This window comes from Pseudonocardia sp., from assembly GCF_025465255.1.
Classification (GTDB): domain Bacteria; phylum Actinomycetota; class Actinomycetes; order Mycobacteriales; family Pseudonocardiaceae; genus Pseudonocardia.
This window is the reverse complement of sequence record NZ_JAODNI010000217.1, coordinates 1-40,636: the sequence shown is the minus strand read 5'-3', so window position 1 is coordinate 40,636 and position 40,636 is coordinate 1. Positions and strand designations below refer to the sequence as shown.

Here is a 40,636-nt window from a genome sequence, read left to right as displayed (position 1 = left end):
GCGGTGAGCCTCCACCCGCCGATGCTCCGCGAGCCGTCCCGCCAGTAGGGCGTGTCTGACGGATCCATGCCGCAGCCGCGGCGTGCCAGGCGGATGCCTCGCAAGGCCGAGGAGGAGCCGTCTGGGGCGGCGCGGACCGGCTGGAGATCCGCCAGACACGCCCTAACGGTCAGAAGCGGGGGTGCTCGCCCCGCAGGTGGACCCGCGAGCCCACACCGGTGTGTTCCGGGTCCTGGCCCGCCTCGGAGCCCCGCTGCACCTCACCGAGCACCCAGGAGGGGACGTGCCGGGCGGTGAGCACGGCGAGCGCGCGGTCCACGTCGTCCGGCGGGAGCACCGCGACCATGCCGACGCCCATGTTGAACGTCTTCTCCATCTCGGCCCGCTCCACCCGCCCGCGGGCCGCGATGAGCTTGAACACCGGGTCCGGCGTCCAGCTCCCCCGCTCGGCGACGGCGATCAGGCCCTCCGGCAGCACCCGCTCCAGGTTCCGGGCGAGCCCGCCCCCGGTGATGTGGGCGAACGTGCGCACCCCGGTCTCGGCGGCCAGCGCAAGGCAGTCCCGCGCGTAGATCCGGGTGGGGGTGAGCAACTCCTCGCCGAGAGTGTGCCCGAACTCCTCGACGTGCCCGTCGAGCGGCATGCGGGCGATGTCCAGCAGCACGTGCCGGGCGAGCGAGTAGCCGTTGGAGTGCAGCCCGGAGGCCGCCATGGCGATCAGCACGTCCCCGGGGCGCACCCGCTCGGGCCGCAGCATGGCCTCGGCGTCGACGATCCCGACGCCGGTGGCGGACAGGTCGTACCCGCCGGCCTCCATCAGGCCCGGGTGCTCGGCCGTCTCGCCGCCGAGCAGCGCGCAGCCGGCCTGCTGGCAGCCCTCGGCGATGCCCTTGACGATCGTCGCGACCTGCTCCGGGACGAGCTTGCCGACGGCGATGTAGTCCTGCAGGAACAGCGGCTCGGCGCCGCAGACCACCAGGTCGTCGACGACCATCGCGACCAGGTCCAGGCCGATGGTGTCGTGCTTGTCCATCGCCTGCGCGATCGCGACCTTGGTGCCGACCCCGTCCGTGGACGCGGCGAGCACCGGCTCGCGGTACTTGCCGAACTTCGGCGCGAACAGCCCGGCGAACCCGCCGATCCCGCCCATCACCTCGGAGCGGGTCGCCTTCGCCGCGTACGGCCGGAACGCCTCGACGGCTTCCTCACCCGCCTCGATGTCCACGCCCGCTGAGGCGTAGCTGGCGCGGGCGGAGTTGTCGGGCACGGTCGAGGGCATGACGGGGTTCGCTCCTGGTGCGTTTCTCGTGATCGAGTTCGAGGCGGCCGGGCTCGGCCGGACTCAGGGTCGGCTCAGTGCCTCGGCAGCACCGTAGCCGACCGAAAGGGGGCCGGCATCGCCCGACGCCGGCCCTGAGGTGTCCAGCGCGGGCTGTTCCCCGGCGGCTGTGAGGTCCTCCAGCAGGTGCTTGCCGAGGCGGGCCTCCTCCGGCAGCGGGATGGGGTACTCGCCGGTGAAGCAGGCGGAACAGAGCCGGCTGGCCGGCTGGTCCGTCGCCGCGACCATGTTGTCCACCGAGACGTAGCCGAGGCTGTCCGCGCCGACCGAGCGGCGGACCCCCTCGGTGTCCAGCCCGCTGGCGACGAGCTCCGCCCGGGTGGCGAAGTCGATGCCGTAGAAGCAGGGCCAGCGCACGGGCGGCGACGCGATCCGGACGTGCACCTCGAGCGCCCCGGCCTCGCGCAGCATCCGGACGAGCGCGCGCTGGGTGTTGCCGCGGACGATCGAGTCGTCGACGACCACCAGGCGCTTGCCCCGGATGACGTCGCGCAGCGGGGTCAGCTTGAGCCGGATGCCGAGCTGGCGGATCGTCTGGCTCGGCTGGATGAACGTCCGGCCGACGTACTGGTTCTTCACCAGGCCCTGGCCGTAGGGGATGCCGGAACCCTGCGCGTAGCCGATGGCCGCGGGTGTGCCGGACTCCGGGACCGGGATCACCAGGTCCGCCTCGACTGGGTACTCCTCGGCGAGGCGACGGCCGATCTCGACCCGTGCGGCGTGCACCGAACGACCGGAGATCGTGGTGTCCGGGCGGGCCAGGTAGACGTACTCGAAGACGCAGCCCTTGGGCTCCGGCGCGGCGAAGCGGTAGCTGCGCAGGCCGTCCTCGTCGATCGCGAGCAGCTCGCCCGGCTCGACCTCCCGGACCATCGACGCACCGACGATGTCCAGCGCCGCGGTCTCGCTCGCGACCACCCAGCCGCGCTCCAGGCGGCCGAGGACCAGCGGGCGGACGCCGTGGGGGTCCCGGGCGGCGTAGAGCGTGGTCTCGTCCGCGAAGGCGAGGGAGAAGGCACCGCGCAGCCGCGGCAGCAGCTGCAGCGCGGCCTCGGTGACGCCGAGGTCCGTCGACGTGGCGGCGAGCAGCTCGCAGACCAGGTCGGAGTCCGTGGTGGCCGGCACGCGGGAGCCCTTGCTCACCACGCGCAGCGCCGACACCTCGTCCCGCAGCTCGGCGGTGTTGACCAGGTTGCCGTTGTGGCCCAGTGCGATGCCGCTGCCCGACCCCGTGGTCCGGAACGTCGGCTGTGCGTTCTCCCACGTCGTGGACCCGGTGGTGGAGTAGCGGCAGTGGCCGACGGCCAGGTGCCCGCGCAGCGAGGACAGCGACTGCTCGTCGAACACTTGGCTGACGAGCCCGAGGTCCTTGAACACCACCATCCGGCGGCCGTCCGAGACGGCGATGCCGGCCGCCTCCTGGCCGCGGTGCTGCAGGGCGTAGAGGCCGTAGTAGGTCAGTTTCGCGACGTCCTCACCAGGGGCCCAGACGCCGAAGACGCCGCACTCCTCGCGGGGGGAGTCCTCAACGTCCGATGGGGGTTCGGTGATCTCGACGAGGGGGAGGGAACGATCGGACGGGTGCGCGTTCCGGTGGGAACTCAACACACGCTCCTCAGGAAGACGACGACAGCGCAGGCTACTCGATGGTACGCGGCCCGAGGCCCGGAACGAACCGAGCGGGACCGGCGTCACCGAACCAGCGACCCTGGCCGAGGTCACAGCCCAGCTCCGCGAGGCGCTCCGCCTGCACCGCGGTCTCCACCCATTCGGCCGTCACCTCGAGCCCGAGCGCGTGGGCCATCTGGATCAGCGAGGCCACGATGCTCCGGTCGACGGGGTCCGGGTCGGCGTGCCGGAGCCCGTCGATGAACGAGCCGTCGATCTTGAGCGCGTGCACCGGGAGCCGGCGCAGCCAGGCCAGGCTCGAGTACCCGGTGCCGAAGTCGTCCAGGGCCAGCCGGACGCCCGCGGCCCGCAGCTCGGCGAGTGCGTCCATCGTGCTCGGCTCGTCGCCGAGCACCGCCTGCTCGGTGATCTCCAGCTGCAGCCGGTCCGCCGGCAGGCCGGTGACCTCGAGCGCGTGCGCGACCTCGTCGACCCAGCCGGGCTCGGGCAGCTGCAGCGGCGAGACGTTCACGCTGACGTAGGGCGCACGCGGGCCGAGCGCGGCGTACCAGCGGGCGGCCTCGCGGCAGGCCTCGCCGAGCACCCAGCGGCCGAGCGGGACGATCGCCCCGCTGCGCTCGGCGAGCTCGATGAACCGGCCCGGGCCGATCAGCCCCTGGCTCGGGTGCTGCCAGCGCACCAGCGCCTCGACCCCGCGGACGTCGCGCTCCACCAGGTGCACCAGCGGCTGGTAGGCCAGCCGGAACTCGCCGTGGCCGATCGCGTCCACCAGCCCGTTGAGCAGCTCGGAGCGGGCGGACTCCCCCGCGTCCCGCTCCGGGTCGAAGACGACGTGGGTGCCCCCGCCGCGGCCCTTCGCCCAGGACAGCGCCACGGACGCGGCCCGCAGCAGCTCCTCGGGGCAGACCCGCGTGGTCGAGTCCTCCGCGACCCCGACGCTGGCGGTCACCGCGAGGCTGCGGCCCCCGATCTCGAACGGCGCGGCGAGCGTCTCGACGATCCGGTCCGCGAGCGCGGCGACCCCGGCCACGCCGTCCGGGTCCACGACGAGCACGCCGAACTCGTCCCCGCCCGTGCGGGCGACGAGGTGCGGGTCCGCGACGATCCGCAGCCGGCCCGCGATGGCGGACAACAGCTCGTCGCCGACGCGGTGGCCGTGGTCGTCGTTGACCCGGGTGAACCCGTCGACGTCCAGGGCGCACAGAGCGACCCGGCGGGCTGCACCCGGCACGAACGCCTGGCGCAGCGACTCCTCGATCAGCGTGCGGTTGGGCAGCCGGGTCAGCCGGTCCTCCGACGACGCGCGGACCAGCCGGGAGCGCAGCCGGTAGCGCTCGGAGACGTCCTCGATGACGGCGATCAGGTTGCTCGGCCGGCCCTGCGAGCCCCGGATCAACGACGCCGTGAGGTGGGCCCACACGACGACGCCCTCGACCCCGACGACCCGGATGTCCAGGCTGACGGTGTCCGAGACGCCGGAGCCGAGCCGGCGGTAGGCCGAGGCGAAGGCACCGAAGTCGTCCGGGTGGACGTAGTCCGTGGCCGGGCGCGGGAGCTCGGGCGGCGCGGTGAGGCCGATCATCCGGCAGGCCGCCGGGTTGAGGTCGATGATCATCCCGTCGAGGTCCCCGACGGCGATCCCCACCGGACCCTGCGTGTAGATGGCCCGGTAGTGCGTCTCACTGGCGGCGAGCGCGCGCTCGACGCCTTCGCGGGCGCGCAGCGTGGCGAGCAGCAGGCCCTCCTGGGCGCGGTGCGTCCACATGCGCAGCGCGCCGGAGAAGCCCGCAGCCAGCTCGTCGAGAGCCAGGGTGAGGCGCCGCTCACCCTCGGGACCGGGGACGCCGAACGCCGCCGGACCGGCGTCCCGCAGCAGGCCCAGCGTGCCGGGCAGCGTGTCCTCGGGCGCCGAGCCGGCCATCCCGGACCGTTCGCCGCACAGCCCGGAGGTCAGCAGCTCGGCGCCGACGCCGCGCGCCGCGAGCGGCCAGAACGGCTCGGCGCGCAGGGCCGTGGCGAGCCGGACGAGGAGCTCGGACAGCCGGTCGACATCGGGGTCCCCGGCGTCGGGCAGCACCGTGAGCCAGCGCCCGGCCAGGGCCCGCAGGGCGGACGGCGACGGCGCCGGCGGGGTGACCGCCAGCGGCGCGCCGGTACGGGGCAGCGGGATGCCGCCGCCGAGGGGAGGCGAGTCGCCGGATTCGGGCAGGCTGCGCGCTGCGACCACGACGCCACCTCCACCCTCGCCCGATCGGTCGTTGCTGGGCACGATCGGCGCAATTTTCGACCCCCCGACCGCGTTTCGCCACCACTAGGGGAACGCAATCATCCGATCGGTGATGAAGTCCATCACCCGGCGCGGTGCCGGTCAGACGAGGGGCAGCAGCGCGGCGACCTCGCCCGCCCGCGATCCGGACACGCTCAGTTTCCCGGCCGCGCGGGCGTCGTCCCAGGTCAGCGCCCCGACGACGAGGGCGAGCCAGGTCTGCGGGGTGGCCTCCAGGACGTTCGGCGGCGTGCCCCGGGTGTGCCGCGGGCCCTCGATGCACTGCACCGCCCCGAACGGGGGGATCCGGACCTCGACGCTGTGCCCGGGCGCGCGGGCCACCAGCTCCTGCAGCGACTCCTTGACGGCCGCCTTCACCGTCCCGCGGTCCGGCGCCGGTCCGGCGCCGGCGAGCCAGGCGTCGAGCAGTTCCCGCTCGGAGCTCACGCGCCGAAGAGCGCGGGCAGGGTTCCCTCCCAGGCCGTGCGCAGCTCGTCGAGCGGGAGGGCCGGGACGCCCTCGATCGCCAGGACGTCTCCCCCGACGGTGCCGAGCCGCTGGGCCGGCAGGTTCGCCGAGGCGGCGCGGTCCAGCAGCTCCGCCGCCTTCTCCGGCGCGACGGTGACCAGCACCCGCCCGGCGGACTCGGCGAAGAGCGTGACGAACGGGTCCACGACGCCCGGCGTGGGCAGCGACACCTCCGCGCCCCGGCCGCCGACGAGCGAGGCCTCCACCAGCGCCTGCGCGAGGCCGCCCTCGGAGAGGTCGTGGCTGCCGGTGAGCAGGCGGTCCGTGGCGGCCGCGGCGAGCAGCGCGGCGAGCCGACGCTCGTGCTCCAGGTCCACCGCCGGCGGGCGCCCGCCGAGGTGGCCGTGCGCGACGTGGGCCCACTCGCTGCCGTCGAGCTCGGCGAGGGTCCGGCCGAGCAGCACGACGACGTCGCCGGTGTTCCGGAAGCCGGACGGGACGCGCGTCGCGACGTCGTCCAGGACGCCGAGGATGCCGATCACAGGGGTGGGCAGGATCGCCTGGGTGCCGGTCTGGTTGTAGAAGCTGACGTTCCCGCCGGTGACGGGGATGCCGAGCTGCGCGCAGCCGTCGGCGAGGCCGCGGACGGCCTGGCTGAACTGCCACATCACGTGCGGGTCCTCGGGCGAGCCGAAGTTCAGGCAGTTCGTGACGGCCGCAGGCACGGCCCCGGAGGTCGCGACGTTCCGGTAGGCCTCGGCCAGCGCCAGCTGCGCTCCGGTGTACGGGTCCAGCGCGGCGAAGCGGGCGTTGCAGTCCGTGGCGACGGCGATGCCGCGGCCGGACTCCTCGTCGATCCGGACGACGCCGGCGTCCGCCGGCTGGGCGGAGGCGGTGTTGCCGCGGACGTATCGGTCGTACTGGTCGGTGACCCACGCGCGGCTGCACAGGTTCGGCGACGCGGCCATCCGCAGGATCTCCGCCCGCAGCTCCGACGGCGACGCCGGGCGCGGCAGTGAGTCCGCGGTGTTCGCGACCAGCGCGTCCTGCCCGTCGCCGCGCTGCACGGGGCGGTGGTAGACCGGGCCGTCGTGCGCGACGGTGCGCGGCGGGACGTCGACGACCGTCTGGCCGTGGAAGTCGATGACGAGGTGGTCGCCGTCCGTGACCTCGCCGATCACGGTGGCGATGGTGTCCCACTTGGCGCAGACGGCCATGAACGCGTCCACGTCCTCGGGCCGCACGACGGCGCACATGCGCTCTTGCGACTCGCTGGACAGGATCTCGGCGGGCGTCATGCCGGTGGCGCGCAGCGGGACGGTGTCCAGGTTCACGTGCATGCCGCCGGAACCGGCGCTGGCCAGCTCGCTCGTGGCGCAGGACAGCCCGGCGCCACCGAGGTCCTGGATGCCGACGACCAGGCCCGCGTGGAACAGCTCGAGGCAGCACTCGATGAGCACCTTCTCGGTGAACGGGTCCCCCACCTGCACCGACGGCAGCTTCTTGTGCCCGCCGCCGCCCTCCTCGCCCGCGAAGGTGTCGCTGGCCAGCACGGAGACGCCGCCGATGCCGTCCAGGCCGGTCCGGGCCCCGAACAAGATGATCTTGTTTCCGGTGCCGGAGGCGAACGCCAGGTGCAGGTCCTCGGTGCGCATCGCGCCGACGCACATGGCGTTGACCAGCGGGTTTCCGGCGTAGGAGGCGTCGAAGACGACCTCGCCGCCCACGTTCGGCAGGCCCAGGCAGTTCCCGTAGCCGCCCACGCCCGCGACCACGCCCGGCAGCACGCGCGCGGTGTCCGGCGCGTCCGCGGGGCCGAAGCGCAGCGGGTCCGCGACGGCGATCGGGCGGGCGCCCATGGCCATGATGTCCCGGACGATGCCGCCGACACCCGTGGCGGCGCCCTGGTAGGGCTCGACGTACGACGGGTGGTTGTGCGACTCGACCTTGAAGGTGACGGCCCAGCCGTCCCCGATCTCGACGACGCCGGCGTTCTCGCCGATGCCCGCGAGCATCTTCTCCTTCATCTCCGCCGTGGTGGTCTCCCCGAAGTACCCGAGGTGCACCTTGGAGGACTTGTAGGAGCAGTGCTCACTCCACATCACCGAGTACATCGCCAGCTCGGCGTCCGTCGGCCGGCGGCCCAGGATCTCCCGGATGCGGGAGTACTCGTCGTCCTTGAGACCCAGTTCCCGATAGGGCTGGGGGTGGTCCGGGGTGGCGGCCGCGTGGGCCACGGTGTCGGTGACGATCGGTGCGGCGAGCTCAGTCACGACAACCAGCCTAAAGGTCGCGCGGGAGTGCTCCGGCCGCCACCTGCGTCCTCGGAATCGAGGTCGCCGGCTCCATCGGGTGATACCGGGCCGGTGGGCGTCCGCGCCTGTCGGCAGGCCGGCGGGACGGCACCGTGCGGACCGGGATCGCGGCCGGCGTGTTCGTGCTGGTCGCGAGGGCGACCGGCACGCGGCACGCCAGCGGAAGACGTCGCGCGGCACGCCGTCGCCGACCGCCTCCCCGACGCCCACGGTCTCCCCTGCAGCGACGACGACCGCCCCCGGCCCGTACCGGGATGTCGCGACCGTCACCCCGGGACTGCGGGTGATGCGGATCCCGCCACGCGGCGCCGAGGAGGAGGATCAGGAGTTCGGCAGCTTGACGACGCTCACGAAGAAGTGGTCGATGTGCTTGATCGCCTCGATGAAGCCTTCGAAGTCCACCGGCTTGGTGACGTAGGCGTTCGCGTGCAGCTGATAGCTCTTGAGCACGTCCTCCTCGGCCTGCGAGGTGGTGAGCACGATCACCGGGATGTGCTGCAGGCTGGGGTCGCCCTTGACCTCGGCGAGGACCTCGCGGCCGTCCCGGCGGGGCAGGTTGAGGTCCAGCAGGATCAGGTCCGGGCGCGGGGCGTCGGCGTACTGGCCCTCGTTGCGCAGGTAGGCCAGCGCCTCGGAGCCGTCGGTGACGACGTCGAGCCGGTTGTGCAGGTACTCCTCGAACGCCTCGCGCGTCATGAGCACGTCGCCGGGGTCGTCCTCGACGAGCAGCACGTTGATGATCCGGGGGTCGTCGGTCACTGAGCCGGTTCCTTCTCTGCCGAGGGTGCGGGAGCTGCCCGCCCCGCAGGTGTCTGGGCCGCCACCGGAAGTGTGAACCGCACGACCGTGCCCGGCTCGGGCCGGGGGTCGGTGTCCACCCAGATCCGGCCGCCGTGGAACTCGGCGATCTTCTTCGCGAGCGCCAGGCCGATGCCGGTACCGGCGTACACGTCCCGGCCGTGCAGCCGCTGGAAGATCACGAAGATCTTGTCCGCGAACTCGGGCTCGATGCCGATCCCGTTGTCCCGCACGGCGATCTCCCAGTCCCCGGCGTCGTTGAGGGCCCCCTCGACCCGGACGACGGGCGGGACGCCCTCGCGGCGGAACTTCAACGCGTTGCCGATCAGGTTGAAGAGCAGCTGCTGCAGCAGCCCCGGGTCGCCGTGCACGGTCGGCAGGTCGTCCGGGACGACCACCTCGCCGCCGACGTCCTCGCGCGCCGCCTCGAGCTGCCCCGCGGCGGCCTGCACCGCCTCGGTGAGCGGCACCGCGGCGAAACCCGCGGTCGTGCGCCCGACGCGGGAGAACGTCAGCAGGTCGTTGATCAGGTTCTGCATCCGCTGCGCGCCGTCGACGGCGAAGCCGATGTACTGGTCCGCGCGCTCGTCGAGCTGGCCACCGTAGCGGCGCTGCAGCAGCTGGCAGAAGCTCGAGACCTTGCGCAGGGGCTCCTGCAGGTCGTGGCTGGCGACGTAGGCGAACTGCTCGAGGTCGCGGTTGGAGCGCTCGAGCTCGGTGGTCTGCTCGTCGAGCCGGCGGTTGGCGTCCTGCAGCTCGTCGACCTCCCGCTGGATGTGCGCGCGCATCGCCTCGACGTCCTGCCCGAGCTCGACGATCTCCCGCGGCCCGACGGCCTGCACCACCTGCGCGCCGACGTTCCCGGCCACCACCGCGCGGGTCTGCGCGGCGAGCCGCGAGATGGGCCGCAGGACGGCCCCCCGTACGGCGAGGGACGCGCCGACCAGGAACCCCACCGCGATCACCGCGATCACGACGCCGACGACCGAGAGGAACCGGATGGCGCGGTCGAGCTGGCCACGGGCCTCGGCCCGCACCTGTGCGAGATCGGTGACGAGACCGCTGCTCGCGGTGCGGACGTCCTCGAACAGCTCCCGGCCGCGCTGCGGATCGACGGGGGCGGCACCGGCCCGGACGGCGGCGATCGAGGGCTCGGCGTACTGCTCCCGCCACGCCTGGGTGGCCCGGCTGAGCTCGTCCACGTCCGCGCGGACGGCCCCGTCGGCCGGGCCGAACGCCGGCGAGGCCTGCGGTCCCAGCAGGGCGTAGAGCTGCGCGAACGCCCGGTTCTGCGCCTCCACCCCGTTCGCGTAGGGCGCCAGGAAGTCCGGGGTGGGCACGATCGCGAAGCCCCGGACACCGGTCTCCTGGTCCAGCAGCGCCGAGTTGACGTCCTTGCCGGCGGTGAGCGCCGGGGAGACCTGGTCGTAGAGCCGGTCCCGGGCGTCGTTGATGCGCAGCACGGCGATCGTCCCGAACACGACGGCGAGCACCATGATCACCACGACGGCGCTCGCACCGAGGGCGAACCAGCGACGGATCGGCCAGTGCTTCGCCGCCGCGGCGTCCTCCTCGACGCGGTGCTGGCGCCGCAGCGGCCGACGGGTGCGTTCCGGCACGGGCACGCTCACCCGACCCCCACGCCACGCGGCGTGCGCGCGTCCGAGAGCAGCAGGATCGCGACGTCGTCGGACAGCGGGCCGCCGTTGATCGTCTGGGCGCGCTCGACGAGCCGGCTCGGCAGGTCCCCGAGCGGCACGTCCCGTTCCTGTCCCAGCAGCTCGACCAGGCCCTCCTGCCACAGCAGCTGGCCCGGCTCGGTGCCGCGACCCTCGATCAGCCCGTCGGTGTAGACGAGCAGCGCCCAGCCCTCGGCGAGCTCGACGGTCTTCGGCTCCCACGCGCTGTCCGCCACGACCCCGAGCGGCACCCCGACCGGCACCTGCACCGGCAGCGCTCCCGGCCGCAGCGCGATGGGCGGCGGATGTCCGGCCACCCGGATCAGCGCCTGCGCGCGCCCGCCCTCGGTCTGCTCGACCGCCAGCGTGGTGACCGTGGTGAACAGGGTGCGGTCGTGTCGCTCGCTGACGAACACCTCCTGCAGCTTGGGCAGCAGCTGCGGCTCGGCCACCCCGGCCAGCACCAGCGCGCGCCAGGAGACACGCAGCAGGGCGCCGAGGGCGGCCTCGTCCGGACCGTGGCCCGAGACGTCCCCGACGATCGCGTGGACGGTGCCCGACGGACCGCGCACCGCGTCGTAGAAGTCCCCGCCGAGCACGGAGCGGGTGCGACCGGAGCGGTAGAAGGCCCGGGCGCGCACGCTGCTGCCGTCGAGCAGCGGCGACGGCAGCAGGCCGCGTTCGAGGCGGACCGACTCCGCGGCCGCGAGCTGCTCCTCGCGCAGGCGCACCAGGCCGGCCTCGGCCCGGCGGCGCTCGACGGCGTAGCGGATCGCGCGGATCAGCACCGCGCCGTCGGCCTTGTTCTTGACCAGGTAGTCCTGCGCGCCGACCCCGACGGACTCGATGCCGAGGTGCTCGTCGTCCAGGCCGGTGAGGACGCAGACCGCCATGCCGGGCTCCGTCCGCAGGATCTGCCGCAGCCCGTCGAGGCCGCTGGTGCCGGGCAGGTTGAGGTCCAGCAGCACGCAGTCCGTCTCGGCGAGCAGGTTGCCCTCGACGACCGCACGGACGGAGTCCGCGACCGACACCCGCACGCTCGGGTCGACCTCGGCGAGCAGCTCCTGGACCAGGAACACGTCCCCCGGATCGTCCTCGACGAGCAGGACCCGGTGGCCGGGTTCGCCGGGGAGGGGTCGGGACACGGACAACCTCTCGTGGGGAGCGATCGGGCCGCCGCGGCGGGCCGCGTCATCGGCGCCCCGGAGGGACGGATGCGCAGATTAGACCGCGGCACCCGTCAGTGTCCTGAGCAGGGAGGTGAACAGACCCAGCCCCTGCTCCGACGGCCCTGTGAGGGTGTCGATGGCGTGCTCCGGGTGGGGCATGAGCCCGACGACCCGGCCGTTCTCCGACGTGATGCCGGCGATGTCCGCCATGGCGCCGTTCGGGTTCCCGCCGACGTACCGGAACGCGACCCGGCCCTCGTCCTCGAGCCGGGTGAGCGTCTCCCCGTCCGCGACGTAGCGGCCCTCGGCGTTCTTGACCGGGACGACGATCTCCTCGCCCTCGGTGAACGCGGAGGTCCAGGCGGTGCCGGCGTTCTCGACGCGCAGCCGCTGGTCCCGGCACACGAAGTGCAGCCCCGCGTTGCGGGCGAGGGCGCCGGGCAGCAGGCCGGCCTCGCAGAGGATCTGGAAGCCGTTGCAGATGCCGAGCACGGGCAGGCCCCCGGCGGCGCCGGACACGACCTCGGACATGATCGGCGCGAGGCTCGCGATCGCCCCGGCGCGCAGGTAGTCCCCGTAGGAGAACCCGCCCGGGACGACGACCGCGTCCACGCCCTGCAGGTCCCGGTCGGAGTGCCAGAGGGCGACGGGCTCGGCGCCGGCGCGGCGGACCGCGCGGGCGGCGTCGACGTCGTCCAGGGTGCCGGGGAAGGTGATGACCCCGATCCGCACGGCGCTCATACCCGCGTCACCTTCCAGTCCTCGATCACCGGGTTCGCCAGCAGGTCGCCGGCGATGCGGTGCAGGGTCTCGTCGTCGACCGAGTCGTCGACCTCGAGCTCGAAGTGCTTGCCCTGCCGCACGTCGGCCACCCCGGCGACCCCGATGCGGGTCAGCGCCCGGGAGACCGCCTGGCCCTGGACGTCCAGGATCTCCGGCTTCGGCATCACGTCCACCACGACTCTCGCCACGGTGTCGAGCCTACGGTGAACACGCATTGCTCCCGGCGGGTGGCCGGGTGAGCCTGGTGACATGCGGGTACTGGTGCTCGGCGGGACGGTCTTCTGCTCGCGGGCGATCGCCGCCGCGGCGCGGCGCCGAGGCCACGACGTCGTGTGCGCGGCTCGGGGTGCCTCCGGTGCCCCGCCCGACGGCGCGGCCCTCGTCACGATCGACCGGAACGTCCCGGGCTCGCTGGAACCGCTGCGCGGCGAGCGGTTCGACGCCGTCGTGGACGTGGCCACGATGTCGCTGGGCTGGGTCCGGGACGCGCTCGACGTCCTGGCCCCGACGAGCGGGCACTGGACCTTCGTCTCGTCGATCAACGCCTACTCGGACACGACGACGCGCGGCGGGACCGCGTCCGCGCCACTGCTGGAGCCTCTCCTCGAGTCGCCGGCGGTGGACTCGCCCGACACGGACCCGAACGCCTACGGCGCGATCAAGCTCGCGTCCGAGGACGCGGTCCGCGCGACGACGGGCGACCGGGCGCTGGTGGTGCGCGGCGGCCTGATGTGCGGGCCCGGGGACGTCATGGACCGCTTCGGGTACTGGGCCGACCGGTTCGCCCGGGGTGGGCGGGTCGTGGTGCCGGACGTGCCGGGGCATCCCGCGCAGATCGTCGACGTCCGGGACCTGGCGGAGTGGATCATGCGCTGCGCCGAGGCCGGGACCGGCGGGACCTTCGACGGGACGGCCCCGGCCACCACCCTCGCGAAGGTGCTCGACGAGGTCGCCGGTGCGGTCGGGGCCCCGGATCTCGAGGTCGTCGGGCTGCCGGCGGAGACGCTCGCGGAGGCCGGCGTGGGCGTCTGGGCCGGCCCGCGCTCGCTGCCGCTGTGGCTCCCGGAGTCGCACTGGGGGATCGCGGACCGGGATGTCACGGCGACCCTGGCGGCGGGGTTCACCGCGCGGTCCGTGGCCGACACCGCACGCGCCGCGCTGGAGTGGGAGAAGACGCTCGGGCTCGACCGGGACCGCCGCGCCGGACTCACCCCCGAGGAGGAGGCGAGCCTGCTCGCGAGCGCCTGAGAACGGGTGCAGAGTGGACGGGTGCAGCTCACCCACTTCGGCCACGCCTGCGTCCTGATCGACACCGGGACCGCGCGCCTGCTGATCGACCCGGGCGCGTTCTCCACCGGCTTCGAGTCACTGACCGGCCTGGACGCCGTCCTGATCACCCACCAGCACTTCGACCACCTCGAACCGGACCGGCTCCCGGACCTGCTGCGGGCCAACCCGGACGCCCGGGTGATCGTGGACCCCGGCACCGCCGGTCAGCTGGAGGCCGTGGACCACGAGGTCGTCGCACCCGGGGACTCGCTGGAGATCGCCGGCGCCCGCGTCGACGTGATCGGCGACGGGGACCACGCGGTGATCCACCCGGACATCCCGATGATCGCCAACAACGGCTACCTGATCGGGGACATCGACGCCCCGGGCACGCTGCTGCACCCCGGCGACGCGTACGTCCCGCTCCCGGAGGGCCTCGACCCCGTCGAGACGCTGCTGCTGCCCACCGCCGCGCCGTGGCTCAAGGTGGCCGACGCCGTCGACTACCTGCGGGCGATGACGCCCCGGACCGCCGTGCCGATCCACGAGGCGGTGCTGGCCCACCCGGGGATGCACTACGGCCTGTTCACGAACCTCGCGCCGAAGGGCACGACGGTGCAGGTGCTGGAGCGGGAGACCGCGAGCACCGTCTGAGCCTCCGGGGTCGGGTCGTCCACCTGACCACCCCGCGAGTCGGCACTTCCGGTCGCGCGAGTCGCGCTCTCGCGTCGGATCCGTTCACGCCGCCCGGCGTGCGGCGACGGCCAGGCCCTCGTACGTCGTCGGGACCGCGCCCGCGGCCAGGACGTCGTCGACCGAGTCCAGCAGCGCCCGCACCCGGCCCGGCTTGCGCAGGTCCTTGGCCCGCATGCCGATCCGGACGACCCCGCCACGGCGCGCGGTGCGCCGGGCCTCGGCCTGCAGCAGGCGGCGCCGCCACGTCTCGGCGCGGCGCCGGTCGTCCGCGGCCGGGCGGCGCTCCCCGGTGAGCCGGAAACCGAGCGCCCGGGAGCGGATAAGCCTCCCCGCGGGCTCGCCGAAGACATGCACGCCGTTCTCGTCGGCGCAGACCGCGAAGCCCTGCTCGCGCACCGCCTCCAGGGTGCCCGGAGAGGCCAGCCAGCGGGGCGGGACGAAGACGTCCGTGCCCAGCCCGGCCATGGTCAGGGCCCGGCGCGCGGCGACGAGCCGCAGGCCCGCCTCGTGCCGGGGGAGCGTGGCGAACTCCGCGCGGCGCCCGATCCGGGCGCCCTGCCGGGTCGGGTCCGGGTCGTGGTCGTAGCCGTGCAGGGCCAGCGCGTCCCCGGCGGCCCGGCGCTCGCCGATCCAGCGGACGAGGGCGTCGTCGCCGCTCAGCGAGCCGCTCTCCGCACGGGGCCGGACGAGATGGGTGACGGGCACGCCGCGGCGCTCCAGCTCGGCGACGAGCACGCGGGCGCGCTCGACCGCGCCCGCCGGGGCGTCGGTGAGCCCGGACAGCGACACGACCAGTTCAGCGGTCATGTGCTCATTGCGCACCACCGACATGAACACCGCGTGAGCGCGGCGTTCATGGGGAGAGTCAGCTCCAGGCCTGTCCGGTGATGCGCTCGTAGACCTCGACGTAGCGGGCCCGGACGGCGTCGACGACGTCGGCCGGCACCTCCGGCCCGGGCTCGGTCTTGTCCCAGCCGGTGGAGAGCGACCACTCGCGCGCGTACTGCTTGTCGAACGAGTACTGCTGCCGCCCCGGCTCCCACTGGTCCGCGGGCCAGAACCGCGAGGAGTCCGGGGTCAGCACCTCGTCGCCGAGCACGATCTCGCCGGTCGACGGGTCGGTCCCGAACTCGAGCTTGGTGTCCGCGACGAGGATCCCGTTCTTCTCCGCGGTCTCCGCGCCCAGCCGGTAGACCTCCAGGGTGAGGTCGCGCAGGCGGGCGGCGGTCTCCGCCCCGACGAGCGCCACGACGTCGTCGAAGGTGATGGCCTCGTCGTGCTCACCGAGCGGCGCCTTGGAGCTCGGGGTGAAGATCGGTTCCGGGAGTCGCGAGCCCTCGACGAGCCCCGGCGGCAACGCGACCCCGGAGACCGCGCCGGTCCGCTGGTAGTCCTTGAGCCCGGACCCGGTCAGGTACCCGCGGGCCACGCACTCGACGGGCAGCATCTCCAGCGTCCGGCACCGGATCGCCCGGCCGGCGAACTCCTCCGGCACGTCCGTGGCCGAGAGCACGTGGTGCGGCACCAGGTCCGCGACCCGCTCGAACCACCACAGCGACAGCGCGGTGAGGATCCTGCCCTTGTCCGGGACCGGCGTGGGGAGGACGACGTCGTAGACCGAGAGCCGGTCCGATGCGACCAGCAGGATGTCCCCGCGATCGGAGTAGATGTCCCGGACCTTGCCGGAGTGCAGCAGCTTCACAGGATGGCTCCCGGGGAGTACGCGGCGGCCTCGGGGTGGGCGCCGGTGATCGCGCCGACCTCGGCGACGATCGCCGCCACCTGGGACGTCGCGGCGCCGGTGAAGGACAGCGGGTCCTTCAGCAGGCCGTCGAGCAGACCCGCGGGGAGGCCCAGGCGCTCGTCGTTCTGCAGGCGGGCGAGCAGGTCGTTCTCGCTCTGCCCCTCCTCCCGCATGGCCAGCGCGACGCCGACGGCGTGCTCCTTGATCACCTCGTGCGCGGTCTCCCGGCCCACCCCGGCGCGGACGGCAGCCATCAGCACCTTCGTCGTGGCGAGGAACGGCAGGTAGCGGTCCAGCTCCTTCGCGATCACCGCGGGGTAGGCGCCGAACTCGTCGAGCACCGTCAGGGTGGTCTCGAACAGCCCGTCGAGGGCGAAGAACGCGTCCGGCAGCGCGACCCGGCGGACGACGGAGCAGAACACGTCGCCCTCGTTCCATTGGGCCCCGGCGAGCTCGGCGGCCATCGAGGCGTTGCCGCGCAGCACCACCATCAGGCCGTTGATCCGCTCCGCCGAGCGGGTGTTCATCTTGTGCGGCATGGCGCTGGAGCCGACCTGGCCGGGCTTGAAGCCCTCGGTGGCGAGCTCGGCGCCCGCCATCAGCCGGATGGTCGTGGCCAGTGACGACGGTCCCGCGCCCAGCTGGACCAGCGCGGACAGGACGTCGTGGTCCAGGGACCGCGGGTAGACCTGGCCGACGCTGGTGAAGACGCCCGCGAAGCCCAGGTGCCCGGCGACCCGCTCCTCCAGCTGCGCGAGCTTGGCCGCGTCGCCGTCGAGGAGGTCGAGCATGTCCTGGGCGGTGCCGACCGGCCCCTTGATCCCGCGCAGCGGGTAGCGGCCGCGCAGGTCCTCGAGCCGGGCGTACGCGACGAGCAGCTCGTCCGCGGCCGAGGCGAAACGCTTGCCGAGCGTGGTGGCCTGCGCGGCGACGTTGTGGCTGCGCCCGGCCATCACCAGCTCGGCGTACTCCCCCGCCCGGCGCGCGAGCCGGGCGAGGATCGCGACCGTCCGGTCCCGGACCAGCTCCAGCGACAGCCGGATCTGCAGCTGCTCGACGTTCTCGGTGAGGTCCCGGCTGGTGAGGCCCTTGTGCACGTGCTCGTGGCCGGCGAGGGCGTTGAACTCCTCGATCCGGGCCTTCACGTCGTGCCGGGTGACGCGCTCGCGCTCGGCGATCGACGCCAGGTCCACCCGGTCGACGACCCGCTCGTAGTCCGTGATCGCCTGCTCGGGCACGTCGACCCCGAGGTCACGCTGGGCGCGGAGGACCGCGATCCACAGCCGGCGCTCCAGGACGATCTTGTATTCGGGCGACCAGATCGTGACGAGCTCCGGGCTCGCGTAGCGGGCGGCCAGCACATTGGGGATCACGTCAGGTGAGGATACGGGCTTCTCGGCGGCCGCACGTTCAGAGGACTCTGAGCAGCGCGGTGTGCGCGGCCTTGCGGGGGTCCGGGTCCGCCTCGATGAGCGCCGAGAGCACCGCCCCGTCGACGACCTCGACGACGTGCCGCAGCGCGTCCACGTCGAGGGTGTGCCCGGCCCGGGCCAGGGCCTCGGCCAGGACGGCGTCGAGCTCGCCGCGCAGCTCACGCATCAGGGGCGCGAGGTAGGGCCGCCGGCCGGCGCCGACGAGCCGTTCGTAGCGCAGCAGGACGGCGTCGAGCCCGCCGTCCCGGGACTCCGCGCCGAGCAGCTGATCCAGCACGAGCTCCAGCGGGTCGCCCGGGCCGCCGGCGTCGAGGTGCGCGCGGCCCTCGGCCAGCTCGTCCCGGCTCGTGCGCTCGACGGCGGCGGTGACCAGCGCGTCGAGCGAGTCGAAGTAGTAGGTGGTCGACGCCAGCGGGAGCCCCGCGCGTTCGGCGACGGCCCGGTGCCGGATCGCGTCGAACCCGCCCTCGCGCAGCAGCTGCGCGGCGGCCTCGGTGAGGGCCTGCCGGCGGCGCTCGCCCTTCTCGGTCGCCCCCTTCTCCTTCGGCACGCCGGACAGTGTCCCCCGCGGGATCTAGAGCTGCGGCGCGAGGGCGTCGGCCAGCTCCTGAACGCGCGCGCGGAAGGGCACGGCGCCCGAGTCCGACGCCGCGCGGGACGTCACCGACACGTACCCGCCGGACGCCGTCGGCCGGCCCGCCTGGACCCACCCGACGGCCAGTGCGGAGTCCGTCCGGGGCTCGCCGGGGGCGGTGTAGACCACGCTGAGCAGCCCGGACGCCTCCCCGTCGACGACGTCGAGGGCGACCTCGCGACCGGCCCCGGGGCGGCACTCCAGCGTCGTCGGGGCCTCCGCGGCGTCCCGGAGCGGGGGCAGTGCGGCGTCGACCAGGGCGCGGAGCGCGGGGTCCTGGGTGGGCACGCAGTCCTCGCCGGCCGTCGGGCCGAGCGGTGCGGGGTTCGGGGCCGCCGCGCGCGGCGCCGCGGCCGCACCGGCCCCGGAGTCCGCGCTCTCCCGCGCGGGTGCGGCGGCGGAGGTCGTCTCGCCGACCGATGTGGGCAGGACGGCCGCCGTCACCCCTCCCCCGCCGAGGAGCACGGCCGCCGCGACGAAGCCGCCCGCGAGCTGCGTGCGCCGGCGCCTGGTGACCCGGTGCGAGGTGCTGAGCACGTCGTCGAGGTCGAACCCCGCCTCGGGCGGGGTGTCCGCGGCGGCGCGGAAGGCGGCCGCGAGCCTGTCGTCGTCCTTCTCGTTCACGTCCTCCTCCTCTCAGCCGGCCGGTCGCAGATCGTCGAGCGTGTCACCCAGCACCGCCCGCAGCGCGGCCAGCCCGTGCGAGGTCTGGCTCTTCACCGTGCCCTCCGAGCAGCCGAGCGCGTTGCGCGCCCCCTTGTCCCTGATCCTCCGCCAGTTCCGGTGCAGGGCGACGAACGTGGACTGCGCGTGGTCGTCCGCGCGGTGCCAGCCCCGCACAGCAGGAAGGCGGTGCGCCGCACGGCGTCCTGGCGCGCGCGGAAGTACTCCGCGAACTCGCGCTCCGCGTCGGGGTCCACGGTTCTCCTCCCGTTCCGCACCGAGGACGGACCTCGGCGCGCCCACGGTTGAATCCGGTACAGGAGTTGGTCCGTTCGAGGGCCTGCCGTGACCTTTTCGTGACCCCGCCGAGACCTGCCGATCGCTCCCTGATTGGATCGGGAGGTGCCCGCCCTGAGCCGAAGCCGCCGTCCGCGATCCGGCGACGCGCCGATCGACCTCCGGTCCGACACGGTCACCAGGCCCACGAAGCAGATGCGGGCGGCGATGGCCGAGGCCGAGGTCGGCGACGACGTGCTGGACCGCGACCCCACGATGCGGGCGCTCGAGGAACGGGTCGCCGGTTACCTCGGCGCCGCGGACGCCCTGTGGACGCCCAGCGGCTCGATGGGCAACCTGATCGCCCTGATGTCCCACCTGAGGCGGGGCGACGCGTTCCTGGCGCCGCTCGGCGCGCACGTCCTGGACGCCGAGCTCGGCACCGCCGCGTGGCTGGCCGGCGGCATGCCCCGGCCGATGGAGCACGACGGGGGACCCGGCAAGGTCACCCCCGACGCCGTCCGCCGCGCCGCCGGGCCGGAGGGGCCGTACTTCACCCTGCGCACCACGCTGTTGTGCCTGGAGAACACGCACAACGCCGCGGGCGGCACGGTCACCCGGCCCGAGGAGCACGCGACGGTCGCCGCCGCGGCCAAGGCCGCCGGGCTCGCCGTCCACCTCGACGGCGCCCGCCTCTGGCACGCCGCGGTCAAGCTCGGGGCCCCGCCCGCGGCGCTCACGGTCGGCGCGGACACCGTGCAGGTGTGCCTGAGCAAGGGTCTCGGCGCGCCGGTCGGGTCCGTCGTCGCGGGCTCGGCGAACTTCGTCGAGGAGGCGCGGCGGCTGCGCAAGATGCTCGGCGGCGGCGTCCGGCAGGGCGGTGTGCTCGCCGCTGCGGGCCTCGTCGCCCTGGACCGGGTCGACCGGCTCGCCGAGGACCACGAGCGTGCGACGACGCTGGCTGCGGGCCTGCGCGAACGCGGCTGGCGGCTGCAGGACCCCGAGACGAACATCGTCCTCGTCGACGTGGCGGACCTGCCGGGCACGCTCAGGCGGTTCGAGGAGGCGGGGGTCCGGGCGAGCGCGATGTCCGGGAAGGTGCGGCTGATGACCCACGCGGACCTGACGGACGCGGACATCGACACCGCCCTGGCCCGGATCGGCCCGCTCGAGACGGCCCCGCCCGGCCGCAACGGCACGGCCCGCCCGGTCTCCCGGAGCCACTCCCGTCCCGCGGGGCGTTGATCAGGTCGGCCGGGTTCGCCGGTCGCGTTCCAGCGCGTCGAGCCGGGCGCTGATCGACCGCAGCTCGGCGAGCACCTGGGCCATCTGCGCCTCGAGCTGCTCCGACGACGCCTCGAGCTCGTCGTTGCCCGCCTCGGCCGAGCGCCGTAGGTTCTCCACGAACCAGCTGGCGATCGACGCCGTCACCACGCCGAGCAGGGCGATCCCGGTGACCATCAGCGTCGCCGCGACGACCCGGCCCTCGAGCGTCGTCGGGTAGCGGTCCCCGTAGCCGACGGTGGAGATCGTCGTCAGCGTCCACCAGAGGGCCTCGCCGAAGTCCGTGATCTGTGCGTCCGGGGCGGAGCGCTCGGCGTCGAGCACGGCGAGCGAGGCGACGAACGCGACCAGCCCGACCGTCCCGCCGACGTACACCGCCACCCGGCCGCGGAAGTCGTCCCGCAGCTGCCGGTTCAGCACCCCGAGCACCGCGACCAGCCGCAGCGCCCGCAGCGGCCGGAACATCGGGAGCAGCAGGATCGCGAGGTCCAGCAGGTGCATGCCGACGAACCGCCAGCGGCGCCGGGCGAGGCCGATCCGGACCAGGTAGTCGATCCCGAAGACCACCCACGTCCCCGTGAGCACGACCTCGATGGCGGCCCTCCACGGCGGCGACGTCGTGTCCAGGACCTGCCACGCGTAGCCGGCGAGGAACACCACCGCGAGCGCGGTCAGCGGCCAGTCGACCCTGCGGTCCCAGGCGGCGATGCGGGGTTCGTCCTCCATGAACACCGGACCCTACGGCGCGACCGGCGGAACCGGGTCACAACCAGGACTCGAGCCTCCGCAGGGCCTCCTCGACGTCCTCCGTCGCACCCGCGCACGAGAACCGCACGTAGCGGCCGCCGTCGACCGGGTCGAAGTCGATCCCCGGGGCGAGCGCGATGCCCGTCTGGTCGAGGATCCGGTAGGTCAGCTCCATGGAGTCGGCCGTCAGGTGCCCGACGTCCGCGTAGACGTAGAACGCGCCGTCCGCGGGCGCCAGCCGGTCGATGCCGAGCTTCGGCAGGCGGGACAGCAGCAGGTCGCGGTTCACCCCGTACCGGACGACGTGCGAGTCCGCCTCCGCGTAGGACTCCGGCGCGAACGCGGCGACGGCGGCGTGCTGCGGCAGCGCGGGCGGGCAGACGGTGAAGTTCGAGGCCAGGTTGTCCGCGGCCCGCCGCAGCCGCGGCGGCACCAGCAGCCAGCCCAGCCGCCAGCCGGTCATCGAGAAGTACTTCGAGAACGAGTTGACGACGATCGCCTCGCGCGAGGTCTCCCAGGCACAGCTGGTCGCGGGCGAACCCGGATAGGAGATGCCGTGGTAGATCTCGTCGCTGACCAGCTGGATGCCGTTGGCCTCGCAGTACCCGCCGAGCGCCGCCAGCTCGGCCGGGTCCAGCACGGTGCCCGTCGGGTTCGCGGGGCTCGCGACGACCAGGCCCTTCACCGGCTCGTCGAGTTCCTCCAGCATCGCGACCGTCGGCTGGAAGCGCGTCTCCGGCCCGCACCGCAGCTCGACGACCTCGCAGCCGAGCGCGCCGAGGATGTTGCGGTAGCAGGGGTAGCCGGGGCGGGCCATGGCCACGCGGTCCCCGGCGTCGAAGGCCCCGAGGAAGGCGAGCAGGAAGCCGCCGGAGGAGCCGGTGGTGACCACGACGTCGTCCGGGTCGAGGGCCAGTCCGTACGCGTGCCCGTAGTGCCCGGCGATCCCCGCGCGCAGCTCGGGGATGCCGAGGGAGACGGTGTAGCCGAGGACCTCGCCCTCCAGCGCGGCGGCGGCGGCGCGGCGGACGGCGGCGGGCGCGGGGGTGGAGGGCTGACCGGCCGAGAGGTTGACCAGGTCGCCGTGGGTCTGCTGGCGCTTCGTCGCGGCGCTCCAGACATCCATCACGTGGAACGGGGCGACGGCGGCGCGGGCGGCGGGGTGCAGGCCGGGTGGGGAGGAGCTCACGGGGTCCGAATGTACTTCGGGCCCGTGCGGGCGGTTCCGGGGTCCGGCGTGTCCACCGCCGGCCCCAGGGCGGTGGACACGCCGGACCGCGGTGGCGCGGGCAGGCCTTCGGGGGAGGGCCCGGGCCGCACCCTCGGTGGACCGGCGCCGGGCGGCGGGCAGGAGACACTCGCCACCCGGCGGGTGGATCAGCTGAGCAGCGCGGTGGCGATGTCGAGCAGGTCGGCGTCGAGGCCGGCCACGGTGTCGTCGAGGTACTGGCCGGCCGGCTCCAGCGGCGGGGTGCCGTAGGTGACGTTCTCGTCCAGGTAGGCGCCGACCGGGGCGGCCTCGGCCGCGGAGGCGGTGCCCGCGACGGCCATCATCGCGGCGGGCGCGACGACGGCGGCGAGGCCGGCGCCGAGCGCGATGGCCTTGGTGCGGGTGCGGGGAGCGTGGGAACCCATGGGGGATCTCGCTTTCAGGGTGGGGAACGTCGGAATTCTCTCGGTCGCCCACACCTCGATGTGCGGCGCGACGCCGAAACCCTGTCCGCCGGCGCGCCCGGTGATCAACCGGACGCGGACCGCTTTACACGCTGTTTGCACGTTTACCGGGCTGCCCGTAAGGCAGCCCGCGCTCGTCCGAACGGCCTAAGGCAGGTCACGGCCCCTGTAGCGCCGTCGCGCCTTTCGCGAATTCTCGAACGCATGGCGGACACGCGCCGGCAACGCCGCGGAAACGCGGGCCACGTCCGGGTGGGGCGAACGTCACCTGCTCCGCCCGACGCTCACCGGACCGGGATCGTGACCTCGCCCTGCTGGGCCTTGAGACCGATGTCCGTGCGGTGGTGCGATCCCGCGAGGCGGACCCCCGCGAGGCGCCGGTAGGCCTCCTCGCGGGCCTCGGCGAGGTCCGTGCCCGTACCCACCACGGAGAGCACCCGCCCGCCCGCGGAGACCACCGCACCGTCCTCGCGGCGGCGCGTACCGGCATGCAGGACACCCTCGCCCTCGGCCCCGGTGATGACGTCGCCGAGCCGCGGCGTCCCCGGGTAGCCCTCCGCCGCCACGACCACCGTGACCGCCGCCCCGTCCGACCACTCGAGCGGCGGCTGCTCGGCCAGCATGCCCGTGGCGACGGCGTTCAGCAGCCCGGCCAGCGGGGTGCGCAGCAGCGCCAGGACGACCTGGGTCTCCGGGTCGCCGAACCGACAGTTGAACTCGATGACGGCCGGCCCGTTCGACGTGAGCGCGAGGCCCGCGTACAGCAGTCCGCTGAAGGGCACGCCGCGCTCGGCCATCTCGTCCGCCACCGGCTGCACGACCCGCGCGACGAGCTCGTCGACGAGGTCTTCGCCCGCCCACGGCAGCGGCGCGTAGGCGCCCATCCCGCCGGTGTTGGGCCCCGTGTCGTCGTCCCCGACGCGCTTGAAGTCCTGGGCCGGCAGCAGCGGCACGACGGTGCGCCCGTCGACGAGGCAGAAGAGCGACGCCTCTGGGCCGTCCAGGAACGCCTCGAGCAGCACGGGATGGCCGTCGTCGAGCAGGTGCATGGCGTGCGCCCGGGCGATCTCGAGGTCCGGGCTCACCACCACGCCCTTGCCGGCCGCCAGCCCGTCGTCCTTGACGACGTAGGGCGGGGTGAACCCGGCGAGGGCGGCGTCGAGGCGGGCCGGGTTGTCCACGATCACCGACGCGGCCGTGGCCACCCCGGCGGCGGCCATGACGTCCTTGGCGAAGGCCTTGGAGCCCTCGATCCGCGCCGCGTCCGCCCCGGGCCCGAAGACGGGGAAGCCGGCGGCACGCACCGCGTCGGCCACCCCCGCGACGAGCGGGATCTCGGGGCCGACCACCACCAGGTCCGCGCCCCAGTCCCGGGCCAGCGCCGTCACCGCCTTCGGGCTCCGGGCGTCCACCCCCCGTTGCTCCGCGACCGCGGCGGTACCGGCGTTGCCGGGGGCACACGCCAACGCCGTCACCCCCGGGTCCTGGGCCAGCGCCAGGAGGAGGGCATGTTCACGGGCACCGCTACCGATCACCAGGACGCGCACGGACGAAGAGCGTAGAACCTCGCCGCCCGGGCCGTCGGCGCGACCTGTGCCACGTCCGCGTGAAGCGGGCCGGGCGGGGCCGGTACGGTCGCCCCCGCAGTTCACTCACCGGCAGTCTCGGTGACGCTCGTACGTCGGCCTCCCCTCGTCTCGGCACGACATGGTGGACGTGCTCGCACCTCCCTCCGAGAGGACACCCCTTCGTGGTCGTGACCGGCCCGGTGCCCACCCAGGCGCCTGCCCAGACCTCGCAGACCCGCTCCGACCCGTCGGCCGCGGACCAGCGCCCCGGCGCCCCCCGCGCGCTGGTGATCGGCCACCGCGGCGCACCGGGCTACCGGCCCGAGCACACCCTGGCCTCCTACGAGCTGGGCGCCCGGATGGGCGCGCACTACATCGAGCCGGACCTCGTCTCGACCTCCGACGGCGTGCTGGTCGCCCGGCACGACGCCGAGATCGGGATGACCACGGACGTCTCCGCGCACCCGGAGTTCGCGGACCGGCGCACCGTCCGCACGATCGACGGGCACACCCTCGACGGCTGGTTCGTCGACGACTTCACCTTCGCCGAGCTCCGGACCCTGCGCGCCGTCGAGCGTCTGCCGCACCTGCGCCAGGAGAACACGCTCTACGACCGGCGCCACGTCGTCCCGTCGTTCGACGAGGTCCTCGCCCTGCGCGAGCGGCTCTCAGCCGAGCTGGGGCGCGAGATCGGCATCTACCCGGAGACCAAGCACCCCGGCTACTTCGCCGCCACCGGGCGCGCGCTGGAGCCCGCGCTCGTCGCGTCGCTGCGAGCGGCCGGGCTGGACCGCGCGGACTCGCCGGTGTTCGTCCAGTCCTTCGAGAGCGCGAACCTGCGTGCCCTGCACGCGCAGATCCCGGTCCGCCTCATCCAGCTGCTCGGCGACGAGGACCATCCCGCCGACCTCGTCGCCGTCGGCCGGACGGTCGCGGACCTCGTCACGCCGGAGGGGCTCGCGGACATCGCGACCTACGCCACCGGCATCGGGCCGGCGAAGGACCTGGTCATCGGGCGGACCGCGGACGGCGCGCTGGGCCTGCCGACCGGCCTGGTCGAGGACGCGCACGCGGCCGGGCTGCTCGTGCACGTCTACACGTTCCGCAACGAGAACGCGTTCCTGCCGTCCGCGCTGCGGACGCCGGGCGCGGAGGCGGACTACGGGGACGCGTTCGCCGAGTACCTGGCGTTCCTGGCCCTGGGCATCGACGGGATGTTCTCGGACAACCCGGACACCGCGGTGGCGGCGCTGGAGCTGGCGGCCTAGCCCCTCAGGAACTTCGTGAGGAGCGCGGTGGTCTCGGCCGGACGCTCCTCGTGCGGGAAGTGGCCAGTGGCGTCGAACGGGTGGTGGGTGAACGGACCGGCCGCCCACCGGCGCGAACGCAGCACTGTGGACTCCAGGACACACGGGTCGTCGGCGCCGTGCAGCTGCAGCACCGGCATCCGGGCCGGACGGGCCATCGCGGCGGCGAAGCGGCGCCCCTCGGCCCGCAGCTGGGAGCGCATGGCCCAGCGGTAGTACTCCAGGGAGCAGTGCGCGACCGCCGGGATGCGGATGGCCGACCTGTTGTGCGCCACCGCTTCCGCGAAGTCGTCGGTCTGCGTCCAGGCCTCGCCGGACCACTCACGCATGATCGTCTCGACGCGCGCGCCGTCGTCTGCGCGAAGGCTGTTCTCCGGCCGGCGCGGGACCTGGAACCCGAGCGCGTAGCTCGCGGTGGCCCGGCCCTGGCCGCGCGGATCCGTGGCGAGCGCGGCGCGCAGCGCCAGCGGATGCGGGGCCGCGAGCACCGCCAGGGAGTGCACGAGCCGGGGGTGCAGCGCGGCGACCGTCCAGCCGATGACCCCGCCCCAGTCGTGCCCGACGATCCGGGCCGCGGGCTCGCCCAGCGCACGGATCAACCCGGCGACGTCACCGGCGAGGGTCCACAGGTCGTAGCCGCGCGGCGGCTTGTCCGAGTCCCCGTAACCCCGCAGGTCCACCGCGACGGCCCGGAAGCCCGCGTCCGCGAGGCCGATGAGCTGGTGACGCCAGGACCACCAGAACTCCGGGAACCCGTGCAGCAGGACGACCAGGGGCCCCTGCCCGTACTCCGCGACATGCAGCCGGATCCCGTTCGCCGAGACGTCCCGGTGCGTCCACGGGCCGGGCAGCCGGACCGAGGACGGTTCGGGTCCGCCCCGCGAGCCCACGCGCGTCAGCGGCCGGCGGTCCGGTGACCGTTCAGCTCCGGGGTGGTGGACCTGCCACGGTTGCCCAGGACCTGCGCGGTGTCCTTCAGCGAGCTGATCGTGCGCTCCGGCTTGCGAATCTTGCGGACCCGCAGGTAGCCGATGAACGCGGCCAGGCCCGCCACCAGGAGCATCACGCCGAACACGATGCCGAACGACGCGGCCCGGTTCAGCCACATCGCGAGCAGCTCGGCGATGGCGAAGAAGAAGAAGAACAGGCTGAACAGGGCGATCACGAGCGCGACGATGAAGAAGACGCTGCCCTGCACGCCCTTCTTGACCTCGGACGTGACCTCGGCCTTGGCCAGCTCCACCTCGGAGCGGACCAGGGTGGAGACGTGGGTCGTCACCTCGCGGACGAGGTTGCCGATGGACTGCTCGTCCGCACCGCGCGCGGGCTCCGCGGACAACGGGATCGACGGCAGCACGGGCGGGTCGCCCACTGCGCCGGAACTGGACGGGCCCCTGGAACTGGTCGGGCTGGCCACCGCGGTCCCCTCCTGCTGCTCGGCTGTCTCCGGTACGCGCCGTCCGGGTCCACGATGTTCTGTGTGGACGGCGGATCGCCATCGTGCCACGGGCCCCTGCGCGTCGCCTGGGCAGGCACGACGTGGACCCGAAGGTGTTCCGCGCAGCGGCCACCCCGCCGCGACGAGCATGTGCGCCTACTCGTCCGGGCGGCCGCGCAGCTTCTTCACCGCGCCGCGGCGGGTCTTCGCGTCCAGCCGACGGCGCTTCGACCCCGCCGTGGGCCGCGTCGGGCGCCGGGCCCTGGGCTCCGCCGCCGTCGCCTCCCGCAACCGCTCGACGAGCCGTTCGCGCGCGGCCTCGCGGTTGCGCAGCTGGCTGCGGGTCTCCGCCGCGACGACCGTGAGCACCCCGTCGACCAGCCGGTTCCCCAGCCGGGTCAGGGCACGCTCGCGCAGGTCGTCGGGCACCGAGGGGGAGCGCGCGACGTCGAAGGACAGCTCGACGCGCGAGTCCGTGGTGTTCACCCCCTGCCCGCCGGGCCCGGAGGCACGGGAGAACCGCCAGTGGAGCTCACGCGCGGGGACCTCGAAGCCGCGCCGCACGCGCAGCACGTCCTCGGAATCCCCGCCGGCGGCCATACGCCCATTGTTCCCCAGCCCGGTTCCGCACGAACGGCACTCTCGTGCGCCAGGTCTGCACGGGAGTGCCGTTCGTGCGGTCGGGACGGGGACGGGCGCGGCTCAGTCCTCGCTCTTGCCCTCCTTCAGGCCCGAGGAGATCAGGTCCATGACCGTGGAGTCCGCGAGCGTGGTGACGTCCCCGACCTCGCGGTTCTCCGCGACGTCGCGCAGCAGCCGGCGCATGATCTTGCCGGAGCGCGTCTTGGGCAGCTCCTCCACGACCATGATCTGCCGCGGCTTGGCGATCGGCCCGATCTCCTTGGAGACGTGGTCCCGCAGCGCCTTGATCGCCTCCTCGCCGCCGTCCTTGGCCGCGTTCCCGCGGAGGATGACGAACGCGACGATGCCCTGCCCGGTCGTCGGGTCGGACGCGCCGACGACGGCCGCCTCGGCCACCGTCGGGTGGCTGACCAGCGCGGACTCCACCTCCGTGGTGGAGATGCGGTGCCCGGACACGTTCATGACGTCGTCGACGCGACCGAGCAGCCACATGGCGCCGTCGTCGTCGTACTTCGCGCCGTCACCGGCGAAGTAGTAGCCCTGGTCCGCGAACCGCGACCAGTACGTCTCGCGGTAGCGCTCCTCGTCGCCCCAGATGCCGCGCAGCATGGACGGCCACGGCTTGTCCAGCACCAGGTAGCCACCGCCACCGGGGCCGACCGGCTGGGCCTCCTCGTTGACGACCTCGGCGCTGATGCCGGGGACCGTGCGCATCGCCGAGCCGGGCTTCGCCGCCGTGACGCCGGGCAGCGGAGCGATCATGATCGCGCCGGTCTCGGTCTGCCACCAGGTGTCCACGATCGGGCAGCGGTCCCCGCCGATGTTCTCCCGATACCACATCCAGGCCTCGGGGTTGATCGGCTCGCCGACGCTGCCCAGGACCTTGAGCGAGGAGAGGTCGTACTTCTCCGGGATCTCCTTGCCCCACTTCATGAACGTGCGGATCAGCGTGGGGGCGGTGTAGTAGATCGTGACGCCGTACTTCTGCACGATCTCCCAGTGCCGGCCCTCGTGCGGGGTGTTCGGCGTGCCCTCGTACATGACGGACGTGGCGCCGTTGGCCAGCGGACCGTAGACGATGTAGCTGTGCCCGGTGACCCAGCCGATGTCCGCGGTGCACCAGTAGACGCTCTCACCGGGCTTGTGGTCGAACACCACGTTGTGGGTGTACGCCACCTGGGTCAGGTAGCCGCCGGAGGTGTGCAGGATGCCCTTCGGCTTCCCGGTGGTGCCGGAGGTGTAGAGGATGAACAGCGGGTGCTCGGAGTCGAAGGCCTCGGGCGTGTGCTGGTCCGACGCGGCCCCGACGACGTCGTGCCACCAGAGGTCCCGGCCCTCGGTCCAGGGGACCTCGGTCTCGGTCCGCTTGACCACGACGACGTGCTCGATCGACGGCGTGTCCTTGACCGCCTCGTCGGTGTTCTCCTTCATCGGCGCGGGCTTGCCGCGCCGGAACTGGCCGTCGGAGGTGACCAGCAGCTTGCACTCGGCGTCCTCGATGCGGGCCTTGAGCGCGCCCGGGGAGAACCCACCGAAGACGACGCTGTGCATCGCGCCGAGGCGGGCGCAGGCCAGCATGGCGATCACGGCCTCGGGGATCATCGGCAGCTGGATCGCCACCCGGTCGCCCTTGCCCACGCCCAGCTCGGCGAAGGCGTTGGCAGCTTTGGAGACCTCGCGCTGCAGGTCCGCGTAGGTGATCGTGCGGGTGTCGCCGGGCTCGCCCTCCCAGTGGATGGCGACGCGCTCGCCGTTGCCCTCCTCGACGTGGCGGTCCGCGCAGTTGTAGGCGACGTTGAGCTTGCCGCCCACGAACCACTTCGCGAAGGGCGGTTCCCACTCGAGGACCTGGTCCCATGGGGTGTCCCAGCTCAGCCGATCCGCCTGCTCGGCCCAGAAGCCCTCGCGGTCGGCGTCGGCCCGGGCGTACCAGTCCTCCGTAGCGTTGGCCTGTGCGGCGAACTCCTCGCTGGGCGGGAAGCTGCGGCTCTCGGTGGAAAGATTGCTCAGCGTCGGTCCCGACTCGGCCATCTTCTCGTGTCCTCCTCGTCCCGGGACGGGCCCGGACCCGGAGACCTGGGTGCCCGGCGGGCGTCGTCGCACTCGTCGGGAACGAACGGTAGTGCGCTCGGACACCTGGCGCACCGTCGGTACGGACAGGTCACCCCCGGTCCCACGGGTCGGACAGTGGCAGCATGGCGGGGTGCCCGCCCTCAGGACGTCCGATCCGCTCGCACCGCTCTCGGAGCTGCCCGGTGTCCCGGAGGCGGTGGCGCGCGCCCGGGACGCGCTCGTCATCGTGCACAACCACAAGGTGAACCGGCGAGGCTGGCCGGCGACGGCCGCCGAGGCTGCGCTGAGGGCCGCCCGCGCCTCCGCCGCGCTCGACGGCGCGCCCCTCGAACCCGCGCGCGACGAGCACATCACGGACCCGGTCCTGGCCGGGGCGGTGCGGGTGGCGGACGAGTCGTCGAAGCTGCTCGGGGTCTGGAAGGGCTCGCCGCTGCAGGCGCTCGCGCGGCTGCACATGCTGGCCGCCACGGACCTGGTCCCGGTCGAGCGGCACGACGCCGAGCTGGGCCGCCCGCGCGGCGGACCGGACGTGTCCGCGCGGCTGTCCCTGCTGGCGGACCTGGTGACGGGCGGGACGTCCGCGCCGGCGCCGGTGCTCGTCGCCGTCGTGCACGGGGAGCTGCTGGCGTTGGCGCCCTTCGGGAGCGCGGACGGCGTGGTGGCCCGGGCGGCGGCGCGGCTGACGGCGGTGGCGGCGGGCCTGGACCCCAAGAACCTCGCAGTGCCGGAGGTGGGCCACCTGCGCCGTAGCGCCGAGTACCGGAAGGCGGCGGGGGGGTTCGCCGAAGGGACGGCGGAGGGGGTCCGGGCGTGGATCCTGCACTGCTGCACGGAGTGGGAGGCCGGCGCCCGCGAGGGAGTGTCGATCGCGGACGCCCGGGCCTAGAGCTCCACTTCCGCGACGAACGAGGCTCGGGCGGCGGCCCCGCAATCGGAACCGCCGCCCGAATCGCGTGAGACGTCCGGGATCCAGGCGTGCACTACGTGTCGTGGTCACGGCCTCGGCGGCCGGCGTCCCGGTCCGCAGGCCCACGACGACATGCCTCCCGCGGCGTGCTGTGCGTGGAGTGTCCGGCGCCTCGCGCACGGAGCCCGATCGGGGGAGCCGGCGCTTCTCTTCCGCACCAACCCTGGCCGCCCGGAGTCCGTACATCCAGTTGTAGCTCGCGACCGGTACCACTTCAAGGGCTTGCCGAAGGTGCACCGGTTCAGGAACGGAGCGTGGTGATCCTCCGCCGCAGGGACCGCCCGGATAGCGGATGCGGCGGCCGTCGCCTGTCCGCTACACCCGGCGTGAGCTGGGCCAACCCGGCCGCGATGCGGACGAGACGACCCTGCCGGCGCCGGCGCAGGCGCAGTGACCAGACCCCCGCGCCGGCGAGCGCCGCGACGCCCACCCCGGCCGCACCGAAGGCGATGCGGGGCCGCAGCCGCGTGCCGACCTTCACGGGGACGGAGAACGTGAGCACGGGCCAGCCGCGCTTCGCGGCCTCCCGGCGCAGCTGACGGTCCGGATTCACCACGACCGGATGCCCGACCGCCTCCAGCAGCGGCAGATCGGTGATCGAGTCCGTGTACGCACGGCAGGTGGCGAGGTCGTACCCGCGTTCGGCGGCGATGGTGCGCGCCGCCTCGGCCTTGGCCTCGCCGTAGCAGTAGAAGTCGATCTCGCCGGTGTAGCGGCCGTTCCGCGCCGTCATCCGCGTGGCCAGGCACCGGTCCGCGCCCACGAGCGCCGCGATCGGCTCGACGACCTCCAGACCGGAGGCCGACAACACGATCACCTCGTCCCCCGCGGCATGGTGCTCGTCGATCAGCGCGGCCGCCTCGGCGTAGATCATCGGTTCCACGATCTCGTGCAGCGTCTCGGCCACGATCGACCGGATCTGCGCCACCTCCCAGCCCGTACACAGGGCGGTGATCCGGGTGCGGAGTGCCGCCATCGTGTCCGCGTCCGCGCCGGAGAGCAGCAGCAGCAGCTGGGCGTACCCGGACCGGAGCACGGCCGCGCTGCTGATCAGGCCCTCGCGGCGGAACGGACGGCTGAACGCCAGCGCGCTCGATCCGGCGATGATCGTCTTGTCCAGGTCGAAGAAGGCGGCACCCGGCGTCGCGGACGCCTCGCGCGGACGGGACGCTGGAACGGACGGCACGGGCACCTCCGCGAGCTTGCCAGACCCGCCCGCGAGAGCTCCAGCGGCGCTGCGGACCACCGGTCGGACGCACCCGTCCGGGGCGCAACCGCTTGCGCGCCGCGCGTTCCGGTCACCCGGCGACCGGGCGGGACCGACATCTGGGCGGCGGGCCGGGAGTGCGGTTACAGTGGCGATGGCTCGGACTGTGTCCGGGTCCGGTTCAGCTCGACCCCCCGGAGCTGAACCACGACGGCCCGCGCCAATCCCCCCTGGCGCGGGCCGTCCCGTTCTCTCCGCACTGTCTCTCTACGCACACTCTCTACGCACACTGTCTCGTTCCCGGCGCCGGACGGTCTCGTCGCCCGCGCGGGCTGTCCCGATCTCTGCGCGGGCTGTCCCTCCGCCGGGCGGGTCGGCACATTCTCGGGAGCCGGCGCCGCGGTTCCGGCGGAGTCCTGGTGAACGGCACGAGCGCGCGCGACGGGTACCCCCGACGCGGATTCTTCCCTACCGCGCCGACGGTTCCGGCCGATCCGGGCGGGCCGGCGCCGAGTTGTCCACATCCCCCTCGAACCATCCACAGCCGAGCAACTCGTCCGTGGATCGGGCCCGATCCGCCGCACGCTCGTCACCGGTGGAACGCACCTCGCGGCCACCGGGAGGAGGAGCCGTGAAGGACCGCTGGGACGATCGCACGCTGCTCGTGGCCGAGGACCCGGACCTGCTCGACGCGCTGCTGCGCCTCTCGGCGGCGGCGGGGACCGAGGTGCACCGCGCCGTGGACTCGGCCGACGCCCGCCGCCGGTGGCTGACCGCCCCGTTCGTCGTGCTGGACGGGGCGTCGGCGGCGCGGTGCGTCGAGGCGGGCATGCCGCGCCGTGAGGGGGTGGTGGTCGCGGTCCGTGGGGCGCCACGGTCCCCGGACTGGATGCATGCCGTCGCACTCGGCGCCGAACACGTCGTCTCGCTGCCCCAGGCCGAGCCGTGGCTGGTGGCCGCGTTCGCCGACGCCGCCGAGCAGGCCGCCGGCCGGAACGACCTCGGTCGCGTGCTCGCCGTCGTCGCGGGCCGGGGCGGGGCCGGGGCGTCGGTACTGGCCGCGGCGGTCGCCGTGACCTCCGCCCGCGCCGGCGCCCGCACCCTGCTCGTGGACTGCGATCCGCTCGGCGGCGGGCTGGATCTCGTGCTCGGCGCCGAGGACGTCGCCGGCATGCGCTGGCCCGAGCTCACGGTGACCGAGGGTCGGGTCCCCGCCGGTGCCCTGCACGCCGCGCTGCCGGCGCCGGCGATCGGCCGCGCGGGCGGCGAGCTCGGTGTGCTTTCCTGCGCCCGGGCTGCACAGGGCCCGTCGCCGGCCGCGGTCGCGGCGGTCCTCGAGGCCGGACGACGCGCGGGCGAGACGGTCGTCTGCGACGTCCCCCGCTACCCGACGGACGCAGCCCTCACCGCGCTCGCCGACGCCGATCTCACCGCCCTCGTCGTGCCCGCCGACGTCCGGGCCTGCGCCGCCGCCTCCCGGGTCGCCGCCGTGCTGTCGGAGCAGACCCGGCGGGTGGCACTGGTCGTGCGGGGCCCCGCGCCGGGCGGGGTGGGCGCGCAGGACATCGCCGCGGCGCTCGACCTCCCGCTGCTCGTGGCCATGCGTCCGCAGCAGGGGCTGGCCCGGGCGATGGAGCGCGGCGCCCCGCCCGGACGCGGCAACGGGCCGCTGACGACGGCCTCCCGGACGGTGCTGGGCGTCCTGCACACGACAGCGGGACCGGCGACCGCGGCCCGGCCGCCGGCAGGTGTGCGATGACCGCGCCTGCCGGCCTGGTGGACCGGGTCCGGTCGCGGCTGGCGGCGAACGGGGGCGAGCCGACGCCGATGGCCGTCGCGGCAGCCGTGCGGGCGGAGTCCGGCGGTGTCGTCTCGGACCTCGACGTGCTCAGCGCGCTGCGGACGATCCGCCAGGAGTTCACCGGCGCCGGCCCGCTGGACGAGCTGCTCGGGGACCCGCGCACCACGGACGTGCTGGTCTCCGGCCCGTCGTCGGTCTGGGCGGACCGCGGCGCAGGCCTCGAGCCAGTCGGGATCCGGTTCCCGGACGAGGCGGCCGTGCGCAGGCTGGCCCAGCGCCTCGCCCTCGCCGCGGGCCGCCGGCTCGACGACGCGAGCCCGCACGTCGACGGCTGGCTCGCCGAGTCCGGCGTCCGGCTGCACGCGGTCCTCGCGCCCGTCGCGGCGGACGGCACCTGCATCTCGTTGCGGGTCCTGCGGCCCGCCGCGCACGATCTCGCGACCCTGCGCCGGCTGGGCACGGTCGACGCCACCGGCGAGGCCCTGCTGCGGGCGGTCGTCGAGGCGCGACTCGCCCTGCTGGTGTCCGGGGGCACGGGCTCGGGGAAGACGACGGTGCTCAACGCCCTGCTCAGCGCGGTCGACCCGGGCGAGCGGATCCTGACCGTCGAGGACGCCGAGGAGCTGCGGCCGCGGCATCCGCACGTCGTCCGGCTCGTGGCACGACCGGCGAACATCGAGGGGGCCGGCGGGGTGGGCCTGCGAGACCTGGTCCGCCAGGCGCTGCGGATGCGGCCGGACCGGCTGGTCGTCGGAGAGGTCAGGGGCGCGGAGGTCGTCGAGTTGCTCGCGGCCCTCAACACGGGGCACGACGGCGGCGCCGGCACCGTGCACGCCAACTCCGTCCGCGAGGTCCCGGCCCGCCTGGAGGCGCTCGCCGGCGCCGGCGGCATGGCCCGCGAGACCTTGCACAGCCAGCTCGCCGCGGCGGTCCAGGTGGTGCTGCACATGCGCCGGCCCCCCGGCGCCGGCCGCGTGCTCGACGGCGTCGGGGTGCTGCGGCGGGAGGACACGGGCGTCGTCGTCCGTCAGGTGTGGACGAGAGCAGGCGGGTGGGGCGAGGGCCGGGCGGAGTTCGGCATGCTGCTCGCCGAGCGCGGGACCGGCGCGCCGTGGTGAACCCGCTGCCGGCCGCCGCCCTCGCCGCACTCGGGGCCGCCCTGCTCTGCGCACCGGGATGCACCGGGGCGCCGCGGCTCGCGGCGCTCCTCCCCCAGCCGACCGCACGCCGGTCCCTGCGGCTGCCGCGCGGGCTCTGGCTCGTGGCCGCGGGAGGCGTCGGCGGCGCGCTGCTCCTCGGTGTGGCCGGAGGCATCACCGGGATCGGCGCGGCCGCCCTGTGGCGGCACCACCGCTCCGCCCGCGCCACCGAGCTGACGTCGGCCACGGCGTCGGGCCAGCTCGCGGACGCCCTCGCCCGGATGACGGACGAGCTGCGTGTCGGGGCCCATCCGGCGACCGCGCTCGACGGCGTCCGGCAGGACGGGCCGTGGGCGGAGGAGGTGCTCGGGCCGGCCGCCGCCGCCGCGCGGCTCGGCGACGACGTGCCCGCCGCACTGCGCCGCTCCGCGGCGAAGGGGTCGGTGTCGAGCGCCGACGACCTGGAGCGGGTGGCTGCAGCCTGGGCCCTCGCCGACCGGCACGGTGCCCCGCTGGCCCTGCTGCTCGACGGCGCCCTCTCGGACATCCGGTGGCGCGTCGCGTTCGGCGCCCGGGTGCGCGCCCAGCTCGCGGGTCCCCGCGCCACCGCCGCGGTGCTCACCGCGCTACCGGCGCTCGGTCTCGGGCTGGGACATCTCATGGGCGCGGATCCGCTCGGCGTGCTCCGCGACGGGTTGCTCGGCCAGGCGCTGCTGCTCGTCGGCACGGGACTCGTCGTCGCCGGCCTGCTGTGGACGGAACGAATCCTGCACGCGGCGGTGCCCCGGTGAGCGCGGTCCCGCTCGTGGTCCTCGCACTGGCGCTGCTCGTCGCGGGCGGCCGGGAGGGCCGCGGCAGGCTCGCCTCGCTCGACCGCGTCACCGACGCTCCCGGCGCTGCGCCGGTGTTGCGTTCGGGATGGGCGGTCGCCGGCGGCCTCGCGACGGCAGCGGTGTGCTGGCTCGTCGTGGGCGGGGTCGGCGGCGCCGTCACCGGCACGGTGATCGGCGGCACCCTCGCGGTCGGCGCGCTGAGACTCGCCGCCCGCGGGCCGCGGGAGGTCCGCGATCCCGCGGGGCTCGCGGCGGCCTGGGAACTGCTGGCCGTCTGCCTCGAGGTCGGGCTCCCGGTCCCGGCGGCGGCCGAGGCGGCCGCCGTCCGGCTCGCGGGGCGTCCGGGCGCGGCGCTGCGCCGCGTGGCCGGGCTGCTCGAGCTCGGCGCGGACCCCGCCGCCGCCTGGCGAGCGGTCGACGACGTCCCGGCGCTGTCCGGGTTCGGGCGGGCGGCCCGCCGCTCGGCCAGCACCGGCGCGGGCCTGGCCCAGGCCGCTCGGGCCGAGGCCGTCCGGTTGCGCGCCGAGCTGGTCGACACGGCCGAGGCCCGCGCGCAACGAGCCGCGGTCCTCATCACCGGGCCGCTCGGCCTGTGCTTCCTCCCGGCGTTCCTGGCCCTCGGGATCGTGCCGGTCGTGATCGGCCTCGCGGGAGAGGCACTCGCCCGGTGGTGAGCACCGGGCTCCACCAGTACACGAAGGAGAAGACCATGTCGGACCGATCGCTACGCACGTTCCTCGACGACGACGGGATGTCCACCGTGGAGTACGCGGTGGGCACGATCGCCGCCGCCGCGTTCGCCGCCGTCCTCTATGCCGTCGTCAGCGGGGACGGCATCGTCAGCGCGCTCACCGGGCTGGTGCAGCGCGCGCTCTCGGTGACGTTCTGATGGTCGACCGGGCCGATCGCCGCCCGCACGACCGGGGCGCGGTGACCATCGAGGCCGCCATCGCCCTGGGCGTGCTCGCGGTGGTCACCGCGCTGGCGCTCGGCTCGGTCGCCACCGTCGCGGCCTCGGTGCGGTGCGTGGACGCCGCCCGGGAGATGGCCCGGCTCGCCGCTCGCGGTGAGCCCGAGCGCGCCCGGGAGGTAGCGCTGCGACTGGCTCCCAGCGGCGCCTCGGCGGACCTGCGGATCGACGGCGAGGAGATCACCGCGACCGTCACCGCGGCGCCCGGCGGGCTCCTGCCGTTCCGGATCGGCAACACGGCGTACGCGGTTCTCGAACCCGCCGCGCAGGCACCGGAACTCGACGGCCCGGTAGTGCACCGTGGTCCGTGACGACGGCGCAATCCCCGGCGACCGGATCACCCACGACCGGGACCCCGACGACCGGGCCTACGACGACCGGGCCTACGACGATCGGGGCTCCGCCACCGTCTTCGCCGCGTTCGCCTCGCTCGCCGTCCTGCTGGTGCTCATGACCGGCGTGGACCTCGGCGGCGCGGCGCTGGCCCGGCACCGCGCCGAGGCCGCGGCGGATCTCGCGGCGCTCGCGGCCGCCGGACGCTCGATCGACGGCGCCGGCGCCGCGTGCGACCTCGCCCGCGGTCTCACCGAACGGATGCAGGCGACGCTCGACCACTGCGCCCTCGACGACTGGGACGCAATGGTGCAGGTACGGGTCCGCCGCTCCTGGTCGCTGCTGGCCGCCGGGGACGCCGTCGCACGGGCCCGCGCCGGCCCGGTCCCGGAGGAGCCGCTACCGGGCGGCCCAGCATCGGGCCCGGCGAATCGGACATCCGGGCGTCAGCCCTCGCCTCCCGGCCGAGGACGTGACGGTGAGCGGTATCGGCGAGGCGACGAATGGAGGGGCGCTGGTACAGATGGAGCAACGGCAGCCACGAAAATGCAGCTCACCGTTCGGTCGCCCCGCTGGGCGCGCTCGTCGTTGCACACGCACCGATCGGCGACGACGTCTGGCCCCGGGCGCGACGGACAGGCCTACTGGACTTGTTCCGGAGTGCCGGCCCCGGCCGAAGCACCGGGATCGAGTGTTCGCTCCCCAGACAGCGGTGGCGTCGGAGCGCCTTACGGCCGACCCCCCATTCGGCGCCACCGCAACCCGGCCGCCGCCGGTCGGTCCGGCCCCCGACGGGCCCGCCGGCGGCGGCCCATCACGCAGATGCCCGCCGCGATCACGCCGGCGCCGAGCGATCCGGCTTGATCGTCCCGCCCGCGGCGGGCCGTCAGGCAGGCGCCTCCTGCGATCCCCCCGGCGCGGGGTGCTCCGCCAGCGCCGTCAGCACGAGGTCCAGCACCACGACCGCGCCCGCCTTGTCCAGCGGCACGTTCCCGTTGCCACATTTCGGGGACTGCACGCACGACGGGCAGCCGCTCCGGCACCCGCAGTCCCCGATCGCCGCGCGGGTGGCGCGGAGCCATCGCTCGAGGACCGCGTGCCCGCGCTCGGCGAGGCCCGCACCCCCCGGATGGCCGTCGTGCACGAACACGGACGGCAGGCCTGTGTCCGGGTGCAGCGCGGTCGAGAGGCCGCCGATGTCCCAGCGGTCGCAGATCGCGAAGAGCGGCAGCAGCCCGATCGCGGCGTGCTCGGCGGCGTGCAGCGCGCCGGGGATCCGTGCGGGGGTGATTCCCGCGGCATCCAGGACCTCCTCGTCGATCGTGTACCAGACCGAGCGGGTTTCCAGCGTCTGCGCGGGCAGGTCCAGCGGCACCGTCTCCAGCACCGTGCCGTCCGGCGTCCGGCGCTGGTAGGCCACGACCTGCCCGGTCACCCGCACGTCCCCGAAGTACACGCTGACCGGGCCGTGGTCCGTGCGGGAACGGACGCGGACGACGTCGACGTCCGCGGTGGAGCGGGCGTCCGTGCGCCAGTCCGGGTCCTCGGCGTGCACGAGCGCGAGCCCCGCCGCCAGATCCAGCTCGTCCACGACGTAGCTCTCGCCCCGGTGCAGGTACACCGCACCGGGATGGGCGGTCGCCGGCGCCGAGGAACCCTCGACGGTGCCCAGCATCCGCCCGGTCGCGGCCTCGACCATCGCGACCTGGCCCAGCCCGGACCCGCGGATGTCCACGGTCGCGGCCGGCCGCTCCCGGGCCGACGGCCAGAACCAGCCCACCGACCGCTTGCGGAGCACGCCGTCCTCCACCAGGGCGTCCAGCACCGTGCGGGCGGCGTCCCCGCCGAAGTCCCGCTCGACGTCCTCCTCGGTGAGCGGCAGCTCGGCCGCGGCGCACGCCAGTTGCGGGGCGAGCACGTACGGGTTCCCGGGATCCAGCACGCAGCTCTCCACGGGTGCGCCCAGCAGGGCGTGCGGATGGTGCACGAGGTAGGTGTCCATGGGGTCGTCCCGGGCGACGAGCACGACGAGCGCCTCGTCGCCGGCCCGGCCGGCTCGGCCGGCCTGCTGCCAGAACGACGCCCGGGTCCCCGGGAACCCCGCGACGACGACGGCGTCGAGCCCCGCGATGTCCACGCCCAGCTCGAGCGCGTTGGTGGTCGCGACACCGAGCAGCTCACCCCGGACCAACGCGGACTCCAGGGCGCGCCGCTCCTCGGGCAGGTACCCGCCGCGGTAGGCCGCGACCCGGCCCACCAGGTCCGGGTCCACGTCCGCGACCAGGCGTTGCGCAGTCAGCGCGGTGGTCTCCGCGCCGCGCCGGGACCGGACGAACGCAAGGCTCCGCGCCCCTTCGACCACCAGGTCCGCCAGCATCCGCGCGGACTCGGTGGACGCCGGCCTGCGCACCGGGGCCCCGTTCTCCCCGCCGAGCTCGGGCAGGAGCGGCGGCTCCCACAGCGCGACCGTACGCCCGGCGCTCGGCGAGCCGTCCTCGACGACCGCCGTGACGTCCCGGCCGGTCAGCACCCCGGCGAACTCGGCCGGGCGGGCCACCGTGGCCGAGGCGAGCACGATCGTGGGGGTGGCGCCGTAGCGGCGGGCCACCCGCAGGAGCCTGCGCAGCAACAGCGCCACGTGCGAGCCGAAGACGCCCCGGTAGGTGTGGCACTCGTCCACCACGACGTAGCTGAGCCTGCGCAGGAACGCGGACCAGCGGCCGTGCAGGGGCAGCAGCGAGCGGTGCAGCATGTCCGGGTTGCTGAAGATCCAGCGCGCGTGCCGGCGGGCCCAGTCGCGTTCGTCCATCGGGGTGTCCCCGTCGTAGGGCGAGGGCCGCACGTCCGGCACCCCGAGGGCCGACAGCGCCCGGAGCTGGTCCGCGGCGAGCGCCTTCGTCGGGGACAGGTAGAGCGCCGTCGCGCGCGGGTCCTCGGCGAAGCGGGCGAGCACGGGCAGCTGGTAGACCAAGGACTTCCCGGACGCCGTGCCCGTGGCGACCACCACGTCCCGCCCCGCGTGGGCCAGCTCCGCCCCCTCGGCCTGGTGGCTCCACGGCGCCTCGACGCCGGTGTCCCGCAGCGCCCGCACCACGTTCTGCGGCACCCACTCCGGCCACGGCGCCGGGCGGCCCGGGCGCGGCGGGAGCCGGATCGCGTGCCGGAGGGGATGCAGGTCGTCCGGGACGTCCTCGGCGGGATCCGCGGCGCCGGGGATGCCCGACACCCCCGCGTCGATGATCGTGACGTTCGGGTCCTGCCCCGAACCGGCGAGCACCCGGTGCAGCAGCTCGACCCCGCGCGCGGACCTCGCCACCCGCTCACCCACGGGAACCGGCCCTCCGAAACGACGTCACGGAAGACGACCCTCGCACACAGCGCCGACACTTCCGCCGGGGAGGCGTCAGGTGAGGGCCCCGGCCAGCGAGATGGCCACGGTGGTCAGCTCCTCCCGGGCACCGGCCCAGCCACGGATCCGGGGCTAAACGCTCA

At 74.4% G+C, this 40,636-nt stretch carries 37 protein-coding genes and 1 pseudogene; 12 read left to right on the top strand and 26 right to left on the bottom strand.

Annotated elements, in window-relative coordinates; all coding sequences use genetic code 11:
- Positions 1 to 169: 169 nt before the first annotated feature.
- From purM to purS, 10 genes are all read right to left on the bottom strand, one after another.
- Positions 170 to 1,279, bottom strand: a complete 1,110-nt coding sequence (purM, locus tag JWP64_RS26825; RefSeq protein WP_297502613.1) for a phosphoribosylformylglycinamidine cyclo-ligase — start codon at positions 1,277 to 1,279, stop codon at positions 170 to 172.
- A 63-nt stretch (positions 1,280 to 1,342) separates the two neighbouring features.
- The gene (gene purF, locus JWP64_RS26820) at positions 1,343 to 2,890 is read right to left on the bottom strand and encodes an amidophosphoribosyltransferase (protein ID WP_297502623.1); all 1,548 of its coding nucleotides are present in this window, start codon (positions 2,888 to 2,890) and stop codon (positions 1,343 to 1,345) included.
- Positions 2,891 to 2,978: 88 nt separating this feature from the next.
- Positions 2,979 to 5,195: a bifunctional diguanylate cyclase/phosphodiesterase gene (locus JWP64_RS26815; RefSeq protein ID WP_297502611.1), complete on the bottom strand. Its 2,217-nt coding sequence runs from the start codon at positions 5,193 to 5,195 to the stop codon at positions 2,979 to 2,981.
- Between the two features lie 141 nt (positions 5,196 to 5,336).
- A complete protein-coding gene (locus JWP64_RS26810; protein WP_297502609.1) occupies positions 5,337 to 5,681 on the bottom strand; it encodes a sterol carrier family protein in 345 nt (114 codons plus the stop codon).
- Positions 5,678 to 7,975: a phosphoribosylformylglycinamidine synthase subunit PurL gene (gene purL / locus JWP64_RS26805; protein ID WP_297502607.1), complete on the bottom strand. Its 2,298-nt coding sequence runs from the start codon at positions 7,973 to 7,975 to the stop codon at positions 5,678 to 5,680. The genes JWP64_RS26810 and purL overlap by 4 nt, the downstream gene beginning before the upstream one ends.
- 363 nt (positions 7,976 to 8,338) lie before the next feature.
- Complete coding sequence (locus JWP64_RS26800; protein ID WP_297502605.1) at positions 8,339 to 8,776, bottom strand: response regulator; 438 nt, start codon at positions 8,774 to 8,776, stop codon at positions 8,339 to 8,341.
- Positions 8,773 to 10,446 (bottom strand): ATP-binding protein, encoded by a 1,674-nt coding sequence (locus JWP64_RS26795; protein ID WP_297502602.1) that lies wholly within the window; start codon positions 10,444 to 10,446, stop codon positions 8,773 to 8,775. The genes JWP64_RS26800 and JWP64_RS26795 overlap by 4 nt, the downstream gene beginning before the upstream one ends.
- Positions 10,443 to 11,639 carry a PP2C family protein-serine/threonine phosphatase gene (locus JWP64_RS26790; RefSeq protein ID WP_297502600.1) on the bottom strand — a complete coding sequence of 399 codons (1,197 nt, stop codon included), beginning with the start codon at positions 11,637 to 11,639 and terminating at the stop codon, positions 10,443 to 10,445. The genes JWP64_RS26795 and JWP64_RS26790 overlap by 4 nt, the downstream gene beginning before the upstream one ends.
- A gap of 78 nt (positions 11,640 to 11,717) precedes the next feature.
- Positions 11,718 to 12,404, bottom strand: a complete 687-nt coding sequence (purQ, locus tag JWP64_RS26785; RefSeq protein WP_297502598.1) for a phosphoribosylformylglycinamidine synthase subunit PurQ — start codon at positions 12,402 to 12,404, stop codon at positions 11,718 to 11,720.
- Positions 12,401 to 12,634: a phosphoribosylformylglycinamidine synthase subunit PurS gene (gene purS / locus JWP64_RS26780; RefSeq protein ID WP_297502596.1), complete on the bottom strand. Its 234-nt coding sequence runs from the start codon at positions 12,632 to 12,634 to the stop codon at positions 12,401 to 12,403. Before purS ends, purQ begins: the two co-directional genes overlap by 4 nt.
- Before the next feature lie 61 nt (positions 12,635 to 12,695).
- Here purS and JWP64_RS26775 point away from each other — a divergent pair, with 61 nt between their 5' ends.
- Together JWP64_RS26775 and JWP64_RS26770 are read left to right on the top strand one after the other, a co-directional pair.
- Positions 12,696 to 13,694, top strand: coding sequence for an NAD-dependent epimerase/dehydratase family protein (locus JWP64_RS26775; RefSeq protein ID WP_297502594.1), 999 nt, complete (start codon positions 12,696 to 12,698; stop codon positions 13,692 to 13,694).
- 21 nt (positions 13,695 to 13,715) lie between these two features.
- Positions 13,716 to 14,369, top strand: a complete 654-nt coding sequence (locus JWP64_RS26770) for an MBL fold metallo-hydrolase (protein ID WP_297502593.1) — start codon at positions 13,716 to 13,718, stop codon at positions 14,367 to 14,369.
- 84 nt (positions 14,370 to 14,453) lie between these two features.
- On the opposite strand, the gene JWP64_RS26765 is transcribed toward JWP64_RS26770, so the two are convergent.
- From JWP64_RS26765 to JWP64_RS26740, 6 genes and pseudogenes are all read right to left on the bottom strand, one after another.
- Entirely contained in the window at positions 14,454 to 15,218 is a 765-nt protein-coding gene (locus JWP64_RS26765; RefSeq protein ID WP_297502591.1) for a DUF2334 domain-containing protein, read from the bottom strand.
- A gap of 58 nt (positions 15,219 to 15,276) precedes the next feature.
- A complete protein-coding gene (locus JWP64_RS26760) occupies positions 15,277 to 16,113 on the bottom strand; it encodes a phosphoribosylaminoimidazolesuccinocarboxamide synthase (protein WP_297502590.1) in 837 nt (278 codons plus the stop codon).
- The gene (gene purB, locus JWP64_RS26755; protein ID WP_297502588.1) at positions 16,110 to 17,528 is read right to left on the bottom strand and encodes an adenylosuccinate lyase; all 1,419 of its coding nucleotides are present in this window, start codon (positions 17,526 to 17,528) and stop codon (positions 16,110 to 16,112) included. Before purB ends, JWP64_RS26760 begins: the two co-directional genes overlap by 4 nt.
- A 37-nt stretch (positions 17,529 to 17,565) precedes the next feature.
- Positions 17,566 to 18,138 carry a TetR family transcriptional regulator gene (locus tag JWP64_RS26750; protein WP_297502586.1) on the bottom strand — a complete coding sequence of 191 codons (573 nt, stop codon included), beginning with the start codon at positions 18,136 to 18,138 and terminating at the stop codon, positions 17,566 to 17,568.
- A gap of 24 nt (positions 18,139 to 18,162) precedes the next feature.
- Entirely contained in the window at positions 18,163 to 18,846 is a 684-nt protein-coding gene (locus JWP64_RS26745) for a hypothetical protein (protein WP_297502584.1), read from the bottom strand.
- Between the two features lie 12 nt (positions 18,847 to 18,858).
- Positions 18,859 to 19,142, bottom strand: a pseudogene (locus tag JWP64_RS26740) (sigma factor).
- A gap of 235 nt (positions 19,143 to 19,377) precedes the next feature.
- On the opposite strand from JWP64_RS26740, the gene JWP64_RS26735 reads away from it, so the two are divergent.
- Positions 19,378 to 20,406, top strand: coding sequence for a GntG family PLP-dependent aldolase (locus JWP64_RS26735; protein WP_297502621.1), 1,029 nt, complete (start codon positions 19,378 to 19,380; stop codon positions 20,404 to 20,406).
- On the opposite strand, the gene JWP64_RS26730 is transcribed toward JWP64_RS26735, so the two are convergent.
- The 4 genes from JWP64_RS26730 to purD form a co-directional block, all read right to left on the bottom strand.
- Complete coding sequence (locus tag JWP64_RS26730; RefSeq protein WP_297502582.1) at positions 20,407 to 21,171, bottom strand: potassium channel family protein; 765 nt, start codon at positions 21,169 to 21,171, stop codon at positions 20,407 to 20,409.
- A 37-nt stretch (positions 21,172 to 21,208) separates the two neighbouring features.
- Entirely contained in the window at positions 21,209 to 22,318 is a 1,110-nt protein-coding gene (locus JWP64_RS26725) for a pyridoxal phosphate-dependent aminotransferase (RefSeq protein WP_297502619.1), read from the bottom strand.
- Positions 22,319 to 22,569: 251 nt separating this feature from the next.
- Positions 22,570 to 22,827, bottom strand: a complete 258-nt coding sequence (locus JWP64_RS26720) for a hypothetical protein (RefSeq protein ID WP_297502580.1) — start codon at positions 22,825 to 22,827, stop codon at positions 22,570 to 22,572.
- A 323-nt stretch (positions 22,828 to 23,150) separates the two neighbouring features.
- Positions 23,151 to 24,413, bottom strand: a complete 1,263-nt coding sequence (gene purD / locus JWP64_RS26715) for a phosphoribosylamine--glycine ligase (protein WP_297502579.1) — start codon at positions 24,411 to 24,413, stop codon at positions 23,151 to 23,153.
- Positions 24,414 to 24,622: 209 nt separating this feature from the next.
- Here purD and JWP64_RS26710 point away from each other — a divergent pair, with 209 nt between their 5' ends.
- On the top strand, positions 24,623 to 25,702 hold the full coding sequence (locus tag JWP64_RS26710; RefSeq protein ID WP_297502617.1) for a glycerophosphodiester phosphodiesterase: 1,080 nt from the start codon (positions 24,623 to 24,625) through the stop codon (positions 25,700 to 25,702).
- On the opposite strand, the gene JWP64_RS26705 is transcribed toward JWP64_RS26710, so the two are convergent.
- The 4 genes from JWP64_RS26705 to acs form a co-directional block, all read right to left on the bottom strand.
- Positions 25,699 to 26,631, bottom strand: coding sequence for an alpha/beta hydrolase (locus tag JWP64_RS26705; protein WP_297502576.1), 933 nt, complete (start codon positions 26,629 to 26,631; stop codon positions 25,699 to 25,701). The two genes, JWP64_RS26710 and JWP64_RS26705, sit on opposite strands and share 4 nt — an antisense overlap.
- A gap of 5 nt (positions 26,632 to 26,636) precedes the next feature.
- A complete protein-coding gene (locus JWP64_RS26700; RefSeq protein ID WP_297502574.1) occupies positions 26,637 to 27,113 on the bottom strand; it encodes a phage holin family protein in 477 nt (158 codons plus the stop codon).
- 222 nt (positions 27,114 to 27,335) lie between these two features.
- Positions 27,336 to 27,779: an alternative ribosome rescue aminoacyl-tRNA hydrolase ArfB gene (arfB, locus tag JWP64_RS26695; protein WP_297502572.1), complete on the bottom strand. Its 444-nt coding sequence runs from the start codon at positions 27,777 to 27,779 to the stop codon at positions 27,336 to 27,338.
- Between the two features lie 102 nt (positions 27,780 to 27,881).
- Positions 27,882 to 29,852, bottom strand: a complete 1,971-nt coding sequence (acs, locus tag JWP64_RS26690) for an acetate--CoA ligase (protein ID WP_297502570.1) — start codon at positions 29,850 to 29,852, stop codon at positions 27,882 to 27,884.
- A gap of 172 nt (positions 29,853 to 30,024) precedes the next feature.
- Between acs and JWP64_RS26685 the strand changes: the two genes are divergently transcribed.
- Entirely contained in the window at positions 30,025 to 30,780 is a 756-nt protein-coding gene (locus JWP64_RS26685; protein WP_297502569.1) for an oxidoreductase, read from the top strand.
- Positions 30,781 to 31,102: 322 nt separating this feature from the next.
- Here the strand turns inward: JWP64_RS26685 and JWP64_RS26680 are convergent, their stop codons facing one another.
- Positions 31,103 to 32,047, bottom strand: a complete 945-nt coding sequence (locus JWP64_RS26680) for an HAD family hydrolase (protein ID WP_297502567.1) — start codon at positions 32,045 to 32,047, stop codon at positions 31,103 to 31,105.
- 652 nt (positions 32,048 to 32,699) lie between these two features.
- Between JWP64_RS26680 and ssd the strand changes: the two genes are divergently transcribed.
- Genes ssd through JWP64_RS26645 form a run of 7 tightly spaced genes read left to right on the top strand, consistent with a single transcriptional unit; the run spans position 32,700 to position 38,008 of the window.
- Positions 32,700 to 33,827: a septum site-determining protein Ssd gene (gene ssd, locus JWP64_RS26675; protein WP_297502564.1), complete on the top strand. Its 1,128-nt coding sequence runs from the start codon at positions 32,700 to 32,702 to the stop codon at positions 33,825 to 33,827.
- Positions 33,824 to 34,987 carry a TadA family conjugal transfer-associated ATPase gene (locus JWP64_RS26670; RefSeq protein WP_297502562.1) on the top strand — a complete coding sequence of 388 codons (1,164 nt, stop codon included), beginning with the start codon at positions 33,824 to 33,826 and terminating at the stop codon, positions 34,985 to 34,987. The genes ssd and JWP64_RS26670 overlap by 4 nt, the downstream gene beginning before the upstream one ends.
- Positions 34,981 to 35,799: a type II secretion system F family protein gene (locus tag JWP64_RS26665; protein WP_297502560.1), complete on the top strand. Its 819-nt coding sequence runs from the start codon at positions 34,981 to 34,983 to the stop codon at positions 35,797 to 35,799. Before JWP64_RS26670 ends, JWP64_RS26665 begins: the two co-directional genes overlap by 7 nt.
- Positions 35,796 to 36,515 carry a type II secretion system F family protein gene (locus JWP64_RS26660; RefSeq protein ID WP_297502558.1) on the top strand — a complete coding sequence of 240 codons (720 nt, stop codon included), beginning with the start codon at positions 35,796 to 35,798 and terminating at the stop codon, positions 36,513 to 36,515. The genes JWP64_RS26665 and JWP64_RS26660 overlap by 4 nt, the downstream gene beginning before the upstream one ends.
- 35 nt (positions 36,516 to 36,550) lie before the next feature.
- The gene (locus JWP64_RS26655; protein ID WP_297502556.1) at positions 36,551 to 36,730 is read left to right on the top strand and encodes a DUF4244 domain-containing protein; all 180 of its coding nucleotides are present in this window, start codon (positions 36,551 to 36,553) and stop codon (positions 36,728 to 36,730) included.
- On the top strand, positions 36,730 to 37,122 hold the full coding sequence (locus tag JWP64_RS26650) for a TadE family type IV pilus minor pilin (RefSeq protein ID WP_297502555.1): 393 nt from the start codon (positions 36,730 to 36,732) through the stop codon (positions 37,120 to 37,122). The genes JWP64_RS26655 and JWP64_RS26650 overlap by 1 nt, the downstream gene beginning before the upstream one ends.
- On the top strand, positions 37,112 to 38,008 hold the full coding sequence (locus JWP64_RS26645; RefSeq protein ID WP_297502552.1) for an Rv3654c family TadE-like protein: 897 nt from the start codon (positions 37,112 to 37,114) through the stop codon (positions 38,006 to 38,008). Before JWP64_RS26650 ends, JWP64_RS26645 begins: the two co-directional genes overlap by 11 nt.
- A gap of 22 nt (positions 38,009 to 38,030) precedes the next feature.
- Here the strand turns inward: JWP64_RS26645 and JWP64_RS26640 are convergent, their stop codons facing one another.
- A complete protein-coding gene (locus JWP64_RS26640; protein ID WP_297502615.1) occupies positions 38,031 to 40,370 on the bottom strand; it encodes a DEAD/DEAH box helicase in 2,340 nt (779 codons plus the stop codon).
- Positions 40,371 to 40,636 lie beyond the last annotated feature (266 nt).

What these genes read in the sequence shown, in the direction of transcription:
- purQ (WP_297502598.1), bottom strand. Translation starts at nt 12,404, where the DNA reads ATGAGCGCCGTGCGGATCGGGGTCATCACCTTCCCCGGCACCCTGGAC.
- JWP64_RS26650 (WP_297502555.1), top strand. Translation starts at nt 36,730, where the DNA reads ATGGTCGACCGGGCCGATCGCCGCCCGCACGACCGGGGCGCGGTGACC.
- JWP64_RS26725 (WP_297502619.1), bottom strand. Translation starts at nt 22,318, where the DNA reads ATGGATGTCTGGAGCGCCGCGACGAAGCGCCAGCAGACCCACGGCGAC.
- JWP64_RS26765 (WP_297502591.1), bottom strand. Translation starts at nt 15,218, where the DNA reads ATGACCGCTGAACTGGTCGTGTCGCTGTCCGGGCTCACCGACGCCCCG.
- purM (WP_297502613.1), bottom strand. Translation starts at nt 1,279, where the DNA reads ATGCCCTCGACCGTGCCCGACAACTCCGCCCGCGCCAGCTACGCCTCA.
- acs (WP_297502570.1), bottom strand. Translation starts at nt 29,852, where the DNA reads ATGGCCGAGTCGGGACCGACGCTGAGCAATCTTTCCACCGAGAGCCGC.
- JWP64_RS26775 (WP_297502594.1), top strand. Translation starts at nt 12,696, where the DNA reads ATGCGGGTACTGGTGCTCGGCGGGACGGTCTTCTGCTCGCGGGCGATC.
- JWP64_RS26655 (WP_297502556.1), top strand. Translation starts at nt 36,551, where the DNA reads ATGTCGGACCGATCGCTACGCACGTTCCTCGACGACGACGGGATGTCC.
- JWP64_RS26735 (WP_297502621.1), top strand. Translation starts at nt 19,378, where the DNA reads ATGCGGGCGGCGATGGCCGAGGCCGAGGTCGGCGACGACGTGCTGGAC.
- JWP64_RS26730 (WP_297502582.1), bottom strand. Translation starts at nt 21,171, where the DNA reads ATGGAGGACGAACCCCGCATCGCCGCCTGGGACCGCAGGGTCGACTGG.
- JWP64_RS26670 (WP_297502562.1), top strand. Translation starts at nt 33,824, where the DNA reads ATGACCGCGCCTGCCGGCCTGGTGGACCGGGTCCGGTCGCGGCTGGCG.
- JWP64_RS26720 (WP_297502580.1), bottom strand. Translation starts at nt 22,827, where the DNA reads ATGGGTTCCCACGCTCCCCGCACCCGCACCAAGGCCATCGCGCTCGGC.
- arfB (WP_297502572.1), bottom strand. Translation starts at nt 27,779, where the DNA reads ATGGCCGCCGGCGGGGATTCCGAGGACGTGCTGCGCGTGCGGCGCGGC.